The sequence below is a fragment of the Mycobacterium gordonae genome (assembly GCF_001417955.2).
In the GTDB taxonomy this organism is placed as follows: domain Bacteria; phylum Actinomycetota; class Actinomycetes; order Mycobacteriales; family Mycobacteriaceae; genus Mycobacterium; species Mycobacterium gordonae_B.
The window spans coordinates 1-46,792 of sequence record NZ_LKTM01000327.1 but is presented as its reverse complement, the minus strand read 5'-3'; the positions used below and the strand labels follow the sequence as shown (position 1 = coordinate 46,792).

General features: G+C 68.3%; 36 protein-coding genes, 1 pseudogene and 1 riboswitch. Of the genes and pseudogenes, 20 read left to right on the top strand and 17 right to left on the bottom strand.

Annotation, left to right across the window (positions count from 1 at the left end; genetic code table 11):
* Positions 1-116: 116 nt before the first annotated feature.
* The gene (locus AO501_RS22525; protein WP_055579836.1) at positions 117-3,374 is read right to left on the bottom strand and encodes a helix-turn-helix transcriptional regulator; all 3,258 of its coding nucleotides are present in this window, start codon (positions 3,372-3,374) and stop codon (positions 117-119) included.
* A gap of 396 nt (positions 3,375-3,770) precedes the next feature.
* Here AO501_RS22525 and AO501_RS22520 point away from each other — a divergent pair, with 396 nt between their 5' ends.
* From AO501_RS22520 to AO501_RS22510, 3 genes are all read left to right on the top strand, one after another.
* The gene (locus AO501_RS22520; protein WP_055579832.1) at positions 3,771-5,498 is read left to right on the top strand and encodes a PPE family protein; all 1,728 of its coding nucleotides are present in this window, start codon (positions 3,771-3,773) and stop codon (positions 5,496-5,498) included.
* Between the two features lie 24 nt (positions 5,499-5,522).
* Positions 5,523-6,755 carry a PE family protein gene (locus AO501_RS22515; RefSeq protein WP_055579831.1) on the top strand — a complete coding sequence of 411 codons (1,233 nt, stop codon included), beginning with the start codon at positions 5,523-5,525 and terminating at the stop codon, positions 6,753-6,755.
* Between the two features lie 100 nt (positions 6,756-6,855).
* Positions 6,856-8,046 (top strand): PPE family protein, encoded by a 1,191-nt coding sequence (locus AO501_RS22510; RefSeq protein ID WP_055579830.1) that lies wholly within the window; start codon positions 6,856-6,858, stop codon positions 8,044-8,046.
* On the opposite strand, the gene AO501_RS22505 is transcribed toward AO501_RS22510, so the two are convergent.
* From AO501_RS22505 to AO501_RS22495, 3 genes are all read right to left on the bottom strand, one after another.
* Complete coding sequence (locus AO501_RS22505) at positions 8,043-9,395, bottom strand: flavin monoamine oxidase family protein (RefSeq protein ID WP_055579829.1); 1,353 nt, start codon at positions 9,393-9,395, stop codon at positions 8,043-8,045. The two genes, AO501_RS22510 and AO501_RS22505, sit on opposite strands and share 4 nt — an antisense overlap.
* A 150-nt stretch (positions 9,396-9,545) precedes the next feature.
* A complete protein-coding gene (prpD, locus tag AO501_RS22500) occupies positions 9,546-11,051 on the bottom strand; it encodes a 2-methylcitrate dehydratase PrpD (RefSeq protein ID WP_055579828.1) in 1,506 nt (501 codons plus the stop codon).
* 15 nt (positions 11,052-11,066) lie between these two features.
* Entirely contained in the window at positions 11,067-11,288 is a 222-nt protein-coding gene (locus AO501_RS22495) for a hypothetical protein (RefSeq protein ID WP_055579827.1), read from the bottom strand.
* Between the two features lie 115 nt (positions 11,289-11,403).
* Between AO501_RS22495 and AO501_RS22490 the strand changes: the two genes are divergently transcribed.
* Complete coding sequence (locus AO501_RS22490) at positions 11,404-13,125, top strand: DUF3556 domain-containing protein (protein WP_055579826.1); 1,722 nt, start codon at positions 11,404-11,406, stop codon at positions 13,123-13,125.
* 65 nt (positions 13,126-13,190) lie between these two features.
* On the opposite strand, the gene metE is transcribed toward AO501_RS22490, so the two are convergent.
* The 5 genes from metE to AO501_RS22465 all read right to left on the bottom strand — a co-directional run bounded on the left by metE (position 13,191) and on the right by AO501_RS22465 (position 20,203).
* Positions 13,191-15,473, bottom strand: a complete 2,283-nt coding sequence (gene metE / locus AO501_RS22485; protein ID WP_055579835.1) for a 5-methyltetrahydropteroyltriglutamate--homocysteine S-methyltransferase — start codon at positions 15,471-15,473, stop codon at positions 13,191-13,193.
* 146 nt (positions 15,474-15,619) lie between these two features.
* Positions 15,620-15,823, bottom strand: a riboswitch (cobalamin riboswitch).
* Between the two features lie 52 nt (positions 15,824-15,875).
* Positions 15,876-16,523, bottom strand: coding sequence for an SDR family oxidoreductase (locus AO501_RS22480; protein WP_055579825.1), 648 nt, complete (start codon positions 16,521-16,523; stop codon positions 15,876-15,878).
* Positions 16,524-16,541: 18 nt separating this feature from the next.
* A complete protein-coding gene (locus AO501_RS22475) occupies positions 16,542-17,804 on the bottom strand; it encodes a TetR/AcrR family transcriptional regulator (protein WP_055579824.1) in 1,263 nt (420 codons plus the stop codon).
* Positions 17,805-17,966: 162 nt separating this feature from the next.
* Positions 17,967-19,052: an acyl-CoA dehydrogenase family protein gene (locus AO501_RS22470; protein ID WP_055579823.1), complete on the bottom strand. Its 1,086-nt coding sequence runs from the start codon at positions 19,050-19,052 to the stop codon at positions 17,967-17,969.
* Positions 19,049-20,203: an acyl-CoA dehydrogenase family protein gene (locus tag AO501_RS22465; protein ID WP_055579822.1), complete on the bottom strand. Its 1,155-nt coding sequence runs from the start codon at positions 20,201-20,203 to the stop codon at positions 19,049-19,051. The genes AO501_RS22470 and AO501_RS22465 overlap by 4 nt, the downstream gene beginning before the upstream one ends.
* A 115-nt stretch (positions 20,204-20,318) precedes the next feature.
* Between AO501_RS22465 and AO501_RS22460 the strand changes: the two genes are divergently transcribed.
* From AO501_RS22460 to AO501_RS22420, 9 genes are all read left to right on the top strand, one after another.
* Positions 20,319-22,022 carry a nitric oxide reductase activation protein NorD gene (locus AO501_RS22460; protein WP_371934944.1) on the top strand — a complete coding sequence of 568 codons (1,704 nt, stop codon included), beginning with the start codon at positions 20,319-20,321 and terminating at the stop codon, positions 22,020-22,022.
* Between the two features lie 60 nt (positions 22,023-22,082).
* A complete protein-coding gene (locus tag AO501_RS22455) occupies positions 22,083-22,940 on the top strand; it encodes a CbbQ/NirQ/NorQ/GpvN family protein (RefSeq protein ID WP_055579820.1) in 858 nt (285 codons plus the stop codon).
* An 88-nt stretch (positions 22,941-23,028) separates the two neighbouring features.
* Entirely contained in the window at positions 23,029-24,147 is a 1,119-nt protein-coding gene (locus AO501_RS22450; protein ID WP_055579819.1) for an ABC transporter substrate-binding protein, read from the top strand.
* Between the two features lie 4 nt (positions 24,148-24,151).
* Positions 24,152-25,279 carry a spirocyclase AveC family protein gene (locus tag AO501_RS22445; protein WP_055579818.1) on the top strand — a complete coding sequence of 376 codons (1,128 nt, stop codon included), beginning with the start codon at positions 24,152-24,154 and terminating at the stop codon, positions 25,277-25,279.
* Positions 25,272-26,276, top strand: a complete 1,005-nt coding sequence (locus AO501_RS22440) for an SDR family oxidoreductase (RefSeq protein ID WP_055579817.1) — start codon at positions 25,272-25,274, stop codon at positions 26,274-26,276. Before AO501_RS22445 ends, AO501_RS22440 begins: the two co-directional genes overlap by 8 nt.
* 2 nt (positions 26,277-26,278) lie before the next feature.
* Complete coding sequence (locus AO501_RS22435) at positions 26,279-27,496, top strand: cytochrome P450 (protein ID WP_055579816.1); 1,218 nt, start codon at positions 26,279-26,281, stop codon at positions 27,494-27,496.
* Between the two features lie 109 nt (positions 27,497-27,605).
* Positions 27,606-29,090, top strand: a complete 1,485-nt coding sequence (locus tag AO501_RS22430) for an aldehyde dehydrogenase family protein (protein WP_055579815.1) — start codon at positions 27,606-27,608, stop codon at positions 29,088-29,090.
* A gap of 94 nt (positions 29,091-29,184) precedes the next feature.
* On the top strand, positions 29,185-29,535 hold the full coding sequence (locus tag AO501_RS22425) for a YciI family protein (protein WP_055579814.1): 351 nt from the start codon (positions 29,185-29,187) through the stop codon (positions 29,533-29,535).
* 11 nt (positions 29,536-29,546) lie between these two features.
* Complete coding sequence (locus AO501_RS22420) at positions 29,547-30,767, top strand: RNA polymerase sigma factor (protein WP_231752576.1); 1,221 nt, start codon at positions 29,547-29,549, stop codon at positions 30,765-30,767.
* Positions 30,768-30,769: 2 nt separating this feature from the next.
* Here the strand turns inward: AO501_RS22420 and AO501_RS22415 are convergent, their stop codons facing one another.
* Both AO501_RS22415 and AO501_RS22410 read right to left on the bottom strand, forming a co-directional pair.
* Positions 30,770-31,531: an SDR family oxidoreductase gene (locus tag AO501_RS22415; protein ID WP_055579813.1), complete on the bottom strand. Its 762-nt coding sequence runs from the start codon at positions 31,529-31,531 to the stop codon at positions 30,770-30,772.
* Complete coding sequence (locus tag AO501_RS22410; RefSeq protein WP_055579812.1) at positions 31,528-32,346, bottom strand: MerR family transcriptional regulator; 819 nt, start codon at positions 32,344-32,346, stop codon at positions 31,528-31,530. Before AO501_RS22410 ends, AO501_RS22415 begins: the two co-directional genes overlap by 4 nt.
* Before the next feature lie 89 nt (positions 32,347-32,435).
* Here AO501_RS22410 and AO501_RS22405 point away from each other — a divergent pair, with 89 nt between their 5' ends.
* The 3 genes from AO501_RS22405 (at position 32,436) to AO501_RS22395 (ending at position 34,895) form a co-directional block, all read left to right on the top strand.
* Positions 32,436-32,786: a nuclear transport factor 2 family protein gene (locus AO501_RS22405; RefSeq protein ID WP_055579811.1), complete on the top strand. Its 351-nt coding sequence runs from the start codon at positions 32,436-32,438 to the stop codon at positions 32,784-32,786.
* A 172-nt stretch (positions 32,787-32,958) separates the two neighbouring features.
* Positions 32,959-34,107: a thiolase family protein gene (locus AO501_RS22400; RefSeq protein ID WP_055579810.1), complete on the top strand. Its 1,149-nt coding sequence runs from the start codon at positions 32,959-32,961 to the stop codon at positions 34,105-34,107.
* Entirely contained in the window at positions 34,104-34,895 is a 792-nt protein-coding gene (locus AO501_RS22395) for a crotonase/enoyl-CoA hydratase family protein (RefSeq protein WP_055579809.1), read from the top strand. Before AO501_RS22400 ends, AO501_RS22395 begins: the two co-directional genes overlap by 4 nt.
* Before the next feature lie 80 nt (positions 34,896-34,975).
* Here AO501_RS22395 and AO501_RS22390 read toward each other — a convergent pair whose 3' ends face one another.
* From AO501_RS22390 to AO501_RS22380, 3 genes are read right to left on the bottom strand one after another with little or no spacing between them, the layout of a single operon-like run.
* Positions 34,976-35,992 (bottom strand): NAD(P)/FAD-dependent oxidoreductase, encoded by a 1,017-nt coding sequence (locus AO501_RS22390; RefSeq protein WP_055579808.1) that lies wholly within the window; start codon positions 35,990-35,992, stop codon positions 34,976-34,978.
* The gene (locus AO501_RS22385; protein ID WP_055579807.1) at positions 35,989-36,498 is read right to left on the bottom strand and encodes an isoprenylcysteine carboxyl methyltransferase family protein; all 510 of its coding nucleotides are present in this window, start codon (positions 36,496-36,498) and stop codon (positions 35,989-35,991) included. The genes AO501_RS22390 and AO501_RS22385 overlap by 4 nt, the downstream gene beginning before the upstream one ends.
* A complete protein-coding gene (locus AO501_RS22380; protein WP_055579833.1) occupies positions 36,492-37,595 on the bottom strand; it encodes a type III polyketide synthase in 1,104 nt (367 codons plus the stop codon). The genes AO501_RS22385 and AO501_RS22380 overlap by 7 nt, the downstream gene beginning before the upstream one ends.
* A 161-nt stretch (positions 37,596-37,756) precedes the next feature.
* Here AO501_RS22380 and AO501_RS22375 point away from each other — a divergent pair, with 161 nt between their 5' ends.
* Both AO501_RS22375 and AO501_RS22370 read left to right on the top strand, forming a co-directional pair.
* Positions 37,757-38,905, top strand: coding sequence for an NAD(P)H-binding protein (locus tag AO501_RS22375; protein ID WP_055579806.1), 1,149 nt, complete (start codon positions 37,757-37,759; stop codon positions 38,903-38,905).
* A complete protein-coding gene (locus AO501_RS22370) occupies positions 38,902-39,627 on the top strand; it encodes a CPBP family intramembrane glutamic endopeptidase (RefSeq protein ID WP_055579805.1) in 726 nt (241 codons plus the stop codon). Before AO501_RS22375 ends, AO501_RS22370 begins: the two co-directional genes overlap by 4 nt.
* Here AO501_RS22370 and AO501_RS22365 read toward each other — a convergent pair whose 3' ends face one another.
* Together AO501_RS22365 and AO501_RS22360 are read right to left on the bottom strand one after the other, a co-directional pair.
* Entirely contained in the window at positions 39,628-40,998 is a 1,371-nt protein-coding gene (locus tag AO501_RS22365) for a DUF2867 domain-containing protein (protein WP_197419925.1), read from the bottom strand. It abuts the gene before it with no gap.
* Positions 40,999-41,082: 84 nt separating this feature from the next.
* Positions 41,083-41,895 carry an enoyl-CoA hydratase gene (locus AO501_RS22360; RefSeq protein WP_055579803.1) on the bottom strand — a complete coding sequence of 271 codons (813 nt, stop codon included), beginning with the start codon at positions 41,893-41,895 and terminating at the stop codon, positions 41,083-41,085.
* Between the two features lie 86 nt (positions 41,896-41,981).
* Between AO501_RS22360 and AO501_RS22355 the strand changes: the two genes are divergently transcribed.
* Positions 41,982-43,058: a CaiB/BaiF CoA transferase family protein gene (locus tag AO501_RS22355; protein ID WP_055579802.1), complete on the top strand. Its 1,077-nt coding sequence runs from the start codon at positions 41,982-41,984 to the stop codon at positions 43,056-43,058.
* Positions 43,059-43,102: 44 nt separating this feature from the next.
* Positions 43,103-43,855 (top strand): 3-hydroxyacyl-CoA dehydrogenase, encoded by a 753-nt coding sequence (locus AO501_RS22350; RefSeq protein WP_055579801.1) that lies wholly within the window; start codon positions 43,103-43,105, stop codon positions 43,853-43,855.
* A gap of 725 nt (positions 43,856-44,580) precedes the next feature.
* Here the strand turns inward: AO501_RS22350 and AO501_RS40320 are convergent.
* Positions 44,581-46,702, bottom strand: a pseudogene (locus AO501_RS40320) (hypothetical protein); the annotation flags it as partial.
* Positions 46,703-46,792: the final 90 nt, after the last annotated feature.

Genomic DNA, 46,792 nt, shown 5'->3' with positions numbered 1-46,792 from the left:
AAACGACATTGCTGCACTCCTGAACGTCGAGGATTGACTCGACAGTGCGGGATGCTGCGATGCGGAACGTCGGTCAGAGGACGTAGATCGGGCGGCTGAGGGGTCGTATATCGGCGTCAGCCGTGGGAGACACCTTCATGGGCGAGTTGCACCCGGGAACTGATACCGAGCTTGGCGTATACGTGCGTGAGGTGGGTTTGCACCGTCCGCCGGGAAACGAACAGCCGGGCCGCGATTTCGTTGTTGGCCAGGCCCTCCGCGACGAGCCGGACGACATCGCGCTCGGTGGGAGTCAGTGCCGCCCAGCCGCTGGCCGGGCGCTTGCGTTCACCGCGTCCGCGGCGCACGTAGGCGACGGCCTCGTCGAGGGACAGGCCTTCGCCTTCCCGCCACGCTTCGTCAAATACGCTGTCGCCCAGAGCTTCCCGTAATTGCGCGAGGATGCTGTGGTAGTCGGCGTCGTAGACCTTGAACCGGACGCAACCGAGCTCGCGGCGAATCTGGTTGGCCGCGGCCAACAGTCGCGCCGCATCCCGGTGCCCCAGGCGGTCCGCGGCCAGCCGGCCCAGGCATTCGAGGATGTCCGGCACGGCCAGGTGCGCGTCGTGTTCGGCGGCGCAGGCGAGTGCTTTGTGGGCATCCCGTTCGGCCTGATCCGGCTCGTGCTTGGCGATCGCGATGCGGGCGCGCGTCGTCAGTGCCCGCGCCAGATGCCAACCCGACGACGCCGCGACCTCCTGGTCGGCCCAGCGGCCCGCGGTGATGAGATCGCCGCGCGCCAGGGCCACTTCGGCCATCGGGTTGGTATTGGCGCCGGCCAGTTCGCCCTGCACGCTGAGCAGTTCCTGGGCCGCCTCGCTGGCCGCGGCCGCGCCCGCGACATCGCCGGCGGCCACGGCGGCGGTTGCCAGGACCGCATAGCTGAATCCCTGATTGTGTGGCCAGAGGTCCGCCGCGGCCGCCAGGGATGCCTTGGCGGCGGCGGTGGCTGCTTCGGTGTCGCCGCGGAACGCCAGAGCGTTGCACAATGCGAGCCGGCTGCCCCACCGGAACAGCACGTCGTGCGCCGCATCGGCATCGGCGGTGACTGCGCGAAATTGCGTGATCGCTTCGACGAGAGCGCCTTTCATCATCTGCGCCAGACCCAGCGTCCACCGGCACGAGCGGGCGTGGAAGTGATCGCCGATCTGCTCGGCGAGGTCTCGGCCCTCCTGGGAAGCCGCGTAGCCGGCGACCGGGGCACCGGCGTAGAACGCGCCGTAGGCCTGCCACGTGAGGATCTGCGTCAAGCGCCACCGGTCGCCGAGATCGCGGGCGATGCCGATCGCCTCGGACAGGTACGGGCGGGCCGCGTCGGCGCTGTAGGAACTGATCGCGCCGCACGAGGTGAGCGCGCGGGCCAGCAGCGCGGGATCCCTGATGTCGCGGGCGATGGCCACCGCCTGCTGCGCCTGCTCGAGGTTGTCGTGAACGCTGCGCGACGCGTCCAGGGCGGCTCTGTCGGCCAGCGCCCGTCCGCGCACCACCGGCGATACACCGGACAGGGCGCTGCGGTCGGTGAGCACCGCGTCGAACCACGCCAGCCCCTCCTGGATGCGCCCGCGCGTCAGCCAGAGCGGCTGCAGCGCCGACGTGAGTTCCAGCGCGGGCTCGGGTTCGCGATGGTCGCAGCAATGTGCGAACGCTGTCCGGAGATTGTCGATCTCGGTCTCCACCTGTTCGATCCGGCGCTGGTGTGCACCGTCGGTGGGGCTGTCCAGCGCGGCGGCCATCCTCCCGTAGTGGTCGCGGTGGCGTGCGCGCAACGCATCGGCCTCACCGGATTCGCGCAGCCTTTCCATCGCGTAGTGCCGCACCGTCTCCAGCATCCGGAAGCGTGTCCGCTCCGCTGAGCTTTCGGCCAGCACCAGTGATTTATCCACCAACAGGGCGAGCTGATCGAAAACCTGATGCGGCGCCAGATCTGCGTCGGCGCACACCGTGCGCGCGGCTTCGTGGTCGAAGCCTCCGCTGAATACGGCCAAGCGGCGGAACAACATTCGCTCGGGTTCGGTCAGCAGGGCGTGCGACCAGTCGACCGATGCGCCCAAAGTGTGGCGGCGCCGTGCCGGCCCGCCTTCGGTCAGAAGCCGGAAGCGGTTGCGCAACCCGTCGAGAATCTCGCTGAGCGACATCACCCGCACGGCCGCCGCCGCAAGCTCGATTCCCAGCGGCAGGCCGTCGAGTCGCCCACAGATATCCTGCACCGCTGCCACGTCGGAGGGGGTGACGCTGAAGTCAGGCCGGGCCAGGCGGGCGCGGTCGATGAACAGCTCGATCGCTTCGTCGGAGAGCGACAGGGACGGCACCCTCCAGGTCAGCTCTCCGGGAACCCCGATGGGTGCCCGGCTGGTGGCCAAGATGGTCAGGTGCAGGCACTGGCCCAACAGCCCGCGGACCAGCGCGGCGCAGGCATCGGTCAGGTGCTCGCAATTGTCCAGAACCACCAGCGCGTCCCTGACGCCGAGGAACCGCACCAGCGTGTCGATCGCCGAACGGCCTGGCTGGTCGGGCAATCCCAGGGCACGCAACACCGCCACCGGCACCACCTCGGGCCGGCTCACCGGCGCCAGATCGACGAACCACACGCCGCCGCCGAACTCGGGCGCCGCTTGTGCGGCGATCTGCGCCGCCAGGCGGGTCTTTCCCACGCCACCGGTACCCGCCAGGGTGACCAGCCGGTTGTCGGCAAGGAACTTGCGTACGTCGTTGATCTGGGCAGCGCGGCCGACAAAGCGGGTCAACTGCGCCGGAAAATTCGGTGCCGCAGCGTTTTTGGACCCCTGCAAGGGTGGGAACTCGATCCGCAGGTCGGGGTGGCACAGCTGCGCCACGCGTTCGGGGCGGGGCAGGTCGCGCAACTGATGGGCGCCGAGGTCGGCCAGCCAGACGTCTTCGGGGAGGTGGTCGGCAACAAGGTCGTGGGTGGTGCCCGAGACCACCACCTGGCCGCCGTGTGCCAGCTCGCGCAGCCGCGCTGCCCGGTCGACGGCGGGTCCCGTGTAGGTGCCCGGGCCTTCGAGATGCACCTCGCCGGTGTGCACCGCGACTCTTAACTGGATCGGGGCCAACGGGGCCTGCTGCAAATCGATCGCGCACGCGAGTGCGTCGGTGGCCCGGGCGAAAACGGCCAGGAACGAGTCGGCGCTGCTGTCTTCGGCGTCCGGTCTGACCGGACCGGCCCCGCCGTGCGTGGCAATGATGTCCGACACGAGGTCGCGGACGCCTTCCCGGTCGCCCGCCCTCGTCTCGGGCACGTCTTCCCATGACGGCGCCGAGCGCTCGGCATCGGCGAGCAACAGGGTCACTGTTCTCGTCGGCAGGAATTCGCTCACGCACATGTCAAACCCGATTCACACTGCCCTCATGCCGTGCCTGTGACTCCCAGTGTCACGCACGGAGGCCGGCAACGGTTCAACATGAGTCCAAAAAGTTCGCTATCCGGCCGCGGGGCGCTGGTGTCCGCGAGTGCGCGCGTGTTGCCGGGGACACGCCGCCGCGACCGGCATTTTGCGGTCGCTCGCGGTGGGCCCTGCTGGCGAGCGCGCGCGTGTTGCCGGGGACACGCCGCCGTGGCCGGCATTTTGCGGACGCTCGCGGGCTGCGCCGCGGGTACGACCCTCAACCAACCCGACCTACGACCCCCTCCGGCACTGGATTTACGTCCTGTGGCCGACGTTCCTCCGGTCGCCGCAGCGCATCGTTGACTTCCGCAAGGAGGGACGACTGGCATGAATTTCGCGGTGTTGCCGCCAGAGATCAATTCGGCGCGGATGTATCTGGGTGCGGGGCCGGGGCCGACGTTGGCGGCAGCGACGGCATGGGACGCGCTGGCCGGTGAACTCGACGTGGCGGCGCGCTCCTTCGCAGCGGTGGCGTCGGGGCTGACGGGGGAGGTATGGCAGGGTCCGGCGGCGGCCGCCATGGCCGGTTCGGCCGCCCCCTATGTGGGGTGGCTGTCGGAAGCGGCGGCCCAGGCTCAGAGCACCGCCGGTCAGGCGCGGGCCGCGGCCTCGGCGTTCGAGGCGGCGCTGGCCGCCACGGTCCATCCCGCAGTGGTTGCAGCCACTCGTAATCACCTTGTCTCGCTTGTGGTTTCGAATCTGTTCGGCCAGAATGCACCGGCGATCGCCGCCGCTGAGGCCAGCTACGAGGACATGTGGGCTCAGGATGTGGCTGCGATGGCCGGTTATCACGGCGGGGCCTCGGCGGCGGTCGCGCAGCTTGCGCCGCTGCAGCAGACGCTGCCGGGCCTGCCCGGTCTGGCGCAGATACAGGCAGTGCTCGGCAATCTCGGCGGCCAGAACGTCGGCGGTGGCAACCACGGCAACGGCAACGTGGGCAACGGCAACTTCGGTGACGCCAACCTCGGCAGCGGCAATTCCGGCAACGGCAACGTCGGCAACGGCAACCGGGGCAATCAGAACGTGGGCAGCGGCAACTCGGGCTTCAACAACACCGGAGCAGGAAACTCGGGCCAGGGCAACATCGGTAGCGGCAACCTAGGCAACGGCAACTTCGGTAACGGCAACCTCGGCAGCTCCAACGTCGGCAACGGCAACCGCGGCGACGCCAACATGGGCCTGGGCAATCGCGGCAGCAACAACGTCGGGCTGGCCAACACCGGCAACCACAACTTCGGCTTCGGCAACACCGGCAACAACAACATCGGCTTCGGCCTCACCGGGGACAACCAGGTGGGCATTGGTGCGCTGAACTCGGGCGTCGGCAATATCGGTTTCGGCAATTCGGGCACCGGCAACATCGGCTTCTTCAACTCGGGCACCGGCAACATCGGCATCTTCAACTCCGGCAACCACAGCTTCGGCCTGGAGAACTCGGGCAGCTTCAACACCGGGCTCAGTAACGCGGGCCAGGGCAATACCGGCGCGCTCAATGCCGGATTCAACAACTTCGGGCTCGGCAATGCCGGTGCGAACAACATGGGCTGGGGGAACGGCGGCTCGCAGAACCTGGGCTACGGAAATGCCGGCTTCCAGAACACCGGAAGCATGAACGCCGGCTCGCTGAACACCGGTGATTTCAATGCCGGTGATATCAACACCGGATGGGCCAATGCCGGCCGCAGCAATACCGGAGGCTTCGACTCGGGCAACCTCAACACCGGTTTCGGCAGTGTCATCACGCCGGTCGGGGTCAAGAGCTCCGGTTTCGGCACCAGCGGCCTGGACTCATCGGGGTTCTTCAACACCGGCGGCGATACGTCGGGGTTCATGAACACCGGCCTGGCGTTCGAATCCGGCTTCGGAAACTCCGGCAACGGCAATAACGTCGGCATCAACAATCACGGAAGCTTCCTGGCGGGCATCGCAAATACCGGCTTCGACAACATCGGCATCGGAAATTCGAACGTCTTCAATTCCGGTATCGGCAACTCCGGCAACGACGACTCCGGGTTCTTCAACAAGGGCGACGCGAAGTCGGGTCTCTTCAATTAATCCAATCATTCGAGGGGGGTTCATATGTCGTATGTGATCGCGGTGCCCGAACTGCTGCAGGGTGCGGCCGACGATCTGGCGGGCCTTCGTGCCTCGCTGACCGAGGCCGTCGCTGCCGCGGCCGGCCCGACAACCGCGATCGCTGCCGCGGCTCAGGACGAGATATCGGATGCGGTCGCGACGATGTTCGGCAGTTTCGGCGCGGACTTCCAAGCCGCTCATGCCCGAGCGCACGCGTTCGGCGAGCATTTCGCCGGGTCGCTGAACGGCGCGGGCGTCGCTTACGCGAGCGCCGAGTCATTCTCTTATCAAACACTTTTCGCGAATACGGCCACCAACCTGCAAGCGCTGGAGAATGCCGTCGCGGCGAACCCGGCGCCGTTCCTCCGCCAGTTCGTCAGCAATCAACTCGGGTTCGCGCAGACCGCCTTTGGTCAGCAAATCGGTTATGCGCAAACGATTACGACCGCACTCGCCAACGCCGCTCAAGATTTCGGCGCAGGTGTGAGCGCGCTTCCCGCCGCGTTGCAGGCCGCCACGCAGCAGCTCGCGGCGGGCGATGTCACGGGCGCGGTCCGCGGCGTCGCGACCGGATTCGGAAACCTGTTCCTGACGGGTCTATCCGCCAGCCAGGACCCGACGACCCTGCTCATCAACATCACACCGACCGGCACGCTGGGCGACCTTTTGCCGATCCTGCGCCTGCCCGGGCAGATGGCGCAGCATCTCACCGATATGCTCCCCGCCGGCTCGGTTCCCGCTCAGATCTCGCAACACCTCACCAATGTGATCACCACCCTGACCGACACCTCGCAGACCTTGGACCTGGTCACCGGCGACCTGCATGTGGGCCTGCCATTGGTCCTCGGCCTGGAAGCGATAGGCCCGGTCGTCACCACCGCCAACGCGTTCGGCGACAGCGCGAACGCCGTGCTCGGTGCGCTGCAGACCGGCAACGTGCTGAGCGCCGGCGCGGCGCTGCTCGACACCCCCGTAGCCGTGCTGGACGGATTCCTCAACGGCCAAGCGACGCTGCCGCTTTCGGTGACGCTGGGTGACCTGACGACGACGACCAACGTGCCACTCGGCGGGATCCTGGCCCCCGCGCGGACGGCGTCGCTCACACTCGAGATCTTCGGCACGACGGGGACCATCCCGCTTTTCGGTACAGCCTTCGGCGGCATCCTGCCGGGCCTGCTGACCTTCCTGCCCGAACAGCTTGCGGAGGCGATCGGTGGCGTGCCGGTACTGCCTTGAAACGGGCTGCGATGTTGCTGAAAGTCAGCTGAGTCCATGACCTTGCGAGGCGACAAATGGGGACAGTAATGAGATACCGCTCGCTGGGGTTGGGGGTGCGATGATTTTAGATTTTGCGTGGTTGCCTCCGGAGATCAACTCCTCGAGGATTTTCAGCGGGGCCGGACCAGGTCCGCTGCATGCGGCGGCGGCAGCCTGGGACGGACTGGCGGCGGATCTGGCGTCCTCGGCCCAGTCGTTCAGTTCGGTGATCTCCGGTCTGACGGGCGGGCCGTGGTCCGGCCCGGCGGCGGCATCCATGGCCGCAGCGGCGCTGCCATACCAGGACTGGATGACGCTGGCCGCGGGTCAGGCGGACGCGGCGGCGGGGCTGGCGCGCACGGCGGCGTCGGCGTTCGAAGGGGCGTTGACCGCGACGGTGCACCCGGCGGTGGTGACGGCGAACCGGGTGTCGTTGATGACTTTGATCGCAACGAATTTCCTGGGCTTCAACACGCCGGCGATCGCGGCCAATGAGTTCGACTACGCGGAGATGTGGGCGCAGGATGTCGCCGCTATGGTCGGTTACCACGGTGGTGCGACGGCGGTGGCCGCGAGCCTGACCCCGTTCGCTGTACCGCCGGTTGACCTCGCCGGCCTGGCCGCCAATATCGGAGCCCAGTTCACCGGCCTGGCGACCACCGCGTCGGCCGCGATCAGCCCGGCTCTGCAAAGTGTCACCGGAGCGGCGCCGGGGCTGGTGGCCGGTGTGCAGTCGGCGGCTTCGGCGTTGCCGATCCAATCGATCGCCTCGGTGGCCCAGCTGGGCGCCATGCCGGCCAGCATGATGATCGGCCCACTGATGCAGGCGGGACAATCGGCCACCGCCGGCACCGCGGGATTGGCCGGCGCCACAACCGGTGTGGCCGATGCGACCAAATTCGTCGGCGACACCGCTCCGGCGATGAAGGGACTCGGCGGAGGAGCGGGCCCGGGGGCGGGCATGTCCGGCAGCCTGGGCCAGGCGCGCATGGTGGGGGCGATGTCGGTGCCGCCGACGTGGGTGGGGTCAGCACCGAAAGGCATGGCCAGCTCGGCGATGCACGGATTGCCCACGGCGGCCTCGATGCAGGCCTCGATGCAGGCCTCGATGCCCACCGGTGGCGGGATGCCGATGATGCCGATGCCGATGGGGGCCGGGGCCGGTGGTGCGGGCGCCGGAATGCCGGGCGGGATGATGGGCCGCGGCGGCGCGAGTCCGCACATGACGCAGAACCGGCCCAGCGTGATTCCGCGTACCGGGGTCGGCTAAGTCTGCGCCGCAACCACTTCGGCGGCGGCGCGCTCACCGGAGCGGATCGCGCCGTCGATCCAGCCGCACATGACGGCTGAACTCTCGGTGCCCGCCCAGTGCACCCTGCCGCAGGGTGCGCGCAGCGCGTGACCGTACTCGGTGAGAACACCGGTCGGTGTGTGGCTGATCATCCCGCCCCCGGAATAACGCTCAAGCGACCAGTTCTGTTCGTGGTATTCCGTTGGCGTGCGTGCCAATTCGCCGAACCTGTCGATGAGTTCGCCGATGATGGCTGCCCGGCGGTCGGATTCGCTGAGGTCGGTCAACCGGCGGGCGGCGGGCCCCTCGGTGATGGCGCACATGATCCCCGGGCTGCCGGTGTCGGTGCACGCGTCGATGGTCAGCGTGGCGGCGGTCCCGGGTGCGGCGGACTGACCGGACAAGCCGTCGGCGCGCCAGAACGGTTTGTCGTAGATCAGCGAGGTCTTGATGACGGCGCCGCTCGGCATGCGCTGATTGAGAAACGCCCGGTCCGCCGGCAGTGCGGGTTCGTAGCCGATCGAATCGGCGATCGCCATCGGGATCGCCACGATGGCCCGGTAGGCGCGCACCGAGAACCCGTCTGACTGGACCGTGACGCCGTCGGTGTCCTGGATGATGGTGCGAACCGGCCGCGACAGGTGCAGTGCGTCGCCCAACGCGGCGACCATCGGGCGGTAGATGGCACCCATCCCACCGACCGGGCGGGCGTCCTGGGAGCCGCCTTTGCCTGAGATGACGAACGTGGGTCCGCCGGCCGAGGACATCTGCAGCAACATCCACAACAGCGACACTTCCGCCGACGTCGACGTGTAGGTGCCGCCCAGCACCATGTCCAGCATTTCGCGCGCCGGTTTGGACATCACGTTGCGCTCGAGCCAGTCGCCGATACTCATTCGGTCCCACTCCGCGGCTTCATCGGCCTCCCAGGGGGCTTCGCGCGGAATCGTCTTGCACATCTGCTCGATGCTCATCAGGCCGATGCCCAGGTTGGCGACCGCCCACGGGCTCATCGTCCACGGCAGCTTGCCGCCGTAGCGGCGCCTCTTGCCGTCGACGATCATCATGGCGTCACCGTCGTTGTGCTGCTTGTACTCCGGCACGCCGAATTCCTGCATCAGCGCATAGATCCGGTCCTGGCCCGGTCCGATCCACGCCCCGCCGCGGTCGATCCACACCCCGTCGTCGCGGGTCACGGTGAACGTGCGCCCACCGACGCGGTCGCGAGCCTCCAGCAGCGCCACGGAGTGACCGGCCTGCTTCAGGCGCAGTGCGGCCGTCAGTCCCGCGAATCCGGCTCCGACCACGCAATAGTCGACATCCGTCATGACCCCGCTCCTCGTAGACCCCTGTGCGCCCCAGCGGCAAGCTACACCGATCATGGCACCGCGGTAACGGGTTTCGGAAGAGTCGACGTTGTCTCGCGTCGTTTTACGTTGGCCTGGAACAGCTTTCGGAGATCTATTGTCGATGATCGCTTATCCGAAGATACCGGGCGGAACTGCGGGCGCCTGGTCCAGCACGGACGGATCCACGAGCGGGTTGAGCGCGCCGAGCGTCCCGGCGGTCATGCGGGGGAGATTCGCCACTACCGACAGAAACCGGCGCTGTTCGGCGTCTCCGATCACGCCGTCGGCCAGTGCGGTGAACTTCGCCAGGTACTGCTCTCGTTCAAAGGGCCGTTCTCCCAACGGATGTGCATCGGCGACAGCGATCTCGTCGACGATCATCCCGCCACTCCGCAACGTGATCTCGGCACGGGCGCCGAATGCCTTCTGCGCCGGGTCGGGTGAGTGGTAGCGCCTGGTCCATTCGGGATCTTCGACGGTGGAGATCTTGCGCCACAATGCGACGGTGTCGGGGCGGTGCGACCGCTCCGGCGCGTAAGACCGTTCGTGGTGCCAGGTTCCGTCCTGCAACGCGACGGCGAAAATGTACATCACCGAGTGGTCCAGCGTTTCGCGTGAGGCATCCGGGTCGAACTTCTGCGGGTCATTGGACCCGGTCCCGATCACGTTGTGCGTGTGGTGACTGGTGTGCAGCACCACGGACGCGACCTGATCCAGATCGCCGATCTTGGTGCGCATCCGGCGGGCCAGATCGATCAACGCCTGGCTCTGGTACTCAGCGGAGTGTTCCTTGGTGTAGCTCTCCAGGATGGCGCGCTTGGCCTCGCCCGCTTCGGGAAGCGGCACCTGATAGGTGTGCTCCGGGCCGGCCAGTAGCCATGCGATCACTCCGTCCTCGCCCTCCCAGATGGGGGCGGGTGCCGGTTCGCCACGCATGGCACGGTCCACCGCCTCGATGGCGACCTTGCCGGCCCATGCGGGCGCGAAGGCCTTCCAGCTCGAGATCAGTCCTTTGCGTGATTGCCTGGTGGCGGTCGTCAGGTGCAAGGCCTGACCGATCGCCGAGTAGATGGTGTCCCGGTCGAGCCGCAACATGGTTCCCAGGCCCGCGGCCGCCGCCGGACCCAGGTGCGCAACGTGGTCAATCTTGTGCTCGTGCAGGCAGATTCCCTTCACCAGGGCGATCTGTATCTCGTACGCGGTGGCCACGCCGCGGATCAGATCCGCGCCGCTCACCCGAAGATGTTGAGCGACGGCCATCAGGGGCGGGATGTTGTCGCCGGGGTGGGCATAGTCGGCTGCCAGGAACGTGTCGTGAAAGTCCAGTTCGCGCACAGCCACGCCATTGGCCCAGGCTGCCCATTCCGGTGAGTAGTCGCCCTCGACGCCGAACACTTTCGCGCCGGTCGGACGCGGGTGAGCGAGAGCCTGGACGCGCGCAGTGGTCGGGGGACGCCGGATCACCGAAGCCGCCGATACCGCCGCGTTGTCGATGATCCGGTTGATCACCATGGATTCGGTTTCGGCGGGCACCGCCACCGGGTCCGCGGCTACCTCGGCGATCTTCCACGCGAGGTGCTCACCGCGGGGAAAATGTTCGTCGCTGCGTCGGGCACGAACGTGATGAAGGCGCACCGGCCGGAGTCAGCCCTAGCCCGGTCCGCCGTACTGCCACACCAGGCTGTGGCTGCCCGTCATCGTCGGGTTGCACCACATCGTCTTGCCTTCGGCGTCCTGGGTGGTCGCGTGCAGCACGGTGCACGAGTCACCCGGGGACGGCGCCTGCGCCTGTGCCGGCCCGCTGCCGAGGACGAATGCGATTGGTACCGCGGCCCCCGCGACCGCCCATCTGAGGTACCGGGGTCTACGCATGCTCCCACTCCCTTCGCCACCTGTACCTCACGGTATCGCCCGCCACAGCGGCTGACCAAGGATTCGGTGGGCCGGGCTGGGCATCCGCCTAGAACACGTTCTAATCTGTCAAATTATGGGATTTCTCAAGCCCCAGCTGCCCGAGGTCGACATCGCCGAATGGAGCAAGGGCACCCGCAGCGAGAAGATCCGCCCGATGGCCCGCCATTGGGCCGAGGTGGGCTTCGGCACGCCAGTGGTGATGCACCTGTTCTACGTCGTCAAGATCCTGCTCTACATTCTGGTTGCCTGGCTGATTGTGCTGAGCACCAAGGGAATTGACGGATTCACCAACGTCCGGGTCTGGTACGCCGAGCCGATCGTGTTCGAGAAGGTCGTGTTGTACACGATGTTGTTCGAGGTGGTCGGGCTGGGCTGCGGCTTCGGGCCGCTCAACAACCGGTTCTTCCCGCCGATGGGTTCGATCCTGTACTGGCTGCGGTTCGGCACCATCCGGCTGCCACCCTGGCCGGATCGCGTCCCGCTGACTTTCGGCACCAAACGCAAGCCGGTCGACGTCGCGCTCTATGCCCTGCTGCTGGTGCTGCTGGTGACCGCGCTGTTCACCGATGGAACGGGGCCGATACCGGCGCTGGGCACTCGCGTCGGAGTACTGCCGATGTGGCAGATCGTGGCGATCCTGCTGGTCCTCGGTGCCGCGGGGTTGCGGGACAAGGTGATCTTCCTGGCCGCTCGCGGTGAGGTCTACGGGTCGCTCACCGTGACGTTCCTGTTCGGCGGTGTCGACATGATCGTCGCGGCCAAGCTGGTGTTCCTGGTGATCTGGATGGGCGCGGCGACGTCCAAACTCAACAAACACTTCCCGTTCGTGATCTCGACGATGATGTCCAACAATCCGCTGTTCCGGCCGCGGTTCATCAAACGGATGTTTTTCGAGAAGTTCCCCGATGACCTGCGGCCCGGGCTGTTGTCGCGGATGTTCGCTCACATCAGCACGTTCATCGAGATGTTCGTGCCGTTGGCGCTGTTCTTCTCCCACGGCGGGTGGCCCACCACCGTGGCCGCGATCGTCATGGTGTGCTTCCACCTGGGCATCCTGACGGCGATCCCGATGGGGGTTCCGCTGGAGTGGAACGTGTTCATGATCTTCGGCGTGTTCTCGCTGTTCGTCGGGCATGCTCAGCAGGGCATCAGCGACGTCAAACACCTTGCGCCGGTGGCGATTCTGTTCACCCTGCTGGTGGGCACCGTGATTTTGGGCAATATGTTCCCGCGCAAGATCTCGTTCCTGCCGGGCATGCGCTATTACGCCGGCAACTGGGACACGACGCTGTGGTGCATCAAGCCGTCGGCGAGCGAGAAGATCGCCCGGGGCATCGTCGCGATCGCCAGCATGCCGCAGGCCCAGCTGGAGCGGTTCTACGGCAAGGACCGAGCCGAGATCCCGATGTACCTGGGATACGCGTTCCGCGCCATGAATACGCACGGCCGGGCACTGTTCACCTTGGCCCATCGCGCGATGGCCGGACAGAACGAGGACGACTACGTCATCACCGACGGAGAACGCATCTGCAGCACCGCGATCGGCTGGAACTTCGGTGACGGCCACATGCACAACGAGCAGCTGATCGCCGCGATGCAACGGCGTTGCCGATTCGAGCCGGGCGAGGTGCGCGTGGTCCTGCTGGACGCGCAGCCGATCCATCGGCAGATCCAGCGGTACCGGTTGGTTGATGCCGCAACAGGCGAATTCGAGCATGGCTATGTCCGGGTGGCCGACATGGTGACCCGCCAGCCCTGGGCCGACGACGTCCCCGTCGTGGTGGAGTCGGACTAGGGCGAGCAGACGCAAAATCGCATGTTCCGCGGCCGCGGAACGCGATTTTGCGTCTGCTCGCGGGGCTAGGCCCCGGCGCGCACCTCACGCGCCGCGGCCACCATGTGGCTTAGCGAAGCGGTCACCTCCTCGACGTCACGCGTCTTCAGGCCGCAGTCCGGGTTCACCCAAAGCCTTTCAGCGGGAACGGCTTTCAGCGCGGCCCTGAGAGACGCTGCCATCTCGCGGGTGCTGGGCACCCGTGGGGAGTGGATGTCGTAGACGCCCGGGCCCACGCTGTTGGAGAAGCCGATCGCGTTGAGGTCGTCGAGCACCTCCATGTGCGAGCGGGCCGCTTCGATCGACGTGACGTCGGCATCCAGATCGGCGATCGCGCCGATCACCTCGCCGAACTCCGAGTAGCACAGGTGGGTGTGGATCTGGGTCGAGTCGGCCACACCGGAGGTGGCCAGCCGGAAAGCCCCGACGGCCCAGGACAAATACTCGTCCTGGTCGGCACGCCGCAGCGGCAGCAGCTCCCGCAGCGCCGGCTCGTCGACCTGGATCACGGCGATACCCGCGGACTGCAAGTCCACCGTCTCGTCCCGGATCGCCAGCGCCACCTGGTTGGCGGTGTCGGCCAACGGCTGGTCGTCGCGCACGAACGACCACGCCAGGATCGTGACCGGCCCGGTCAGCATGCCCTTGACCGGTTTGTCGGTGAGCGACTGCGCGTAGGTGATCCAGTCGACCGTCATCGGGTGGGTGCGGGCCACATCGCCGAACAGGATCGGCGGACGCACACAGCGGCTGCCGTAGGACTGGACCCAGCCGTTGTGAGTGGCGAAGAAGCCCTCCAGCTGCTCGGCGAAGTACTGCACCATGTCGTTGCGCTCAGGCTCACCGTGCACCAACACGTCGATGCCCAGCTGCTCCTGCAGCTTGATGACGTCGGCGATCTCCTTCTTCATCCGCCGCTCGTATTCGGCCTGGTCGATCTCCCCGGAGCGCAACGCGGCCCGCGCGACGCGGATGGCCGAGGTCTGCGGGTAGGAACCGATCGTCGTGGTCGGTAATACCGGCAGCTCGAGGCGCGCCTCCTGGCTGGCGCGACGCTCTGCGGGATCGCCGCGGTGGACGCCGGAGGCGACGATTGACCGGATTCGGGCGCGCACCTGGTCGTTGTGCAGCCGCGGGTCCTGTTTGCGCGACGCCACCGCGGCGTTGGAGGCCGCGATCTCCTCGGCGACGGCGTCGCGACCGTCCCGCAGCGCGCGCGCAAGCACGACCACCTCACGCACCTTCTCCGCCCCGAACGCCAGCCAACTGCGCAGGTTGTCGTCCAGATCGGTCTCGGGCTCCAGCGAGTACGGCACGTGCAGCGTTGAGCACGACGTCGAAACAGCCACCGCCCCGGCGGGTCCCATCAGGGCGGCCAGTTTGCCCAGCGCCGCCTGCAGATCGGTGCTCCAGATGTTGCGACCGTCGACGATCCCGGCCACCAGTGTCTTGCCGGCCAGCTCGGGAACGGCAGCCAGCGCTGTGTCGGGGCCGTAGACCAGGTCGACCCCGATCGCTTCGACCGGGGTGCGGGCCAGGCCCGCCAACGCCGCACCCGGGTCGCCGAAGTAGGTGGCGACGTGGATGCCAGGGCGGTTCGCCACCGCGCCCAGCGCGTTGTAGACCGCCTCGGCCAGCGCGGGCGCGTCGGGGGAGATGTCGGTGACCAACGCCGGCTCGTCGAGCTGCACCCACTGGGCCCCGCTGTCCGCGAGCAGTGACAGCAGTTCGGAATAGATCGGCATCAGCTCCTGTAGTCGCTCGATCGGTGCGCCCGCGCCGTCCACCGCCTTGCTCAGCAGCAGGAAGGTGACGGGCCCGATGATCACGGGGCGCGCCGGGATGCCTTGTCCCTGAGCCTCTTTCAGCTCGGAGAGGACCTTGTCCGGGTGCAGTGAGAACTGGGTCGAGGGACCGATCTCCGGAACGAGGTAGTGGTAGTTGGTGTCGAACCACTTCGTCATTTCGAGCGGGGCGACTTCGTCGGTACCGCGCGCGGCGGCGAAGTAGCGGTCCAGTTCGTCGGCGATGCCGCCAACCCGCTCGGGCAGCGCGCCGAGCAACACCGCGGTGTCCAGCATCTGGTCGTAGTAGGAGAAAGTGTTGACCGGCACCGAGTCGAGGCCGGCGGCGGCCAGTTGCGACCAGGTGTCGCGGCGCAGCTTGGCCGCGGTGGACTCCAGGTCGGAGCGACTGGTGCGGCCGGCCCAGTAACCCTCGGTCGCGCGCTTGAGTTCGCGGCGCGGGCCGATGCGGGGGGAACCGGTGATGGTGGCGGTGAACTTCGGAGAACGGGCTTGAGCGGTCACGAGCGGTCCTTCATTCGACGGTATGGTCACCGCCCGCGGACGCGCAGCCGACAGTCGGGGCGATGCGCTGGTGCTCTCAGAGCCCGCGTACCACCACGGCTGGCTGGCCAAACGCCCATTCCACGAGGCGATGTGCCGCCGGGCGCGGCGCGCCCGGCACACCTGGCAGGTCTTCGGACTCACAGGCGCGCACCGAAAAGGTGCACCTACTGGCCGTCGCTTCCCAGTCCGATGCGGACCAGTGCGTGTGACGGCGGTCGTTCCTGCATACCGCTGCGGGACAGTCCCGGATTCTCACCGGGTTCCCTCTCGCGAGGCGTTAGGACCTCGCTCGGTGCCGGCGCCGCGAGGGCGTCGGCAGACCAGTTGCGAGGATCAGGTTACTCCGCGGGCCGAGTGCGGTTACCGCACGGGCGCCAGAGCGTCCGCGATCGGCACGTCGCCGTTGTTGAAGTCGATGGTGCGGCGGATGGTCGCGTCGTCGGCGAGAGCCGCCGCGACGACTGCCGCCACGTCTTCCCGCGACACCTCACCCTTGGCTTTGCCGACCGCGATGTGTCCGGTGCCCCGGTCGAGGGTGAGCCGACCCGGGCCGAGCACGGTCCAGTCGAGCTCGCTGGCACGCAGGTGGGCGTCTGCCGCGGCCTTGGCCTCGGCGTAGGGAAAGAATGAATTCTCCGGCGACACGCCATGTCCGGGGCCCGCGCCGAAATACGACACCATCACGAACCGCTTGACGCCGGCCCGGCCCGCGGCGTCGATCGTGCGGATCGCCGCGTCGCGGTCCACGGCGTAGGTGCGTGCCGGGTCGCCGCCGCCGGCTCCGGCGGTGAAGACGACCGCGTCGTGCCCGGCCAGCAGGTCGGCCAGGGCTTCGGTGTCGAGGTGCTCGATGTCGGCGGTGACCGGGCTGGCGCCGGTGGCCGCTACCTCGTCGGTGTGGTCGGGGTTGCGGAACACCGAGCTCACCTGGTCACCACGCCCGGTCAAGATCCGGGCCAGATGCAGGGCGACCTTGCCGTGGCCGCCGATGACAATGATGTGCGCCATGTTTCGACGCTACTCCGGCTACTGTCCGGCGCGAATCGCAACACCGCGCAGGACGGTGTCACGAGCCAGGATGAGCGACGACCGGGTGCCCACCGCGCGCAGGATGTTCTCCGGTATCCACTGCATCCCGATGATGCTGCGCGCCAGCATGGTGATGCTGGGCGCTTCGATGCGGATTTCTGAGGACCGGATGCCTTCGGAGAGAAGCGATTTCATCTGCCGCAGCCGAGTGGTGTACAACCAGCCCGGGTTGGCGGTGTTCGGCGGCGACTGGCGCATCCAGGCGAGCTGGATCCGGAATTCATCCGAAAACTGGTCCAGCGCATTGACGTTGACCCAACTCAGCGCGTCCAGCTTCTCGATCGGGGTCGCCTCGGAGCGGAGCACGTCCATCCAGCCGGCTTCGACCTTTTGGCCGAACGAGCGCATGATCGACGCCAAGAGTTCGTCTTTGGATCCGATGACGCGATACACGGTGCCCGTTCCCAGGCCTGCTGCCGACGCGATATCCCTGATCGTGGTGACTTCATATCCTTTGCGGCCGAACTCTGCCCGCGCCACCGCCCGCAGATGGGCCGCCTTGTCGCTGGGATCGGCTTCGCTGTCGTCGGCCCAGGACGCAATGACGTCGCCGGCCGCGGCGAACGCCTTCGACCGGTCCAGCGTCCCGTCACTGGGTGGCTGAGAGGCCAATCCCTGCAACGTGATTCGGCACATCAGGGCGGCCACCTGGTCGGCGGAGGAATTGTGCCGAATAACATCGAGCCCGACCTGCAGCATGGTCTGGCAGATCCGGTCGGCCAGCGTCGGGAGATCGATGTCGGACTTGATGTAGCCGCTCCACCTGGCCGCGCGCAGCGTTTGCAGCATCGCCTCCTGAATCGCGGTGGGCCGCTGCTGTGTCAGCTTCATCAGTTCCGGATCGGCGCTCGGGCCTTCGTAGAACGACATCTGTAGGGCCGCCCGATGCCGCACCGCGCAGTTGGCGATCGCCGATCCCAACTCGATGATCTTCTCGGCAGGTGGACGCGAGTCCGGCTCGTCCAGCTTCGCCTGGGCGTCCTGTCCGATGCGCGCCAGGTCGGCCTGGTAGCGGCGGATGAGTTCCACCAGGATCGCTTCTTTGGATTCGAAATGGTGGTACAGACTGCCGGGGAGGATGCCCGCCGCGTCAGCGATCTCCTGCAGCGAGGTCCGCAGGCCCGACGAGGCGATCAGCGACGCGGCTGTCTCGAGGATCTCGGCCCGGCGCGTTCCGGCTTCGAGTGCGCTGTCGGTCATGGCCGGCGGGGAGCGGAGGACCGCGGTGCCGGCAACGTGCGCAACTCGTCCTCCTGCTGAACCAAATCTTTGGTAGAGGCTATCAGACTTGCCGGAGCAAACGTGCTGCTGAGAGGCCATCGGCGGAAGGCCGAACCCATCGTAGGCGACGGCCGGGCGCGGTCACCCCGGCCCTTTAGCGGCGAGGCGAGTACCGACTTCGATGAGATAGCGGTCCGACCCTCCGCCGAACGCGCTCCAACTCAGTAAGCGCTTGAGATAGAGGTGGGCGTCGTGCTCCCAGGTATAGCCGATACCTCCGAACACCTGAATGGCGGTATCGCCGACGGCGGCCAGTCGCCCGGCGAAGGCCTTGGCTCGAATGGCGGCGAGATGCCGTTCGGCAGGCGAGTTCTCGGCCGCCCACAGCGCGTGGATCACGCCGCTGCGCGCCAACTCGACCGTCTCGAACATGTCGACGCACAGGTGCTGGATCGCCTGGAAGGATCCGATGGGCGCCCCGAATTGGATTCGCGTCTTGGCGTATTCGATGGCCATCTGCATGACCGCGCGGGCAGCGCCCAGCGCGTCGGCGGCCGCGGCGATCAGCACGTCGTCGGTGACGGCTTGGACGTCGTCGGCCGACAGCGTGCCCAGTCGCCGCGCGCTCGCATCGTCGAGCTCGACCCGAAACTGCTTGCGGGTCTGGTCGATACCGCGCTCGGCTGTCACCGAGACACCGGCCGCGGCGGACTCCACGGCGAAGAGCGCCGAGCCGTCGAGGACCAACAGCACATCGGCCGCCGCCGCGTCGGGCGCGGCCAGCGGTGCCGAGCAGACGCAAAAGCCCCCGTTTTCTCCCGAAACGAGGAGCTTTTCTGTCTGCTCGCCCAAGCCCAGCACCGACACGACTCTGGTGCCGTCGGCGATTCCGGTCAGCAGGTCGCCGGCCGCCCGGCCGCCGACCGCGGCCAGCACCCGCGCGGCCGCCACGGCAGTCGACAACCACGGCCCCGGATGCAGGGCGGCACCGAGCTCCTCGGCGACGATGCCCGCTTCGACCATCGTCATGCCCGTGCCGCCGAACTCCGCCGGCACCAGCACACCGGTCGCGCCCAGCTCGGCCAGGCCCCGCCACACCGCCGGCGTGGTTCCCGTCGGATCGTCGAGCATCGGACGCACGTGGCCCGAAACAGACGCCCGCTCAGCGAGAAACTGCCGCACCGTGTCCCGCAGCGCGACCTGTTCTCCATCCAGTTCGAGGTTCATTTGCGCGGCAACCCCAGTACCCGCTGCGCGGTGATGTTCTTGGTGATCTGGGTGGTGCCGCCCGCGATGGTCAGCGACCGCGAGGTCAACCGGTAATCACTCCAGCGGCCGTGCGCGCCACCAGTACCGAGCACGTCGAACGCCAATGCGGCGAGTTCCTGGCCGATCTCGCCCCACACCGTCTTGGCCAGGCTGGCCGACCCGAACGCCGTGATCTCCGGGCCACCGTGCAGCGCGGCCGAAATCGACCGCTGGCACAGCACTTCGAGATACTTGATGCGGACCGCGATCTCGCCCAGACGCCGCAGCACCACCGGATCGCTCAGGGCGTCCCCGGCCAGCGCCAGGTCGGCCACCAGTTCGTCCAGTCGCAGTTCCAGCTCCGCGTACAGCCGTGCCGCCCCGGCGCGTTCGTGGCTGAGCGTCGTCGTGGCGACCTGCCAGCCGTCGTTGAGCGGGCCGAGCAGCGCGTCTGCCGGTACCCGCACGTCATGGAAGAAGACCTCGGCGAAATCGCTGTCGCCGTTGAGCGTCACGAGCGGGCGCGCCTCGATGCCGGGCAGCGCCATGTCCACGATGAGGCAGGAGATGCCCTTGTGTTTGGGTGCGTCCGGGTCGGTGCGGACATACAGCTGACACCATTTCGCCTTGTGGCCCAGCGAGGTCCAGATCTTCTGCCCGGAGACGACGAAGTCGTCGCCGTCGCGCACCGCTCTGGTGCGCAGCGCGGCCAGGTCGGATCCGGCCTCGGGTTCGGACATGCCCTGGCACCAGATGTCGTCGGCGCGCATCATTCGGGGCAGCAGGGTCTTCTTCTGCGTTTCGGTGCCGTACTGCATGATCGCCGGCGCGATGTTGTTCATCCCGATCACGTTGAGCGGCAGCGGCGCCCGGGCGCGTGTGGTTTCCTCGGTGTAGACGAGCTGTTCGAGCACCCCGGCGCCACGGCCGCCGTACTCGACCGGCCACGACACGGCCGCCCAGCCCGCGTCGGCCATGGTCGCGTTCCACGCGCGCAGTTTGTCGAAGGCGCTGTCGTCGCGGCCGGAGGGGCGCCGGGCGGCTATCAGTTCCTCGGTCAGATTCGCCGACAGCCAGGCCCGCAGTTCAGCACGGAACCGCTCCACCTCGGCCGGGTATGAGAAGTCCACGTCTGCGTTCGAACCCCGTATTGGTCTGAGCTTGATTGACTGCGCCTGAACCGGACTTTACGTTGGAACAGATATTTGGTCAATCCGGGGTCGGCGGGGTCGTTCGGAGGTGGGTGTGGACGACGTTCGGGCCGACCGGCCGCAGTCGCTGGACCTGGTGGCTTCCGCGCTCGCGGGCAAAACCGTTGCGGTGGCTCAGCTGCCGCCCGGCCAACCTGCCTGGACGGACGGTCAGACGATTTATGTGGACGGCTCCGCCGCAGCCCGGGCCCGGTTGGCGGCGGTCGCGGTGCAGGCCTCGCTGATCGCCGCGGGCAGCCTGGATCCGGACGTGATGCGGTCCCTGGTCCGGCATGGTCGACTGGCCCGGCGCTATCTGGCGATCGAGGCTCACCGCGCCTTGGTCGCCAATGCCGATCTGCTCCCGCGCCCCTTGATGGCGCTGGGAAGCCGCGAGATCGCGGGCCGCAGCGACTCGCCGCAACGGTCGCTGAGCATCGCCGGCCGACGGGAGGCGATCGACGAGCAGGCGGCATTCGGCGTGATCCGCCCATCGAAGGTACTGGCCATCCACGCCCGGGTGGCCGCACACCAGGATCCGTCGGCGCCACAACACGTTCCGCGACGTGACAGCGCGCGGCACGTGGAAGAGTTCGATGACGCTGAGACGGACGACTCCGACGATCCGGACCTGTTCACCAGCCCGGTGGGCGGAGGCGGCTTCATCGGCAAGTGGCTGAAGAAGATGCTCTCGTCGGCCCGCAACACCGGCAGCGGCGGCGGCCCGCCCGGGTCGGACAGCCCGACGCACCGAACAGACTCCGGCAGAAGGGGATTGCGCGCCGTAACATCGCTGGCCGCAACCTCGAGCGAGCAGACCGACGACCGGGCCGCTCAATCGGACGGCGTTCGGTACCCGGAATGGGACGTCACCCGCAAGCGCTACCGCTCCGCATGGTGCACCGTGCGGGAGGTCGAGCCCACGATCGACCCGACGGCAACCCAGGAGATCGACGCGGCAATCGGCGTGCGACGCCCGTTGTCGCGGCTGGGCATGGGGCTGCACCGCCGTCACCGCCAGTCTCAGGGCGACGACATCGACATCGACGCCGCCGTCCAAGCGCGCGTCGACGTCCTGGCCGGGGCGGTAGCCGATGAGTCGGTGTATCTCGACAGCCTGCGCCGGCGGCGGGACCTGTCGGTGCTGCTGCTGCTCGATGTGTCGGGGTCGGCGGCCGAGCCGGGCACGGCGGGACGCACGGTGCACGAGCAACAGCGCGCCGCCGTCGCCAATCTCACTGTGGCGCTGCATGATCTGGGCGACCGGGTGGCCCTCTACGCCTACTACTCGCAAGGCAGGGGAGCGGTCAGCATGATCCCCGTCAAGCGTTTCGACGATCACCTCGACGCTCAGGTCATCAGGCGGCTGAACAGTCTGGAACCGGGTGCGTTCTCGCGGCTGGGCGCCGCTATCCGTCACGGTTCGACGGTCTTGGAGTCCCGGGGTGGTACCGCGCGGCGGTTGTTGGTGGTGCTGTCGGACGGTCTGGCCTACGACCACGGATACGAACGGCCCTACGGTGCGGCGGATGCCCGCCGCGCTCTGACCGAGGCCCGCCGCCGGGGCACCGGCTGTGTGTGCCTGACGATCGGAGCCGGAACGGATGTGCCATCCCTGCGCCGGGTGTTCGGCAGCACCGCACATGCGGTGATCGCGCACCCCGACCAGCTCGCCGGTGTCGTCGGCCCACTGTTCCGGGCCGCCCTGCGCTCGGCAGAGATGCGCCGAAAGCCAACGGCCGCTTCAGCACCCTTGTAAACAAACATCTGTTCCGGATAGTCTCCGGGCAGTCATACAAAGGAAGAAGAAAGGGAGGTCATGGCCCACGAGTCCGCACTCGCCGCGCGCGCCGGTCCCAACGCCTCTCGACAACAGGCGGAGCAGATGCGGCCCTACTACCAGGCGGTCGGCAATGAAGAGGCCGTCTTCAGGGCCGCCTACCGGCAGCACCTCACCGTCCTCCTGAAGGGGCCGACGGGTTGCGGCAAAACCCGTTTCGTCGAGGCGATGGCGTACGACCTCGGCCGGGACCTGATCACCGTGGCGTGCCACGACGATCTCACCACCGCCGACCTGGTTGGTCGCTATCTACTGCAGGGCGACGAGACCGTGTGGGTGGATGGTCCGCTCACCAGGGCCGTACGCGAGGGCGCGATCTGCTACCTCGACGAAGTGGTGGAAGCCCGCCAGGACACCACCGTGGTACTGCATCCGCTCGCCGATCACCGGCGTCAGCTGCCCATCGAGCGCCTCGGCGTCACGCTGGACGCAGCACCGGGATTCGGACTCGTGGTGTCCTACAACCCCGGCTATCAGAGCGTGCTGAAGGACCTCAAGGACTCCACCCGCCAGCGCATGGTCGCCCTCGAATTCGGTTTCCCGACTGCCGATATCGAGCAGGGCATCGTCGCCCACGAGGCGGGTGTGGACGCCGCGACCGCCGCGGAACTGGTTCGGTTCGGTCAGGCTGTCCGACGCCTGGAGACCGGAGGACTGCGCGAGGTCGCCTCGACCCGGGTGCTGATCGCCGCGGGCCGGCTCATCGCGGAGGGGCTGGGCATGGCGGAGGCGGCCCGCGCCGCGATCGCCGGTCCGCTGACCGATGACGTGGCGGTAGGTAGGGCTCTCGGCGAGATGATCGAGGTCTATCTGGGCTCGGGCGGATCCGGCCGATGATTGACGCTGCCAATCACCGCGGCTACCGTCTGAACAAATATTAGGTCTCATTTCGTCGCTGCGGGGAGTAGCTAGTCAGGGAGGTCATATGTCCTACGAGAGCACCGCGGAGCCGATCAAGGTCGGCTACCTGATGGACTTCAAACTCCCGCCGGGCTTTCCGGAGGACCTGTTCGCCTCATTCACTCATACCTTCGACCTCATTTTCGAAGAAGCACTTGCCCAGGGTGAGATGGACCGCCCGGTGCAGATGATCTATCGCGAAGTGGAGGGCCTGCCCAAAGGTTCGGTGAAGGCGGTGATCGACGCGTACGGCGAACTGGTCGATGAAGGCTGCCTAGTGGTCTTCGGCCCGAACATCACCGACAACTGCGTGCCGTTGCGCGAAGCGATCGAGGAACGATTCAAGGTTCCGGCTATCAGCGTGACCGGCACCGACGACTGGCTGGGCGAATGGACCTTCGCCTTCCCGCAAGGCTCGATGACCGATGAGCCGATCTTCCTGGCCGACCTGATCGCCAAACGAGAACTTTCCGAAATCGGCGTGCTGGTCGAGCAGAGCCTGATCGGTGAGAGCTATCTGAAAAACCTGCGAAGCGCCTGTCGACGCAAAGGTATTCGCATCGTGGCCGAAGCTTCGATCGCCCAGACGGCCCAAGACATCAACGCCGCGGTGCAGACGTTGCACGAGGCGAAGTCCGAGGCGATCGTGCACCTGGGATTCGGGTTCGGGATCGTGTTCATCAACCCGGCGCTCGAATCGCTCGGTTGGGACCCGCCCCGTTTCACCACCACCGCGTGGCAGAACGCGTGGGTCAACCCGATCATGTGGAACGCGTTCATGGGCTGGACCGGTGTTGACCAGTACGACGAGGCGAACAAGGTCGGGCAGGACTTCCTGGACGCCTACGCGGCGAAGTACGACGGCAGTCGGCCCGAATTCTGTGTGACCGTGGTGAATCGCGACGTCGCGGCCACGCTGGTACGCGCCTTCAGCGATGCGCATCCGCTGAGCCCCCGCGGCGTGAAAGAGGCGTTGGAACGGGTCAAGATGCTGCCGGCCGCGTCCGGCGCGCCCGGCACCCGGGTGTCGTTCGGCAAGTGGACCCGCCGGGCCTGGATGGGCGCGGGCTATCTGGTGGCGCGCACCCTCGACGCCGACGGCGTCAACTCCCACTTGGTTGACCGCTTCGGAGAGGACGGCTGACGACATGGCCGCACCGGTACGAACAGACCAGCCGGCCTCGGCGGACCGGCGCGGAAAACTGAACTGGGGCAGGTGGATTGCGGCGGTCACGCTGGCGGCGTTCGCGCTGTTCTTCGTCGTCAACTGCCGGACCGCCCTGGACCCGCGCGTCGCCAACCCCACTGTGCAGGGGCGGCCCCGTCCCGTCGAGTTCATGTTCGGGCTGGACTACATCACGTTCCTGGACGGTGCCACCGCGGTGGCGCTGATCGTGCTGCTGGTGGTATTCGTCAGGGGCTGGCGGCGGAATCCGGGTAGTCCGGCGATGCTGATGTTCCTGTGCACGACGCTGATCGTCTGGCAGGACCCGATCATGAACTGGGCGCCGTTCGCGGTTTACAACCCCGATCTCATCCACTGGCCGGAGTCCTGGCCGCTGGTGTCCCTGTCGCCGACGGTGGAGCCGTTCGTCGTGTTCGGCTACGTGATGTTCTACTTCGGCCCGTACTTCCCGGCGGTATGGATCCTGCGCAAACTGCAGGCCCGAAGGGGCCCAGAGCATTTCGTGTCGAAACATCCCTTGGTCAGCCTGGGCCTGATCACGTGTGCGATCGGCTTCGTCATGGACGCGTTCCTGGAGAACACGCTGATCCACTGGGGGATGTACATCTATTCCCAGGTGATTCCCTGGGGCTCGGTGTTCACCGGCACGACATTCCAGTTCCCGCTGATCTGGGAGTCCTTCTCGGTGACGTTCGTGATGGTGCCCGCGGCGATCCTGTGCTACCGCGACGACACCGGGAAATCGGTAGCGGAGAAGCTCGCCGCCAAGGCCAGGCTATTTCCGGGCCGCCCGGTGCTCGGCACATTCCTGGTGATGTTCGCGATCATCAACGTGTCGTATTTCGCCTACGGGGCCTGGTTCTGGGCCATCAAGGTGAGCCACGCAGCGACCTCGGTCGCCTGCCCGTGGCCCTTCCCCGAGGCCAAAGTCTATGATCCGCAGGGCTTTTACGAGAAGGCCGGTGCCCTGGGTCCGTATTCGGTCGGCATCTGGTCGACCTGGGCAAGCGGGGAGCCGGACGGACGGCCGCACGTCGATCCGCCGCCTCCCAGCTCGGGTGCCTGCGCAGCCCCCAGTCAGCATGGGTGAGCCGCGTAGCGTCGTCATCACCGGCGCCTCCCGCGGACTGGGGTTCGCCTCGGCGGTCCGGCTCTATCGTGACGGATGGCGGGTGGTGGCGGCCATGCGCAGCCCGGAGCGGGCATTTCCGTTGCTGCAGAAGGCGACCGGAGCGGCCGACGATGACCCACGGCTGATCCCCGTGCAGCTCGACCTCACCGACGCCGCCTCGATCTCCGCGGCGGCGAAGGCCATCGACGAAGCGGTGGGCACCCCCTACGGGTTGGTGCACAACGCCGGGATCTCCGCCGCTGGAGTAGTCGAGGAGACGGATACGGCGTTGTGGCAGAAGATGTTCGCCACCAGTGTGCTGGGTCCCGTCACGCTCACCCAGGCGCTGCTGCCTGCCATGCGGGCCGCGGGCGAAGGCCGCATCGTCCTGGTGTCCAGCGCGGCCGGGGTACGCGGCCAGCCCGCCACCGCGCCGTACTCGGCGGCCAAGGGGGCCCTGGAGCGCTGGGGCGAGTCGATGGCGTGTGAGATCGCGCCGTTCGGTCTCGGTGTCACGGTGTTGGTGGCCGGCACCTACGACACCGAGATCATCACCGACGCCGGCACTACCGACGACCGCGACTTCGCCGGCCCCTACGCCCGGCTGCACAACACGATGGACACCCGGGGCAGGTTGGCGATGCGGCTTGCCAGGCCACCCGAGCGGTTCGCCGACGGACTTCTCAAGGCCCTCAATGACACGAAGCCGTTCCGGCGCCGCGGGGTGGGTCCGGATGCCTCAATGCTGTTGGCGCTGAACAGGGTGCTGCCCGCCGCGGGCATGCACCACCTCTCCCGGCTGGTGTTGGGCATACCGAAGCAGGGATCGATGCGGGGCGGGGCGTACCCGTTGACGGCTGGACAACGAGCGATGGTTCTCACCGCGCGTGTTCTTCCGCAGCCGGTGCTGAATCGCCTCGCGGCAGTTGTCGCAAAGCGAAATACGGCCAAGAACAAGGGGACTGAGGGGGACTGACAATGGAACAGCTATTCGACGATCTGGAAGACTTCGGCGCCTTCGACGACGCGATTTCCGGCGACGTGCGCGACCCGTACACCGAGTTGGCCCGGTTGCGCCGCGAGGAACCGGTGCAACGGCTGGAAACCTCTGGCGCGCTGCCGCACGAGGAGTCGCTGCCGATGTTCATCGTGTATCGCCACGAGGACGTCCAGCAGATGCTGCGGGACAACGAGACGTTCTCTTCGGCAGCCGTCATCGCCGCGTTCGGGCCGGTGCTGGGCGAGGGCGTCATGCTCGGGATGGACGAGCCGGTGCACGGCCGGCTGCGGTCATTGGTGTCAAAAGCCTTCTCGCAGAAGTCATTGGCACGCTGGCAGGACGAACTGGTGGCCCGGGTGGCGAACAGCCTGATCGACAACTTCGCCCCCAACGGCAGAGCAGACCTGGTCAAGGAGTTCACCTTCGACTATCCGAGCCGGATCATCGCGGGCCTGCTGGGCCTACCGGAACAGGACTACCCCCAGTTCCAGCGCTGGTCGATCTCGCTGCTGAGTTGGCTGATGAACCCCGAACGCGGGCTGGCGGCCGCGGCGGCGCTGTGCGAGTACTTCGCGCCCATCCTGGAAGCCCGGCGCGCCGAGCCGAAGGATGACCTGATCAGCGCCCTGGCGGCGGCCGAGATCGACGGACAGAAACTGGCCGACGAGGAGATCTTCTCGTTCCTGCGGCTCTTGCTGCCTGCCGGAGTGGAGACGACGTACCGGTCGCTGGGCAGCCTGCTGCTGGCGCTGCTGTCCGATCCCGGGCAACTCGAAGCCATCCGGGCGGACCGGTCGCTGCTGCCGCAGGCGATCGAAGAGGGCGTGCGCTGGGAACCGCCGCTACTCACCATCACCCGGGTGGCCACCCGCGACACCGAACTCGGCGGGGTGGCGATCCCGGCCGGCGCCACGGTGATGCCGATGCTGGGTTCGGCGAACCGTCAGGAGGATCGCTATCCCGATCCCGACCGGTTCGACATCCACCGGCAGGCCAGGGCCCATCTGGGTTGGGGGCACGGCGTCCACGTCTGCCTGGGCATGCACCTGGCGCGCCTGGAGATGCGAACGGCGATCAACCTGCTGCTGGACCGGCTGCCCAACCTGCGGCTGGATCCCGACGCCGACGACCCGCACATCCGGGGGCAGGTGTTCCGGTCGCCGACGTCGGTACCCGTCCTGTTCGATCCTCAGTAGGTCATTGGGTGCTTTCCGGTAAGGCTCACCGTAGAGTTACTGTCTAGCGGGTGGCCGTTTACGTCCCGGCGCTCTCACCAGCGCCTTGTCAATAGAGAGCTGAACAAATATGGCTGACACTGTAAAGGTCCGGTTCGAGCCGAAGATGATGATCGACGGCAAGCTCGTCGACGGCCAGGCCGGCACGTTCACCAACATCAACCCGGCGACCGAGGAGTCCCTCGGTGAGGTTGCCGACGCTTCGAAGGAGGACATGCACCGCGCCATCGACGCCGCCCGGCGCGCCTTCGACGAGACCGACTGGTCGACCAACCGCGAGTTGCGCAAGCGCTGTCTGCTGCAACTGCACGACGCGATCGAGGAAGAGAAGGAGGAGCTGCGCGAGGAGCTCATTCTCGAAGTTGGGTCGCCCCGGGCGATCACCTTCGGGCCGCAGCTGGACGCGCCGCTTCAGGACGGGCTGAGGTACCCGGCCCGGCTGATCGACGACTACCCGTGGGAAACCGATCTCGGCGACCGGGTCATCAGCCTCACCGGCGCCAACACCGCCATCAGGCAGTGGCGGGAGCCGGTGGGTGTGGTCGGCGCGATCGTTCCGTGGAACTTCCCGTTCGAGGTCACGCTGAACAAGCTCGGCCAGGCGCTGGGCACCGGCAACACGGTGGTGCTCAAGCCGGCGCCCAACACCCCGTTCAACGCCACCCGGCTGGGCCGGCTGATCGCCGAGAAGACCGACATCCCGGCCGGCGTCGTCAACGTCGTCACGGCGTCCGATCACTTTGTGGGAGAAGAGCTTACGCTCTCACCCAAGGTCGACCTGATCTCGTTCACCGGCTCGACGGTGGTGGGCAAGCGGATCATGGAAAAGGGCGCCGCGACCATGAAGCGGCTGTTCCTCGAACTGGGCGGCAAGTCGGCCACCATCGTTCTCGAGGACGCGGACTTCGGGCTGGCCTGTGCCATCGGCATCGCGCCGTGCATGCACGCCGGGCAGGGTTGCGCCAATCCGACCCGGATGCTGCTGCCGCGGTCGCGCTACGACGAAGGTGTGGCGATACTGCGGAGCATCTACGAGAACGTCACCTGCGGTGACCCGCAGGACCCCGGAACCCTGTGCGGCCCGGTGATTTCGGAGCGCCAGCGCGACCGGGTCATGGGCTACATCCGCAAGGGCGTCGAAGAAGGGGCCACCGCGCTGGTCGGCGGACCGGACGCGGAAACCGGATTCGACAAGGGATTCTTCGTCCGCCCAACGCTTTTCGTCGACGTCGACAACTCCATGACGATCGCGCAGGAGGAGATCTTCGGCCCGGTGCTCTCGGTCATCCCCTTCGACGACGAGGAGGACGCGATCCGGATTGCCAACGACAGCGTCTACGGTCTGGCCGGCAACGTGATGTCGGGTTCGCTGGAGCACTCGCTGGCGGTGGCGCGGCGGATCAAGGCAGGCTTCATCGGCGTCAACGGCGGTGCGCCGTACGGCGCGGACGTACCGTTCGGTGGCTACAAGCAGAGCGGCGTCGGACGGCAGAACGGCATCGCCGGATTCGACCAGTACACCGAGATCAAGTCGGTGGGCTACCCGGTCGGATAAATTTCGGGCGGGTTTGTCCTATTCGGCCCTGCTTCGTTCGTCCTCTTGGTGAGATCGGGAAATGCCCGGATCATGATCGGTACAGGAGGACACCATGCCGCAATACGCCGCACTCACCTACACCCGGGACGTCGACTGGTCGGCGCCTGAACAGGCCGGTGACATGGCCGAATACATGAAATTCGGTCAGGACCACGGTGCCGCGATCCGCGGCGGCGCCGCGCTCTATCCCACCGGCACCGCCACCACCGTGCGGGTCAGCGGCGCCCGCGGCGGTGACGTGGTCACCAGCGACGGCCCGTACGCCGAGACCAAGGAGGCCCTGACCGGCTTCTACCTGATCGAAGCCGCCGACCTGGACGAGGCGCTGCGCATCGCGGCCGAGATCCCGGCGGCCTGGGACGGGGCCGTCGAAGTGCGGCCCGTGATCGAATTCGGCGGTTAGTCATCCCGTCGGTGACGGATACCGACGCCGCGCTCGCCGAAACCGTCCGGATGGAGGGCACGCGCATTCTGGCGACCCTCATCCGGACGGTCGGCTCGCTGGTTATCGCCGAAGACGCGGTGCAGGAAGCGGCGCTGCGGGCGCTGCGGGAATGGCCCCGCACCGGGGTGCCCGCCGAACCTCGCGCCTGGCTGACCGTGACGGCGCGGCGGGTTGCGATCGATCTGCTGCGCCGCGAAGGCGCCCGGGCGCAGAAGGAGCGTGCCAGCGTGGAACTCACGGTGCCGGACCTGCCGCCCGAGAGTGTGGTGGCCGATGACCGGTTGCGGCTGATCTTCACCTGCTGCCATCCGGCGCTGGCGTTGGACGCCCAGGTGACCCTGGCGCTGCGCACCTTGTGCGGACTCTCGCCGGCGCAGATCGCGGCGGTGCTGTTGACCAGTGAAGCCGCGGTTGCCAAGCGCCTCACCAGGACGCGGAAAAAGATTGCCACCGCGGCGATCCCGTACCGGGTACCGGCCGATGACGAGTTGCCCGCTCGCCTGGCGGCGGTGTGCGCGGTGCTGCACGCGTCCTACACGATCGCGCACACCGCGTCCGGCGGGGACCGGTTGACCGACGTCGACGGCACCCGCGAGGCGCTGCGACTGGCGCGCCTGGTCCACGATCTGATGCCGGACGAGCCCTCACCGATGGCGGTGTTGGCGCTGCAGTTGCTGACCGAATCCCGGCGGGCGGCGCGAGTCGACGAGGCGGGGGAGCCGATCCCGCTGTCTGACCAGGACCGCTCACTGTGGGACGCCGATGCGATCGCCGAAGCGCTTGGGCTGCTCAATGATTCACTGCGCCGCACCGGTGCGGTCGCCGACCCCTACCAGCTGCAGGCCGCGATCGCGGCCGAGCACGCGCGGGCCGCGTCGTATCACGCCACCGACTGGGTCGAGATCGTCCGACTCTACGACCTGCTGATCTCCGTTAGGCCGAGTGGTCCGGCGGCGCTGGCCCGAGCAGTCGCGCTCGCCGAACGAGACGGGCCGGCAGCGGGGTTGCGGGCGCTGGATCAGATTGAGCAGGATCAGCGCTGGCATGCCGTCCGCGGCGAATTGCTCTCTCGCCAAGGCCGATTCGGCGAAGCGGTGGCGGCGACGCAGGCGTCGCTCACCGAGGCGGTCAGCGAGCCCGAGCGCAAGTATCGTCGGCGGCGGATCGCCGAGTGGCAGGCATCCCGCTGAGTTCACACGGTCGGTACGGTGCCGCCGTCGACCACGATGTCGGCACCGACCACCGCGGCCGCGGCATCGGAGACGAGAAAGCCCACGACCGCGGCTACTTCGTCGGGGCGGGCGGGCCGACCGAGAGGAATGCCGCCGAGCGCGTTCATCATCGATTGCAGGGCAGCGTCGCGGTCGCCGTCGCCGGCAGCGGCGATCCGGGTGATGAGATCCTCGGCGGCGGTGGTCTGGATGAACCCCGGCGACACCGTGTTGACGCGAATGCCTTTGGGCGCCAGCTCGTTCGCCAGACCCTTGCTGTACGCGCGCAGCGCGGCCTTGGCCGCGGCGTACCCCAGGGTGCCGTCGAAAAGTGGCATCCTGCTCTGAATCGAGCCGATGTGCACGACGGAACCCGCGCCCGCTTCGATCATCATGGGCAGCAACGCACGGTCCAGGCGGACCGCGGCCAGCAGGTTGAGGTTGAGCTCGTCGGCCCAGTGCCGGTCGTCGAGCGCGGCGAAGCCGCCCGAGGGTGCACCGGATCCGCCTGCCACATGCACCAGGATGTCGAGTCCGCCGCGTTCACGGATCTGAGCCGCCACCTGCTCCACTCCGGCCGCCGCGGACAGGTCCGCGGCGATGAAATCCTCTGTTTCGGGGCCGGGTTGGCGGGCCACCGCGGTGACGCGCACGCCCCGCGAACGCAGCCAGGCGGTGACCGCGGCGCCGGTCCCCTTGGTGCCCCCGGTGACGACCGCGCGCCGGCCCTGCAGCGTGGTCATGCGTCGGCCCGAAAGACCGGCCAGCACAGCAAGGTCGCCCAGTGCGTGGAATCGTCTGTGTCCCAGGAGAACCGGTCGTAGTACTCGCGCAGCGGGCCCTCGATGCTGATCTCGTGGCGGGTCGCGTACTCGCCCAGCGCGCTGTAGTGGACGTCGACGTCGTCGTGCGGACCGTGATGTGAGATGACCACCAATTCGGCTGCCGGAATGGTCATCGGCGTCACCCGCCCGACCGCTCGCACCTCGCCGGCGACCGGGATGAACACGGTCGTCCCGCCCCGGTCGCCGGCGAAGATGTCGAAGTCGAACAAGGCCCCGGGCACCCCGGTCGGCGTGAGCTGACGGTCGGCCTGCACCGTCGCCCGCAACTCGCCCACCGCACCTTGCCACCAGGGCAGCAGATCGTCGCGATCGACGGTCGCGGTGATCGCGGCGGCCGGGGTGTCGGCGACGGTGCGGTGTTCGATCCGCGAATCGCGAGCCGGGGCATCGAGAATGGCCCGTAGCGATTCCACGGCGCTCCGCGTTGCGGCGAGCTGGTCTTCCAGGCGTACCAGGTGAGCGCTGATAAGCGCGTTCCGGTCGGCCGGTGCGGAAACGAGGACGGCGCGAACGTCGGCCAACGGCATCCCGAGGTCGCGTAGCCGTCTTATGACCTGGGCGGTCGGCGCCTGATCGCTGCTGTAGTACCGGTAGCCGGTGGCCGCATCGACACGATGCGGTTCGAGCAACCCGACGTCGTGGTAGTGGCGCAGCGTCTTGACCGGCAACTGCGTCATCCGGGAGAAGTCGCCAATCGATATACCGGAGGTCATCGGCTCATTGTGAAGTCTCCCGTCGCGGGAGAGTCAAGGCCGCCAAACCGCCTTGACTCTCCCGCGGCGTCGGCGTCCACGGTTGGTGCATGACTACGCACACACACTCTGTCGCCCAACGTTATGTCGAAGCCGTCAACGCTTTCAGCATCGACGCCGTGATGCGGACGTTCGCCCCCGACGCGGTCGTCAACGACAACCAGCGCGAATTCGCCGACCCGGAAGCCATCCGCGGCTGGGTGGCCGCGGAGATCGTCGGCGACCGCGTGACCATGGAGGTGCTGGACACCGATGACCGCTCCGGGCTGACCGTACTTCGGGCCCGCTACGACGGTGACTTCGACAAGACGGGCCTACCCGACGAACTGGTCCTCACCAACTACCTCGTCGCTCGAGACGATCTGATCACCGGCCTGTTCATCGTCTTCAATCGCGACTGAACGCGCGTCGGTCTCGAGCGGTTGCGCGAGGAGTTCGGGAAGGTCGGGCCGCCGGCGCTGCCACCGGGCCGGATACATACGGTTCTGTGGCTAAACGGCACCCCGCCCCGCGCCCTCCCAACCGGATGGTTGACAATCTAACTAAATACGTTTTGTCAAAGGAGACATACTCATGGCTGAAGCAGTCATCGTCGAGGCAGTACGTTCGGCCGTCGGCAAGCGCAACGGCGGTCTGTCCGGGGTGCACCCCGCCGACCTGTCTGCGCAGGTCCTCAATGGTTTGGTCACCAAAGCCGGCGTCGACCCCGAACTCGTCGACGACGTCATCTGGGGCTGCGTGATGCAGGCCGGTGAGCAGGCTCTCGACATCGGCCGCACCGCGTTGCTGGCCGCAGGCTGGCCCGAGACCGTGCCCGGCGTGACCGTGGACCGCCAGTGCGGTTCCAGCCAGCAGTCGGTGCACTTTGCCGCGGCCGGCGTGATTGCCGGTCACTACGACGTGGTTGTCGCCGGCGGCGTCGAGTCCATGTCACGCACTCCGATGGGCGCGTCCCTGGCCAACGGCGGCCGGCCCTACCCCGAAAGTTTCCTGACCCGCTACGAGGGCAAGATCCCAAACCAGGGCATCGGCGCGGAGATGATCGCCGAGCAGTGGGGATTCTCCCGTCTCGACCTGGACCAGTTCTCCCTGGACTCTCACGAAAAGGCCGCTGCCGCACAGGATGCCGGTGCTTTTGACGACCAGATCGTCGCCATCAAGGATTCCGAGGGCAACGTCGTGCTGAAGGATGAGGGAATCCGCCGCGGCACCCCGATGGAGAAGATGGCCTCGCTGAAGCCGGCGTTCAAGGAGGACGGCGTGATCCACGCGGGCAACTCCTCGCAGATCTCCGACGGTTCGGCCGCGCTGCTGTTCATGTCCGCCGAGAAGGCCAAGGAACTGGGCATGAAGCCCATCGCCAAGGTGCACACGGCAACGCTGGCCGGGGCGGACCCGGTGATCATGCTGACCGCGCCCATCCCGGCCACCCAGAAGGTGCTCAAGCGCTCCGGCCTGTCGATCGGTGACATCGGCGCCTACGAGGTCAACGAGGCGTTCGCGCCCGTTCCGCTGGCCTGGCTGAAAGACATCGGCGCCGACGAAAGCAAGCTGAACCCCAACGGTGGGGCGATCGCGCTCGGTCACCCGCTCGGCGGCTCCGGTGCCCGCATCATGACCACACTGCTGTACCACATGCGGGACAAGGGAATTCAGTACGGCCTGCAGACCATGTGCGAGGGCGGCGGACAGGCCAACGCCACCATCCTGGAGCTGCTATGACGGATGCGCCCGGCGCCCTTGTCGAGCGCCGCGGCAATGTCATGATCATCACCATCAACCGGCCCGAAGCACGCAACGCGGTCAACGGCGCGGTCAGCATTGGAGTCGGGAACGCGCTGGCGGAAGCCCAGCTCGATCCCGACGTTCGGGCGGTGGTGATCACCGGCGCAGGCGACAAGTCGTTCTGCGCCGGCGCGGACCTCAAGGCGATCTCGCGGCGGGAGAACATCTACCACCCGGACCGTCCGGAGTGGGGCTTCGCCGGCTATGTGCACCACTTCATCGACAAGCCCACCATCGCGGCGGTCAACGGGACCGCGCTGGGCGGCGGCACCGAGTTGGCGCTGGCCAGTGACCTGGTGGTGGCCGACGAGCGCGCGCAGTTCGGGCTGCCGGAGGTCAAGCGCGGGTTGATCGCCGCCGCCGGTGGTGTGTTCCGGATCATGGACCAGCTGCCGCACAAGGTCGCGATGGAGTTGCTGCTGACCGGCGAACCACTCACGGCATCCGACGCCTACGAGTGGGGCCTGATCAACCAGGTGGTCAAGGAGGGTTCGGTGCTCGATGCCGCCCTGACGCTGGCCGCGCGGGTGACGGGTAATGCGCCGTTGTCGGTGCAGGCCAGCAAGCGCATCGCCTACGGCGTCGACGAGGGTGTGATCACCGCCGAGGAAGTCGGCTGGGACCGCACCATGCGCGAAATGCGTTCGCTGATCAGGTCAGAGGACGCCCGCGAAGGCCCGTTGGCGTTCGCCGAGAAGCGCGACCCGGTCTGGAAAGCGCGCTAGCTAACCCCCGCTGAGCAGACGCAAAATCGCCCATTTCGTGCACGAAATGGGCGATTTTGCGTCTGCTCGCGGGGGAAGGGTCACGACGCCAGGACGTTGACGCCCCACTGGAACAAGGGCGGCAACGCGGCGCACGCCGGCACCAGGGCGCGGCGCACCGGGCGGGGAGTGCTGGCCAGCACCAGACCGCGGGTGAGCAGCCGGTAGTCGCGGGTCACCTTGTGCCAGGCTCGTTCGTAGGCCTGCGGCGTGCCGTCGACGAGGGCCCCGACCGCGGCGGCAGCCTGCTTGACGGCGAGGCTGATGCCTTCCCCGGTCAGCGCGTCCTCGTAGCCGGCGGCGTCGCCGACCAGCAGCACCCGGCCGGCCACCCGGCGCGAGACCACCTGGCGCAGCGGGCCGCAACCGCGCGCCGGCGTCCGGTCGGCGCCGTCCAAATGCTCTGCCAGCCAAGGGAACCAGCCGAGTTCGGGACGCTGGCGGGACAGGATCGCCACACCCACCAGATCGGGTTCCACCGGCGTCACGTACGCCTCGCCCCACCGCGACCAGTGCACTTCGACGAACTCCGACCAGGCCGGAACCCGGTAGTGCCAGCGCAGTCCGTGCCGGCGCGGTGTCCCGCGCGTCGCGGCGATCCCGACGGCCCGCCGCACCGTCGAATGCAGTCCATCGGCGCCCACCAGCCACCTGGTCCGGACGCCCGCAGCCGACACGCCGTGCGCGTCCTGCTCGACCGCGTTGACCTTCGTCCGAATCCATTCGGTGTCAACCTCTTTCGCGCGCGCCTCCAGCGCCGCGTGCAGTGTGGTACGTCGCACCCCCCGGCCCGGACCGGTGCGGAACAGCGCCTCGGCCCGGCGATGTTCACTGGCATAAGCGATTCCGCGGAACGGCATCCCGGCCGGATCGACACCGAGGGAGGTCAGTTCGGCCAGCCCGCCGGGCATCAGACCTTCCCCGCACGCCTTGTCGATGGGGCCTTCCCGCGGCTCGGCCACGATCACCGAAAGCCCTTGCCCGCGTGCGTGCAACGCGGTGGCCAGCCCGCCGGGTCCGCCCCCGACCACCAGCAGATCGGCGTCGTAATCCGTCATGCGTAGCCCAGCACCGAGTTCTCGACCCGCAACCGGACCGTCAACAACGCGGCGTTGGCCACCGTGAAGATGACCGCGGTCAGCCAAGCGGTGTGCACCATCGGCAACGCGACGCCTTCGACCACCACCGCAACATAATTCGGGTGGTGCAGGAACCGGTAGGGCCCCTTCTTCACCAGAGGTTCGTGCGGTAGCACGATCACCCGGGTGTTCCACCGCTTGCCCAGCGACGTGATGCACCACCAGCGCAGACCCTGACAGAGGGCTAATACAGCCACCATCGACCAGCCCAGCCACGGGATGAACGGACGGTGCAGCGCCCAGGGTTCGACCAGGCAGCCCACCAACAGAGCGGTGTGCAGAACGACCATGACGACGTAGTGGGGCTGGCCGAACTCTTTGCCGCCCTGGGCAAATGACCATTTCGCGTTACGCCGCGACACCACCAGCTCGGCGAGGCGTTCGAGCACCACCGCCAGGATCAGCAGGTAATACGGTCCTACCATTGGAGCAGCACCAATTCCGAGCAGAACGCCGGCCCCATCGCGATCATCAGCCCGACCGAACCGGCCGGCGGCGGATCGTCCATATTGGCGGCAAGCACGTCCAGCACCGACACCGACGAGAGATTGCCGTTGCTGCGCAAGGACTTTCGAGTGTGATCCAGGGCGTCGCCGGGCAGTCCCAGGCCCTTTTCCACGGCTTCGATCACCCGGGGCCCGCCGGGGTGGCAGACCCAGGTGGACACGTCCCCGGGCGTCAACCCGTGGTCGGCGAGGAACGTGCGCACGTCTTCGCCGAGGTATTTCTCGGCCACCGTCGCCACATCGGCCGACAGCACGATCTGGAATCCGTCACTGCCGATCTTCCAGCCCATCACCTCTTCGGTGTCGGGGTAGATGCGGCTGCGGGTGGCCAGCACGCTCGGGCCGTGAGTGGCCCGACCGGAAGCACAGTGGGCGCCGGTCGCCACCACGGCGGCCGCGCCGTCACCGAACAGACTGGATGCCACAAGATTGGCCACGGAGTTATCTTCGCGCTGAATGGTCAGAGAACATAACTCGACCGCCAACAGCACGCCTACCTGGTCCGGAAAAGCGCGCAGATAGTCGTGCATCCGTGCCACGCCGGCCGCGCCGGCCACACACCCGAGGCCGAACAGCGGAACACGTTTGACGTCCTGGCGCAGTCCCACCCGTCTGGCCAGTCGCGCTTCCAGCGTCGGCACCGCCAGTCCGGTGACGGTCGTCGAGAAGACGATGTCGACCTCCGACGGGCGCACCCCGGCCCGGTCCAGCGCCCGGAGCAGCGCCTGTTCGGCCAGTTCCAGCGCCACCCCGATAAAAGCGTCATTGGCCTCGCTGAAGCCGCTCAGGTCTGCGTAGCGCGACAGCGGCAGCGCGGTGTGGCGTGACTCGACTCCGCTGCTCAGCGCGAAACGCCGGAATTCCGGGCCGGCGAAATCGGTGAGTGCGGCGATGGTGTCCTCCTGGCTGTTGAGGTGCTGTGGAAACTGCACAGCTACCCCTGCCACGGACGGCGTGTTCTCGGCAACTGGTGTCTGCGCACCTGGTGCCGAATTTCCCCCTGAAGTGATGTTCATGTAGCGAGTCACGGTGTCGCCGCGGGGGCGGTTCACCAAGGGGTTGACCTGCACCGATTTGCCGACGCCCCGGTTGGGGTACCTGACTGGGGACACTTGCCCTGCAACGTGGGGCTTTTGGCCCTTTGAGGGTCCCCGAACGCGACAGTTAGGTTGGAAACATGCGGATTCTGGTGACAGGCGCCACTGGCTATGTGGGTTCACGCCTGGTCACGGCGCTGCTGGCGGACGACCACGAGGTGGTGGCCGCCAGCCGAAATCCTAATAGCCTCAAGCGCTTTGGATGGTCGGACGACGTTAAAACGGTCAAGCTGGACGCGGCGGATCCCGCGTCGGTACGCGCGGCCTTCGAGGCGGCCGGGCAGGTCGAGGTGGTGTATTACCTGGTGCACGGGATCGGCCAGGCCAACTTCCGCGAGGCCGACAACGCCGCCGCCGCCAACGTCGCCGCGGCGGCCCGCGATGCCGGCGTCCGCCGGATCGTCTACCTGGGTGGATTCGTGCCCGACGACGGAGAGCTGTCCGAACACCTGACCAGCCGGGCCGAGGTGGCCGAGTCTCTGATGGTCGAGAACGGTCCGGAGCTGGTGTGGCTGGGGGCGGCCCTGATCATCGGGGCAGGGTCGACGTCGTTCGAGATCCTGCGTTACGTCGGCGACCGGTTCCCGGTCATGCCGATGCCGAGCTGGATGCATAACCCCCTCGACCCGATCTCCATCCGCGATGTCCTGCACTACCTGGTGGCCGCGGCCGACCCGGACGTGGTTCCGGCCGGCGCCTACGACATCAGCGGCCCGGAGAGCACGTCATACCGGGACCTGCTCAAGAGATACGCCCGTATCTCCGGTCGCTGGCACGCCGCGTGTCGCGTGCCCGGCATCGACACCTCGATGGCGTCACTGTTCGCCGCGATAGCGCTCCCGGTGCCCAGCAGCCTGGCGGGGGACCTGGTGGAGTCGCTGGACCATCCGATGCGTGCGTCGGGCAGCGGGCTGCAGGGCAAGGTGCCGGACCCGCTGGGCGGATTGCTCGGCATCGACGAGTCGATCTCGCTGGCCCTGAGCGGTCACACCGAGCACCCGCCCCGGCCGGTCAGCGAGCTCGCCGACCCCCATCACCTCGCCGACACCGATCCGATCTGGGCGGGCGGCGACGCCTTGCGGATCCGCCGTCTCGCCCGGACCGTCACGCCGCCGATCGTGCGGCCCACCCTGCGACTGGTTAACATCGTCCCCGGCCCCCTTGCCGGTGCGTTGCGTACCAGCCTGGACATCCTGCTAACGCTCACCCCGAGGATCCGCACGGCATGACCCAAACCGCCACACCCAACCGCCCCAGCGCCTTCCAAGAGATTCGCCGCGCGATGGTCAATGTCGCCGTGCCGCATCATGAACCGCCGGGCGTCGTGCTGCGCCGCCGCATCGTCGTCGCGATCACGCTGGTGCTCGGTGCCGCGATCCTGGGTGTCTCGCTGCGGACCCGGCCCGGCGAGGCCAGCTTCTACTGGCTGACGCTGTCGCTGGCGGCGGTGTGGTTGCTCGGCGCGTTCGCATCGGGCCCGCTCCACCTGGGTGGGATCTGCTGGCGCGGCCGCAACCAGCGCCCGGTCATCACCGGCACCACGATCGGCCTCATCCTCGGCGGCATCTTCGTGGTCGGCGGCCTGATCGTCCGCGAGATCCAGCCGATCGACGAGTGGATCACCCGCGTGCTGCAGTACGCCCACCAGGGACCGTTCCTGCTGATCGTGCTGATCACGGTGGTCAACGGGGTCACCGAAGAGGTGTTCTTCCGCGGCGCCCTCTACACCGCGCTGGGCCGCCACCATCCGGTGGCCATCTCCACGGTGTTGTACGTCGCCGCGACCATGGCCAGCGGGAACCCGATGCTCGGCTTCGCCGGAGTGATCCTGGGCACCGTCAACGCGTTGTCGCGGCGCGCCACCGGCGGCATCCTCGCCCCCATGCTGACCCACTTCGTCTGGGGACTGATCATGGTGCTGGCACTGCCACCGATGTTCGGCGTCCTGTAGCTACAGGTCAGCCACGACGTCGCGCGCCAGCTTACGAAGCTCGGCGGTGTGCAGCGGGCGGAACAGGAGCCAGTACAACCGCCCCGGGATGCCGCGCGGGTAGAAAATCGCCCGCTGCCGGTACTCGGTGGCACCGTCCGGGCGGGGCGTCGACGTCACCTCCAGCCACGCCTGTCCCGGGGCGCGCACCTCGGCCCGCAGCCGCAGTTCAGTGCCCGGCTCGCTCTCCGCAACGCTCCACCGGGTCGCCGAGTGGCGCCGGCGCGGCGCCAGCGGGAACGAGTACCACCGGCCCCGGTTGGCGGCGCTCTCCGCCGCTTTCCACAGCGCGTCGGGCCCGGCCGAGGTCGTGGCGGTCTGCACGTCGTTGAAGATGATCTCGCCGGCCCAGTCCGGGTCGCTGGGCAACAGCTCGGCCGGTTCGGACTCCAGGGAGTCCCAGGTGGGATCCGGCAAGCCGGCGAACGCCCGGTTCAGGGCCACGGCGACCGCGCGCCGATAGCCCATCAGCCCGCCCGGAGGTCGTTCGATGATCGAATCGATGTCGGAGTTGTGCATCACGGCGTCACACTCCAGCGACTCGATCAGCGGCCGCGCCAGCCCCGGCGGGATCGGCGTCACGGTGCCCACCCACAGACTCGCGATCGTCGGCGTCAGGAACGGCAGCACGATCAGGTAGCGCTTGTGCAGACGCGCCACCTCGGCGTAGATCCGCATCATGTCGCCGTACTCGAGCACGTCCGGTCCGCCGATGTCCCAGGTGCGCGACGACGGCACCGGCACCGTCGCGGCGGCGACGAGGTAGTACAGCACGTCGCGCACCGCGATCGGCTGGATCTTGTTGTGCACCCACTTCGGGGTGGTCATCACCGGCAGCCGGTCGGTGAGGTGCCGGATCATCTCGAACGAGGCGCTGCCGGACCCGACGACCACGCCGGCCTGCAGCACCACGGTCTCGATCCCGGACTCGATCAAGTGGTCGCCCACCGCCTTGCGCGAGCGCAGGTGCGGGGAGAGTTCTTTGTCCTCCGGGTGCAGGCCGCTCAGGTAGACGATGCGGCGCACCCCGGCCCTGCGCGCGGCCGTCACGACGTTGCGCACCGCTCGTTCTTCCTCGGCGGCGAAATCCTTTGCGCCGCCGCCCATCGAGTGCACCAGGTAGTAGACGACGTCGATCCCGTCGAACGCCTCGATGAGGGAATCGACATCGCCGAGGTCACCGCGCGCCACCTCGACGTCCGGCCGCCACGGCACACCGTCCAACTTGCCGGGATTGCGTGCCAGCGCGCGCACGCGATGGCCCTCGTCGAGAAGGCGCGGCACCAGGCGGGCGCCGATGTAACCGGTTGCTCCGGTCACCAAACAATGCATCGATTCAGCCGGCACAGCACCCCGTTCGTTCACGTTGATCAATTATTCGGAGTAGACGCGAGAACGGATTGGTAATCCTGAAACTCAGGAGTCGGTGAAATTGGGAGCGCGACGTTCCTGGAACGCTCGGGTCCCCTCTTTGAAGTCGGGCGCCTGCAACAGGCCGCGTTGTCCCTCGAACTCGCGCTCGAGAGTGGGATTGAGTTCGGTGAGGGTGGCGGCGTTGATCGCGGCCTTGGTTTTGGCGAACGCCACGGCGGGGCCGGTCAGCAACCTCGAGACCACCTTGTCCACTTCGGCATCGAAGTCGTCGGCCGGATAGACCGCGCTCACCAGGCCCCAGGACAGCGCCTCTGCCGCGGTGAGCCGCTCGGGCAGCAACGCCATCCGCAGGGCCCTGATCCGGCCGACCGCGGCGGCCACCAGAGCCGACGCGCCGCCGTCGGGCATCAACCCGATCTTGGTGAACGCGAGCATGAAAAACGCCTTCTCCGAAGCCAATACGACGTCACAGGACAGGGCGATGGATACGCCGACGCCGGCCGCCGGTCCCTGCACGACGGCAACCACGGGCCGCGGCAGCGCGGTGATCGACCGGACCAGACGGTTGATCTCCAGGATGATCTCGTCCGGCGGGACCCCGCCGCCGCTGGTCATGTCGTCGGCGCTGATGCCGGCTCCGGAACTGAAGCCGCGACCGGCGCCGCCGAGGCGGACCACCCGCACCGCGGGATCGGTGGCGGCGGCCTCCATCGCGTCGGCGAGACCGGTGATGACCGGGATGATCAGCGAGTTGAGGCTGTCGGGTCGGTTGATCGTCAACGACAGCACGCCGTCGGTCAGCTCGACGTCGAGGCCCGCGACGGGGGCGAGAGCGGCGATTCCGGATTTGGACATGCGATTCACATTAGGGGAAGGGGGTCTGCGAAGATGCAATCAACCGGTTGTTAGGGCGTCAGAGCGGACGAAAGGTCGGTGCACCCATGGCGGGTCCCCTGAGTGGTTTACGTGTTGTCGAACTGGCGGGGATCGGGCCCGGCCCGCACGCGGCCATGATCCTGGGTGACCTCGGTGCCGATGTGGTCCGGGTGGACCGCCCCGGTCCCAGTGGTCCGGTCAAGGACGCGATGAGCCGCAACCGGCGCATCGTCACCGCCGACCTGAAGTCGGCCGAGGGCCGGGACCTGGTACTCAAGCTGATTGCCAAGGCGGACGTGCTGATCGAGGGTTACCGCCCAGGGGTCACCGAGCGGCTCGGTCTGGGTCCCGCGGACTGCGCAAAGGTCAACGAGCGCCTGATCTACGGGCGGATGACGGGCTGGGGCCAGACCGGTCCCCGCAGCCAGCAGGCCGGCCACGACATCAACTACATCTCGCTCAACGGCATCCTGCACTCCATCGGCCGGGCGGGGGAGCGGCCGGTGCCGCCGCTGAACCTGGCCGGCGACTTCGGTGGCGGCTCGATGTTCCTGCTGCTCGGCATCCTGTCTGCCCTGTGGGAGCGGCAGACGTCGGGCAAGGGGCAGGTTGTCGACGCGGCGATGGTCGACGGCTCCAGCGTGCTGGTGCAGATGATGTGGCAGATGCGGGCCTCGGGCCTGTGGACGGATGCGCGCGGCACCAACATGCTCGACGGCGGCGCGCCCTACTACGACACCTACGAGTGCGCCGACGGCCGTTACGTCGCCGTCGGCGCCATCGAACCGCAGTTCTACGCCGCGATGATTCAGGGCCTGGGACTGGACGCGGCCAGCCTGCCGCCGCAGAACGACGTCGCACGCTGGCCCGAGTTGCGCGCGCTCCTGGTCGAAGCGTTCGGCAGCCGCGACCGCGACCACTGGGCCAAGGTGTTCGCCGACTCGGACGCGTGCGTGACACCGGTGCTGGCGTTCGGCGAGGCCAACACCGAACCACACATCGCCGAGCGCAACACGTTGTACGAGGTCAACGGCCATCTGCAGCCGATGCCGGCCCCGCGTTTCTCCCGCACCCCGGCCGATACGCCGCACCCGGCGCAAGCGGTGGGGGACATCGAAGCGGTGCTGACGGACTGGGTATAGTCCCAACCAACCAGTAGGTTGGGCGAACGGAAGGGGTAGTTGGCGTGGAGATCAGGGACGCCGTCGCAGTCGTCACCGGGGGAGCTTCGGGCTTGGGCCTGGCCACCACGAAGCGGCTGCTCGATGCCGGGGCGCAGGTCGTGGTGCTGGATCTGCGGGGTGAGGAAGCGGTCGCCGAGCTCGGTGACCGGGCGCATTTCGCGCAGACCGACGTCACCGACGAGGACGGGGTTGCCAAGGCTCTGGACCTGGCCGAGTCTCTGGGCCCGGTGCGCATCAACGTCAACTGCGCCGGGATCGGAAACGCCATCAAGACCCTGTCCAAGGACGGACCGTTCCCGCTCAAGGGCTTCAAGAAGGTGGTCGAGGTCAACCTGATCGGCACCTTCAACGTGCTGCGCCTGGCGGCCGAGCGGATCGCCAAGACGGAGCCGGTGGGTGAAGAGCGGGGCGTGATCGTCAACACCGCGTCGGTCGCGGCGTTCGACGGGCAGATCGGCCAGGCCGCCTATTCCGCCTCCAAGGGCGGAGTGGTGGGTATGACGCTGCCGATTGCCCGCGACCTCTCGCGCGAACTCATTCGGGTGGTGACGATCGCGCCGGGGCTGTTCAAGACCCCGCTGCTGGGCTCGCTTCCCGAGGAGGCGCAGAAGTCGCTGGGCAAGCAGGTTCCGCATCCGGCGCGGCTGGGCGACCCGGACGAGTACGGCGCGCTGGCCGTGCACATCATCGAGAACCCGATGCTCAACGGCGAGGTGATCCGCCTGGACGGCGCCATCCGGATGGCGCCGCGCTAGGTCCGGATGGCTCCCCGCTAGGACGGTCAGCCGGAGTTTCCGCCGTCCCCTCCGCGGCCGCCTGCGCCGCCGGCACCCTGGTTGTTGCCCGGGTGCCCGGTGCCGCCGTTTGAGCCCTGCTCGCCGGGATCGTTGCCGGTGGCACCGCCGTTGCCGCCGCGGCCGCCGTTGCCGCCGGTGCCGCCGGCTCCTTGCCCGTTGCTGACCAGCCCTTGTCCGCCGCGTCCGCCGTCGCCTCCTGCGCCACCGGTGCCACCGGTGGTGCCGCCGCTGCCGTTGCCGGCGTTGCCGGCGTCCCCGCCGTCGCCGCCGTTTCCACCTGCGGCTCCGTTGCCGCCGGTACCGCCGGCGCCGCCGAAGCCGCCCTGCCCGGCGTAGAAGGCGGTGCCGCTGTCGGCGCCCTTGCCGCCGTTGCCGCCTCGGCCGCCGTCCCCGCCGAAGCCGGACGTGTCGTAGCCCCCGTTACCGGCAAAGCCGCCGTTGCCGCCCTTGCCGCCTTGGCCGCCCGACGGTGAGCTGAATCCGCCCGTGGTCTTCTCGCCCGCGTCGCCACCCCGTCCGGCATTGCCGCCGACGCCGCCGTTGCCGGCGAAGGACCCGTCTCCGCCGGTTCCGCCGTTACCGCCGTTCCCGCCGTCGCCGCCCTCCTGGTTCTGCACGCCGTCGCTGCCGGCGCCGCCCTGGCCGCCGTTGCCGGCGTTGCCGCCGGTGTGGTTCGGGCTGGCACCGCCGTTGCCCCCGGTGCCGCCGTCGCCACCGGAGGAGCCGAAACCGCCTCCGGCGGCGCCGTTTCCGCCGTTTCCGCCGTTTCCGCCGTTCGCGGCCGAACTGCTGCCGCCGTTTCCGCCGGCGCCGCCGTTGGCGCCATGGGCGCCGAGGTCGCTCTGGCCGGCGTTCCCGCCGTTGCCGCCGTCGCCACCACGCCCGCCCGTGCTGCTTCCACCGTCGCCGCCCCGACCGCCGGAGGCCGAGTTGCCCCCGGCGCCTCCGCCGCCTCCGTCGCCGCCGGGTCCGGGGCCGCTGCCGCCGGTGCCGCCGTCGCCACCGATGCCGCCCTGGCCGCCGCGGCCCTGGCCACCCTGACCGCCGATGCCGCCGGTGCCGCCGGCGCCGTTCGTGCCGCTGGTACCCGTGCCGCCGGTGCCGCCGGTGCCGCCCGCGCCGCCGGCGCCCCCGAAGCCTTCGATGTTGCCGCCGCCCAGACCACCGGCGCCGCCGTCACCGCCATTCGCGCCGACCACTCCGCTGCCACCCTGGCCGCCGCCGCCACCGGTACCGCCGGCGCCGCCGGTGCCGGCGGCGCCACCGCCGGCACCTCCGACGCCGCCGGCGCCGCCAGTACCGCCCTTGAAGGTGGTGCTGCCGGTGGTTCCGTCACTGCCCCTGCTCAGCCGCGCCGCCGCTGCCGGCTGTCCCCGCCGTTCCCGCATTGCCACCGTTGCCACCGTTGCCGCCGGTGCCGCCATTGACACCGGTGTTGATGGCGTCGCCGGGAGCGCCGGTGACAGAGGTTGCCCCGGTCGCGCCGTTGCCGCCGTTGCCGGGCGCACCGCCTGACGCGCCGTTACCCCCGTTGCCGCCATTTCCTCGGATGCCGTCATTGCCGGCCGCCGACAGCGCCTTGCCTCCGAGGCCGCCGTCGCCGCCGGCGCCCCCGTTGCCGCCGGACCCCCCGTTGCCGCCGGCCTGCCCGCCGGCACCCGGTGAGCCGCCGTCGGCTCCGCGAGCACCCGTGCCCCCGACGCCTCCGTCGCCGCCCTTGCCGCCCCGGCCGCCGTTGCCGCCGTCGCCGCCGTCGGTGCCGCCGTGACCACCGGCACCACCGCTGCCGCCGGCGCCGCCGTTGCTTCCGGCGCCGCCGGTCGCGCCGGGTGTCACGGCCGGGTCACCCGCCGCTCCGTTCGCGCCGTTGCCCCCGTTGCCGCCGTTGCCGCCACTTGCGGTGCTCAACCCGGCGAACCCGTCAGCGCCGGTCGTCGAGCCTTTTCCACCGGCCCCGCCGGCGCCACCGGCCCCCGCATCGCCGCCGGCGCCACCCGCGCCGCCGTTGCCGTTATTGGTGGTGACGGTGCCGTTTGCGCCGTTACCGCCGTCACCCGGGGCGCCACCGGCGCCACCGTTGCCGCCGGCCCCGCCGGTCCCGCGGGTCCCATTGTGGCCGGAGGAAGCCAGGGCCGAGCCGCCGCTGCCGCCGTTGCCACCCGAACCGCCGGACCCGCCGGCTCCGCCGTCCCCGCCGGACTGACCGTCGGCACCCAGGACGCTGGCGTTGGAACCCTTGACTCCGTTGCCACCGTTTCCGCCGGGGCCGCCTTTGCCGCCGGCCCCGCCCTGACCTCCGTTACCGCCGTCGGTTCCACCGTGACCGCCATTGCCGCCGTCACCGCCGGTCCCACCGGAGCCGCCGTCCCCGCCGGACACTCCGGAGCTCGATGGCGAGGAGCCGGTCGTTCCCGCGGCACCGTTGCCGCCCTTGCCTCCGTTGCCGCCGTTGGCGATGCTCTGTCCGGCCGCACCGTTGGCGCCGCTTGTCGACCCGGAGCCCCCGGTGCCGCCCGTGCCGGCGAGGCCGGCGTTGCCACCATTGCCGCCGGTGCCGCCGTTACCGTTATTGAATCCGGCGACGCCGTCAGTGCCGTTCCCGCCGTCGCCCGGCGTTCCGCCGTTGCCGCCGGCGCCACCGTTACCACCCGCGCCGCGGGCCCCGGTGTGTCCGGACGGAGAAAGGGCGGTGCCACCCGCGCCTCCACTGCCGCCGATCCCGCCGGCGCCGCCGTGGCCGCCGTCGCCGCCGGACTGGCCGTCGGCACCCGGCGCCGTCGCGTTGGCGCCGGTGGTGCCGTTGCCGCCCGTTCCACCGCGGCCCCCGCTGCCTCCCCTGCCGCCGGCGCTTCTCCCTCCACGACGGGCACCTCCGGCGGCGCGGGAGCCAACGGC

Excerpts from the sequence above, each read along its gene's own strand:
- AO501_RS22445 (WP_055579818.1), top strand. The coding sequence starts at position 24,152 with ATGGCCGCACCGGTACGAACAGACCAGCCGGCCTCGGCGGACCGGCGC.
- AO501_RS22470 (WP_055579823.1), bottom strand. The coding sequence starts at position 19,052 with ATGAACCTCGAACTGGATGGAGAACAGGTCGCGCTGCGGGACACGGTG.
- AO501_RS22505 (WP_055579829.1), bottom strand. The coding sequence starts at position 9,395 with ATGACGGATGTCGACTATTGCGTGGTCGGAGCCGGATTCGCGGGACTG.
- AO501_RS22490 (WP_055579826.1), top strand. The coding sequence starts at position 11,404 with ATGGGATTTCTCAAGCCCCAGCTGCCCGAGGTCGACATCGCCGAATGG.
- AO501_RS22395 (WP_055579809.1), top strand. The coding sequence starts at position 34,104 with ATGACGGATGCGCCCGGCGCCCTTGTCGAGCGCCGCGGCAATGTCATG.
- AO501_RS22390 (WP_055579808.1), bottom strand. The coding sequence starts at position 35,992 with ATGACGGATTACGACGCCGATCTGCTGGTGGTCGGGGGCGGACCCGGC.
- AO501_RS22455 (WP_055579820.1), top strand. The coding sequence starts at position 22,083 with ATGGCCCACGAGTCCGCACTCGCCGCGCGCGCCGGTCCCAACGCCTCT.
- AO501_RS22405 (WP_055579811.1), top strand. The coding sequence starts at position 32,436 with ATGACTACGCACACACACTCTGTCGCCCAACGTTATGTCGAAGCCGTC.
- AO501_RS22495 (WP_055579827.1), bottom strand. The coding sequence starts at position 11,288 with ATGCGTAGACCCCGGTACCTCAGATGGGCGGTCGCGGGGGCCGCGGTA.
- AO501_RS22475 (WP_055579824.1), bottom strand. The coding sequence starts at position 17,804 with ATGACCGACAGCGCACTCGAAGCCGGAACGCGCCGGGCCGAGATCCTC.
- AO501_RS22360 (WP_055579803.1), bottom strand. The coding sequence starts at position 41,895 with ATGTCCAAATCCGGAATCGCCGCTCTCGCCCCCGTCGCGGGCCTCGAC.
- AO501_RS22355 (WP_055579802.1), top strand. The coding sequence starts at position 41,982 with ATGGCGGGTCCCCTGAGTGGTTTACGTGTTGTCGAACTGGCGGGGATC.
- AO501_RS22440 (WP_055579817.1), top strand. The coding sequence starts at position 25,272 with ATGGGTGAGCCGCGTAGCGTCGTCATCACCGGCGCCTCCCGCGGACTG.
- AO501_RS22400 (WP_055579810.1), top strand. The coding sequence starts at position 32,959 with ATGGCTGAAGCAGTCATCGTCGAGGCAGTACGTTCGGCCGTCGGCAAG.
- AO501_RS22415 (WP_055579813.1), bottom strand. The coding sequence starts at position 31,531 with ATGACCACGCTGCAGGGCCGGCGCGCGGTCGTCACCGGGGGCACCAAG.
- AO501_RS22510 (WP_055579830.1), top strand. The coding sequence starts at position 6,856 with ATGATTTTAGATTTTGCGTGGTTGCCTCCGGAGATCAACTCCTCGAGG.
- AO501_RS22410 (WP_055579812.1), bottom strand. The coding sequence starts at position 32,346 with ATGACCTCCGGTATATCGATTGGCGACTTCTCCCGGATGACGCAGTTG.
- AO501_RS22375 (WP_055579806.1), top strand. The coding sequence starts at position 37,757 with ATGCGGATTCTGGTGACAGGCGCCACTGGCTATGTGGGTTCACGCCTG.
- AO501_RS22480 (WP_055579825.1), bottom strand. The coding sequence starts at position 16,523 with ATGGCGCACATCATTGTCATCGGCGGCCACGGCAAGGTCGCCCTGCAT.
- AO501_RS22435 (WP_055579816.1), top strand. The coding sequence starts at position 26,279 with ATGGAACAGCTATTCGACGATCTGGAAGACTTCGGCGCCTTCGACGAC.
- AO501_RS22365 (WP_197419925.1), bottom strand. The coding sequence starts at position 40,998 with ATGCATTGTTTGGTGACCGGAGCAACCGGTTACATCGGCGCCCGCCTG.
- AO501_RS22385 (WP_055579807.1), bottom strand. The coding sequence starts at position 36,498 with ATGGTAGGACCGTATTACCTGCTGATCCTGGCGGTGGTGCTCGAACGC.
- AO501_RS22380 (WP_055579833.1), bottom strand. The coding sequence starts at position 37,595 with ATGAACATCACTTCAGGGGGAAATTCGGCACCAGGTGCGCAGACACCA.
- AO501_RS22520 (WP_055579832.1), top strand. The coding sequence starts at position 3,771 with ATGAATTTCGCGGTGTTGCCGCCAGAGATCAATTCGGCGCGGATGTAT.
- AO501_RS22515 (WP_055579831.1), top strand. The coding sequence starts at position 5,523 with ATGTCGTATGTGATCGCGGTGCCCGAACTGCTGCAGGGTGCGGCCGAC.
- AO501_RS22450 (WP_055579819.1), top strand. The coding sequence starts at position 23,029 with ATGTCCTACGAGAGCACCGCGGAGCCGATCAAGGTCGGCTACCTGATG.
- AO501_RS22370 (WP_055579805.1), top strand. The coding sequence starts at position 38,902 with ATGACCCAAACCGCCACACCCAACCGCCCCAGCGCCTTCCAAGAGATT.
- AO501_RS22425 (WP_055579814.1), top strand. The coding sequence starts at position 29,185 with ATGCCGCAATACGCCGCACTCACCTACACCCGGGACGTCGACTGGTCG.
- AO501_RS22430 (WP_055579815.1), top strand. The coding sequence starts at position 27,606 with ATGGCTGACACTGTAAAGGTCCGGTTCGAGCCGAAGATGATGATCGAC.